This is a genomic window from Chitinimonas arctica, from assembly GCF_007431345.1.
Classification (GTDB): domain Bacteria; phylum Pseudomonadota; class Gammaproteobacteria; order Burkholderiales; family Chitinimonadaceae; genus Chitinimonas; species Chitinimonas arctica.
On sequence record NZ_CP041730.1, the window covers coordinates 4909454 to 4966829 of the forward strand.

A 57376-nucleotide genomic window follows, 5' to 3' on the forward strand; every position below is an offset into this window, starting at 1 on the left:
GGATGAAGATCTGCCCAGTACCACCGCCTTGAAAAAAGTATCCGAGGCGGTTGCGAAAATGCGCGATACCGATCGTAAGCAGGGCGTGACCGCCATGGAGGTGCAGGCATTCAAGGGCATGGCCAGCATCTACCTGGATCAGGCGCTTACTTATGAGAACTTCTTGCAGCGTTAGAAACGGACAAGATATGGCCATCGATCTCGATCAATTGGTTTCCGATATTACCGATGCGGCAAGCGCCGTCATCAATACCGATGTCAGTACCCTGCGCGGCTTTTCGGGTAGACAGGTTCAGGCCATCGCGCAGCAAAGCGTGATGGTGGCCGCCGGCATCGCCAGCGGACAAATCACCGCCGACACCCGCGATTACTTTCTCGACGGCCTGGAAGACATGGCCCTCAATTTTGCCAAGACCCTGCGCGGCTTATTGATGGTCACGGTGGAAAAGGTCTGGAACGCCGTAGTGGGCGTGATTTGGAATGCCATTTCGGTGGCTACGGGGCTGGCCTTGCCGCAACCCGTGCTGGAACAGGGCGCGTAAGCGGCAGGCGCTCAGGAAGGCGGCAGGAACTTCTTGTACACCGCCCAGCTGGCATCGACCTTGCTGGCGTGTTCGATGCGGTAGCCAGGATGGGCACGCTCCAGCTCAACCTGTACGCCGGCAAGGGTGGACTCGTCGCGCGAGTAGAAATAGTACTCGGCGATGCCGTAGGACATCACCCGTAATCCATATACCGCCCAGCCATCCGCATGCTGCTGGGCCAGATCGACCAGACTGCGTTGCACTTGCTCGAACGCAGCCTCTTCCTGGGCCGCGATCAAGGCATTGGCGGGAGGGGTTTCGGCGAACCAGATGGCGAACCAGTTCAGGCACGGCAGGGCCTCTGCCGGCGGATTCCCGGCGAAGCGGTCATCGATCAAGACATGGGTAATGCGATCGGCATGTTGACGTATTGAGGTTAACCAGGCCATGGGTATCGTGATGCGCACAGTATAGGGATGAGCCGCCGTCATGCTAAGCCGGCGGCCGGGGGGCGCGATTGTCTCCCTTCGCGCCGCTTGCGTCCACTGCCCGGCGGTCAAATTACCAATCGCGCCGCTGCATGCGGCATTGCGCCAGCCATTACCCCGTTTGGGGGATGCGGAAGCATCTTTTTCAGCGCACGCTGCCGCTAGGTTTGCTGGTGAGCTGAATTATGGCATTGTATTTTCAGGATATTTCCATTGTTTCGCCATGATTTCCACGAAGAAGTCTCTCCGGCATTGATGTCAGGTTGAGGGGCGAACCTTGCCATTTCCCCTGTAGCCCCAAACGCAGTTTCCATCATATAAATCTGGAGAAAGAACATCATGGAAGTCAGTAAATATTCCGCGATCGACCCGATGGCCTTGATACTTTCCGGCCGCGCCTATCTGATCTGGGTGGAGTTGCATAACCCGAATGAGCCGGCGTTGGCCAGGCTCGCCGAGGTGGTGAAATCGCTCAACCATGAGGAAAAGACCTTTGCGCTGGCCCGTGCCAAGGCAATGGTGGCATACGGCAGGGCGGTGGAGCAAAGCTTGGAAGGGCACGTCGGACGCCCCCACCACGGCTGAGGCGATCTGCCTACTTGATATGTCCTAGTCAGGTAAACGGACCATTCGTAATGAATAGGAATGGTCCGTTTCGTTTTCTTCTCACGCTTGCCTATCTTTGCTATTGCTTTGCTTCTTTTTCCAGCAGCGCCCGTTTACGTTCCACTCCCCAGCGATAGCCCGACAGTCCGCCGTCTATCCGCACCACCCGATGGCAAGGAATGGCGACGGCCAGCGCATTGGCTGCACAGGCCTGGGCCACGGCGCGAACCGAACGCGGCGAGCCGATGCGCTTGGCGATATCGGTATAGCTGGCGGTTTCGCCCGCCGGAATATCGCGCAAGGCTTGCCAGACCCGTTGCTGAAAGCTGGTGCCGCGAATGTCCAGGGGCAAGTCCAAGCCGATGGCGGGGGACTCGATCAGGCCTACCACCCGAGCGATCAACTGTTCGAAATCATGGTCGCCGCCGATGATGTTGGCCCCTGGGAAGCGTGCTTGTAGGTCGCAAGCGAGGACATCGGGGTCGTCCCCCAGCAGGATGGCGCAAATACCCCGCACGCTTTGCGCTACCAGGATGGACCCGAGGGAGCATTCGCCTATGGCGAAGCGGATATCGACATCGATGCCGCCGGCAAGAAATTCGCGGGGCCGCATGCCAAGTACGCGATCGGATTCTTCATAAAAGCGGCTGTTGGCGTTGTAGCCGGCGTCGAAGATGGCGCGGGTAATGGAAGCGCCCGCCGAATTGGCGCGGGTCGAGGATTCGCGATGGTCCAGCTCCTTGCGCACGCGTTCGGCGCGATGGGCGTGGGCATACTGGCGCGGGGTCAGTCCGGTGACACTTTTGAACAGGCGGTGAAAGTGGAAGCGGCTAATGCCTACCGTGTCCGCCAGCTCCGCCAGCTTGGGCGCCGGATCGGCGCTTTCGATCAAGCGGCACGCCTCGGTAATCCTGGCGGCGTGCTCGCTGGCCAGCAAGGGTTGCCGTGGCTTGCAGCGCTTGCAGGGCCGGAATCCCGCCAATTCAGCGGCCTCGCAACTGGCATGGAAACGCACGTTTTCAGGTCTGGCCTGGCGGGCGGCACAGGAAGGGCGGCAATAGACACCGGTGGTCTTGACCGAATAATAAAAATCGCCGTCGGCCGTGGCGTCCCTGGCCTGTACCGAAGCCCAGCGCGGGTCGTTCTCGGTTGCGGCGGCAAGCGCCGCCTTGTTGATCGACTGCTTCATGGCGCACCTTCTGTTCACGTTGTTCTGACGTGAATCTAACCGGGCCGAACCGGTCCAACACTCCGCTCCTTGCGATCGAATTCGATCAATACACCTTAATTTTCAGATTTCTGGCCGATTTTGCCTTCGGTGCCCGCCAGCAATTGCAGCAGATTGCGCTTGTGTCGTTGCAGCAGCAGGGCTGCGATGGCGAGCACCCCGCCGAAAATGGCGGTGCGGCCTGGCAATAGCAGGAAGCAAAGCAGCGGCGATGCCACGGCGGCCAGCATGGCGGCCAGTGAGGAGATGCGTGTACTTGCCGCCACCACCAGCCAGACCGCCAGGGTCGCGACACCCAGGCGCCAATCCAGAGCCAGTAGCACCCCTGCAGCGGTAGCGACGCCCTTGCCGCCGAGAAAGCGGAAATACAGCGGCCACATATGGCCCACCGTCACGGCAATGGCCACGCCTGCCAGCCAGGGATCTGCCAGGCCGAAATGACGTGCCAGCACGACCATCAGCGTGCCCTTGAGCGCGTCGCCCAGCAGGGTCAACAGGGCGGCCGCCTTCTTGCCCGAGCGCAGGACATTGGTGGCGCCGGGGTTGCCGGAGCCGTAGCTGCGTGGGTCGGACATCTTCATCAAGCGGCTTACCACGATAGCAAAGGAGATCGAACCGACCAGGTAAGCGGCGACAAGAAACGCAAGCGGGAGCGCGTTGGGCGACATCAATCGATTTCCTCTACAATGGCAGCCCCGGATTCTAAGCCGGATGCGGCTTTCAGCGGTAGCAAGCAAGCGCTGGAGTAGCGTTCGTCACACCCATGGACATTATTTACCTACACGGCGTCAAGGCCAGAACACTGATAGGCGTTTACGACTGGGAGCGGGTTGCCCCGCAAGTAGTCGAGGTCGATCTCGAACTCGGCATCCCCAGTGCGAGAGCCTGCCAGACCGACGATTTGGCCGATACTATCAACTACGCCGACGTGGTGGATAGGTTGAGGGCGGTATTGGCGGAACAGCACTTCCTGTTGCTGGAACGCTTGGCGGAATATATCGCGCAAGACCTGATGGGGGCGTTCTCCACGCCCTGGATCAGGGTGTCGGTCACCAAGCTGGGCATCTTGCATGAGGTCGGCCGGGTCGGCGTAACGGTAGAGCGCGGGCATCGGGGAGGGTAGGCGAGGTTTGTTCCTGCCCCGCCTGGATTGTGCAAACCTCGGGTAGCGTGGCGTGCGCATTATCAGGCGAAGACCGTATTCCTGGCCCCGTATGGCCCTGGCAGTCTCGTGGAATGTTCGATCACGACGCTGCCTACAAGTCCATGTTCTCCATTCCGCGCGCGGTAGAGGATCTGCTGCGCGAGTTTATCGACGAGGAATGGGTAGAAAAGCTGGATTTCTCCACCCTGGAGCAAATCAACGGCAGCTTTGTCACTGAACGCTGGCGTCGGCAGATGACCGACGTGGTCTGGAAGGTGCGGCTGGCCGACCAGGAGCTCTACATCTGCCTGCTGGTGGAATTTCAATCCACGATCGATCCCACCATGGCGCTGAGGGTGGCCAGCTACGTGTTGCAGCTGTATCTGGACCTGAGCAAGGACCCAAAGCGATTGCCATTGACGCCCAGCGGCAAGCTGCCGCCGGTCCTGCCCATCGTTATGTACAACGGCGCGCCACGTTGGAGCGCGCCGCTGGAACTGGACGAACTGATCGAAGCCGGCCCCCGGCAAGCTCCCAGATTTTCGGCCCTAGCCCGGGTGGCCACACATGCGTTATTTGCTATTGGACCAGGGCGCCTTTCGGGAGCAAGATTTGAAGGGCCTGGAGAATGTGGTGGCGGACATCTTTCGACTGGAAAATGCCGACAACCCGGCAGCGGGGCGCCGTGTAATACGCAGGTTGAAGCGGTATCTGGCGCCGCCGGAGCATGAAAGGCTGCGGCAGGCCGTGAAGGATTGGATAGCCAAGTTATTGTTACCTTCCAAATTCCCGCAACTGAACTGGCCGATGGCTCAGCTGGACGAGATAAGTGATTTGCAAGGAGTCGAAGCGATGATGACGAACAAGATGGACCTCTGGGCTGAAGAGTTTATACAGAAAGGTGTGGCACTGGGTAAGGCAGAAGGTGTGGAAGAAGGACAAGCGAATCTATTGCGCCGTCAGATTCTGCACAAATATGGGTCATTGCCAGAGTGGGTGGAGGAACGGCTGGGTTGCGCCACATCCGAACAGCTGGAAAGTTGGGCGTTGCAGATCTTGTCGGCAACCAGCATGGATGACGTGTTCTCGCAGCATTGACAGCCAAGGAGCTAGCTGCCCCGCTGGGAGCTGCGTAGGGGGCATGTTCCTGGCTCGAAAATAGTAGTGGACTCCGATTTCCGGAAGATATTGCCGAAGGCTAATTAGTATCCTTATCAGTCGGAGAGAGGGGCGCCAACCCTCCGCGCATTTTCCACTGGGAGAGGGAGGGCTAATATGTATCGCCAGAAGCAAAACCGAGAATGTGAGTTTGATTACTGCCACCAGAGCCGCGTGGGTGCTTCTCGCGGCGTGTTATGCACTTGTTTGATGAATTTGCTTGAGCTGATGGCCGAAGGGCGTGCGGCATTATTTGAGGCCTTTAGAATACGGTAGCAAACCACCCCTTGCATAAGATCAACGCGCATAAAAAAAGCCCCTGCATGAAAAATACGCGGGGGCTTTTTGTCGCGTGGCGCGATTCAGGGTTTTTCAAACCAGGCCATCGATTCCACATGGCCGGTATGAGGAAACATATTGACCACGCCGGCAGATTTCATGATGTAGCCCTTGACATTCACCAGCACATTCGCATCCCGTGCCAAGGTGGCAGGATTGCAGCTGACGTAGACAATGCGCTTGGGGCCGTTTTCCGCCGAGATCGATTTGCACACTTCCATGGCACCATCCCGTGGCGGGTCGATCAACATGCGGTCGAAATGGCCCAGGCCGGCCATGATTTTCTCGGTCATTTCGAACAGATTGGCGACCTGGAAGGCAGTGCGGTCCTGCAAGCCATTCTTTTCGGCATTTTCCAATGCCCGTTCAACCAGTTGCTGGCTGCCTTCAATACCGAGCACGGTCGCGCCGCGACGGGCGATCGGCAGGGTGAAATTGCCCAAGCCGCAGAACAGGTCGGCAATACGCTCGCCCGGTTGCGGATCCAGCAGGCGCAGCGCCCGGCCGACCAGCACACGGTTGATATGCGGATTGACCTGGGTGAATTCGGTCGGTTTGTAGGGCATCACGATATCGAACTCGGGCAGGCTGTAGCTCAGCTGCGGTGCATCGAGCGGATAGAAGGGATAGGCGGTGTCCGGGCCCTTGGGCTGAAGCCAGAACTGCACCTGGTACTGATCCGCAAAACGACGCAATAGCGCTTCGTCCGCTTCATTGATGGGATCCATCACCCGCAAGACCATCACATCCACATGTTCGCCCACTGCCAGCTCGATCTGCGGCATGCGTTCCCGGATGGATAGTTCCATGACCAGCTCGCGCAAGGGCACCAGCATGTCGGAGATCTTCTTGGGCAGGATCTCGCACGACTTCATATCGGCGATAAAGCTGGAGCGCTTTTCGTGGAAGCCGACCAATACCGTTCCCTTCTTCGCGACATAGCGGGCCGACATACGGGCGCGATGGCGATAGGCCCAGGTGGGGCCATAGATGGGCGGCATCAGGGTTTCCGGCTTGACGTCGCCGATGCGCGCGAGGTTCTCCTCCATCACCCGTTGTTTGGCCGCGACTTGGCCGGATGCTTCGATGTGCTGCATGGAGCAACCACCGCAAACGCCGAAATGCACGCACTTCGGCGTGGCGCGCAGGAAGCTTTCCTTGAGGATGGCGACGGCCTGCGCGTTTTCGAAGGTCGGTTTCTTGCGGTAGCTGGAATACTCGACCCGCTCGAAAGGGAGGGCACCATCGATAAAGATGGTCTTGCCATCCACATGGGCTACGCCATGCCCGTCGTAATCGAGGGATTCTATGGTGGCGAGCGGATTACGGCGGGGTTCGGTCATGGCGGCGGCTGAAATCGGGAAAAAGCCGACGATTATAAGCGCTTGAGACTACGGGGGAAATCGTCGCGAAGGAAAAAAACGAGGCCGACACGGTTAGATGTCGGCCTAAGAGTCAGGCGACTTGAGCCGCCTTCGAGGGAGAGGTTGTCGTACCGGACTGATCCTTGTTATAGCGGTGGCGAGGCTGAATGCAAGCATGGGGTTTGCCGTCCGTCGGCTGCGGAGAAAATGGGAAAGACAAAACAGAAAATGCTTATATACTGCTGCTTAAGGAAATGCCTAGCAGTAATCAGGCGGCAATGGGTGGTGTGTCGCGCCGTAACCACCGGTTGTCGTGCATATCCGACGTTTGTCTCCCCGGCTTGCTTTGACCATTGAAGTTTGCCGGGAAAGTACCGATATTCAGGGTGAAGGCCGATTGATCAGCGTGTGCGATAGCACAGGAGGGTAGCAAGATGATCACCGTCTTTAACATGGCCTCTGGCCAGCAAGAGTTCGTACCGGGCAAATCGTTCGATGAGCATCCCGAGGCTAAGCCGATGCCTCGCCAGGAACTGCAGCTCAGGCTGCTGACCGTGGACGAGGCGATCGCTGGGGAACGGCGCGTTTATCAACCCTCCTGATTGCTGCCGGCGGCTAGCGCCGCCGCAGCTTTTGAAGCCGGTGCGCGTCCCAGTTGCTGATTGATGAACCGGCCCGCTGCCGCCAGCTTGTCCAGATCCACACCGGTCTCGATGCCGAGGCCGTTCAGCAGGTACACCACATCCTCCGTCGCTACATTGCCGCTGGCGCCTTTCGCATAAGGACAGCCACCCAGGCCGGCGGCTGAGCTGTCTATGCTTGCCACGCCCATTTCCAGCACAGCGTAGAGATTCGCCAGTGCCTGTCCCCAGGTGTCGTGGAAATGCGCGGCCAATCGTTCCACCGGTACCACGTCGGCGACCGCGGCCACCATGCGCTGCGCCTTGACCGGTGTACCGACGCCTATGGTGTCGCCCAGCGATACTTCATAGCAGCCCATTTCATACAGTGCCCTGGCTACCCGCGCCACGTCGGCAAGCGGCACTTCGCCTTGATAGGGGCATCCCAGCACACAGGAGACATAGGCCCGGACCGCCACGCCATCCCGCTGCGCGGCGGCGACCACTGGCGCGAACCGCGCCAGGCTGTCGGCAATGGAGCAGTTGATGTTTTTTTGCGAAAACGCTTCCGATGCCGCACCGAAAATGGCGATCTCATCCACGCCGGCCGCCCTTGCCGCTTCGTAACCCTGCATATTCGGCACCAGGACCGGGTAGCGCACACCGGCGCGCCGGCGCAGGCCGCGCATCACTTCGGCATGGTCGGCCATCTGTGGAACCCACTTCGGCGAAACGAAGGCGGTCGCTTCGATCACGGCCAGGCCGGCATCGGCCAATTGGTCGATAAAGGCCAGCTTGGTCTCGGTGCTGACGGGTTGCTTTTCGTTCTGCAGTCCATCCCGTGGTCCGACCTCGACGATCTTGACCTTGCTCGGCAGTGCCATTGATGTTGACTCCTGAATGGCCGAGGGCCGCGACGGCGGCCCACGGTGATACCTGGTATAAATGCTAGGTAGGCGCTCGCGTGGGCGCCTACGCAACAAATGCAGAGCGTGGCGGAGCCTGGCAAGCCGGGTAGGGCCTGCGCGGCGCCTTTGCTATCGGGCGAAGCCGCAGAAAACGTCGCGCATCATGCTCACCACCTCCAGCGTGCGGGGATCGCCCACCCGGTAATACACCCGGTTGGCGTCCTTGCGGGTACGCAAGACGCCTTTCTCGCGCATGATGGCGAGATGCTGGGAGATGTTGCTTTGCGAGGTGCCGACGGCATCGACAATGTCTTGTACGCTTACTTCGTTCTCACCCAGTACGCACAGGATCTTCAGTCGCAAGGGGTGAGACATCGCTTTCATCGCGCGAGAGGCCTGCTCAATTTGTTCGTCGTCCTGAATCAGATGATAGGCCATGGCATGCTTTGGTTTTTATTCGGTTGGAATATAAGGCGCAGAATGGCGGAATGTTAAACGTCACCCTGTGACCGCGCAACCGCGTACTACACGGTAAAATGGCCTGGATTTCAAACTTGACCCTAGCGACCCCTATGACTGCTGTCACGCCTGTCCTGTTATTGATACTCGATGGCTTCGGCCACCGCCCCGATGGCGAGGACAACGCCATCCTCCACGCCAACAAGCCGAACTGGGACCGATTGACCAGTCTATACCCCTATACGACGATCAACGCATCCGAGGAATTCGTCGGTCTGCCGGCCGGGCAGTTCGGCAATTCCGAGGTGGGCCATCTGAATATCGGCGCCGGCCGCGTGTTGCAACAAGACATCAGCCGGGTGGATTGTGACGTGTCGGCGGGCAGCTTGGGTAAAAATCCGGTACTGGCCACGGCGATCGCCACCGCCCGCGACGGTGCCGGTACCCTGCATGTGTTGGGCTTGCTCTCCGATGGCGGAGTGCATAGCCACGAAAACCATATCCACGCCTTGATCCGCGATGCTTCTGCGGCCGGCGTGACGCGGATCGCGGTCCATGCCTTCCTGGACGGGCGCGATACGCCGCCACGCAGTGCCGAACGCTATCTGGCCAGGCTGCAGGCGGTTTGCGACAGCTGCCCCGGCGCAGCCATCGTTTCGGTGGTCGGGCGCTTCTATGTCATGGACCGGGACAAGCGCTGGGAGCGGGTCGAACCGGCCTATCGGCTCCTGGTCGACGGCGAAGCCGGCTTGTTTGCCGATACGGCGCAGGCGGCGCTGGAAGCCGGTTACGCGCGTGGCGAAAACGATGAATTCATCCAGGCCACCGCGATCCGTGCCGCTGACGGCCAGCCCCTGCGCATGGAGGACGGCGACGTGGCCGTCTTCATGAATTTCCGGGCCGATCGGGCGCGCGAGATCAGCATGGCCATCAACGATGCGGAATTCGACGGCTTTGCCCGTCCACGTCGTCCGCAGCTGGCCAGTTTTGTCACGCTTACCCGCTATGCGGATGCCTACCCCTATCCGGTGGCCTACGAAAAGCCCAAGGTCAAGAATGGCTTTGGCGAGCATATCGCCGGTTTGGGCTTGAAGCAGTTGCGTATCGCCGAGACCGAAAAATACCCCCATGTGACCTATTTCCTGTCTGGCGGGGAGGAGCAGCCGTTTGCCGGCGAGGATCGCATCCTGGTGCCCTCGCCCAAGGTGGCCACCTATGATCTGCAACCGGAGATGAGCGCCGGCGAGGTCACCGACCGCATCGTCGAGGCGATAGCGGGCGGTCAATACGCCGCCATCATCTGCAATTTCGCCAATGGCGATATGGTGGGCCATACCGGCAACTTCGCTGCGGCAGTCCAGGCGGTGGAAGCGCTGGATCTTTGCGTGGGCCGTTGCGTGGCGGCGATGCAAGCCGCCGGTGGCGAGGTATTGATTACCGCCGACCACGGCAACTGCGAAAAAATGTGGGACCAGGCCTCCGGTCAGGCGCATACCCAGCATACGACCGACCTGGTGCCCTTTCTCTACATCGGTCGTCCGGCTACGCTCGAGGCGGGCGGGCAGGGTGCATTGCGCGATATCGCGCCTTCCTTATTGGCCATGATGGGCGTCTCGCAGCCGTCCGAGATGACCGGTCATTCCTTGATCCATTTCAAGTGATCCGCCTACAGTGATCGCCTATTCCGTGTTTCCCCGTCTATTGCGCGCCCTGCTGGGCATTTGCGTGCTGTGTGGCGCGTCGACGGCCGGCGCTACGGTGCCGGCCAAGGCCCGCAACGAGGGCATCGTGCTGACCGGCGCGGCGCAGCCGGAGGCCGACCTGCAGCAGCTCCGCGAAAAAATCGAAGCGCTTAAGCAGGAACTGCAGGCCAACGAGGCCAATCGGCACGAAGCGGCCGATGCGCTCAAGTCGTCGGAGCAGGCGATCAGCGAGGCCAATCGCACGGTGGCGCAGCTGAATCGGCAGCAGCAGCTTTCGCAAGCCGAACTGGCCCGCACCCAGCACGATATCAATCGCACGCGCGAGAGCCTGGAGGCCAGCCGCAAGCGGCTGGCCGAGTTGCTACGGGCAAGGCTGCGCAATGGCAACCACGAAGCCTTGCGCCTGTTGCTGAATCGGCAGGACCCGAATCGTCTATCGCGCGATCTTCGCTACTACCGCTATATCGCCGAAGCGCAGCACAAGCTGGCCGGCGAATTACAGGCGCAGCTGGGTAAACTAAATGAGCTGGCGGATGTCATACGGCGTAAATCCGATGAGCTCGCCTTGATTGCGGCCGAGCGCAAGCAGCAGCGCGATCGTTTGCGGGCGGAGCAGGCGGGCAAGCAGCAAGTCCTGTCCAAGATCGCCAGTGAGATCGGCGCGCAACGCAAGGAGATCGGTAAGCTGCAGCGGGATGAAACCCGTCTGACCAATCTGGTTGAAAAGCTGGCGAAGATGATACGGGAGCGCGAGCAGAAGCAGGCGCGTGAACGGGAGCGGCAGGAAAAAGCGCAGCGGCTGGCCGAAGCACGCGAGGCGGCCAGGCAAGCCAAGTTGAACAAGCAGGGCAGGAAGCTGTCCGAACCATCGCCACGCACGGAGGTGGCAGGCAAGCAGGATGCACCGCCTAGGCAGGAAACGCCGGTGAAACAGAATGACGCGCTGCCCGATAGCAGCGTGGAAGGACGCCGCTTCGCCGAATTGAAGGGCTTGCTGCGGCTGCCGGCCCGAGGCGAGGTGGTTGGCCGGTTCGGTACGGCACGCAGCGAGAGCACGTCGTGGAAGGGAGTATTTATCCGTACCGCCGGCGGTCAGGGCGTCAAGGCCGTTGCCAGTGGTCGGGTGGTATTCGCCGACTGGCTGAGAGGCTTTGGCAATATGCTGATTGTGGATCATGGTAGCGGCTATATGAGCCTGTATGGGGCGGCCGAGACGCTGATCAAGCAGGTGGGCGAGACGGTCAGGGCAGGGGAGGACATCGCGACTAGCGGCAACAGCGGTGGCAATGAACAAACCGGCATATACTTCGAGTTGAGACATCTCGGTAAACCGATGGATCCACTTACGTGGGCCAAGTAAGCGGCAAGCGTCATAAGGACAGCAAAGTGCAAGCGAAAGTACAGAAAATCAGTTGGCTCCTGGTGGGCGGTGGTTTGGGTGTCTTGTTGGCAACCGGTGCGAGCGCCGTGGCCGACAAGGAGAGCCCGTCCCCGCTGCCGATCAACGAATTGCGTGCCTTCACCGAGGTGTATGGTCGTATCAAGCAGGACTATGTCGAGCCGGTAGAGGACAAGAAGCTGATCAACGAGGCCATCAATGGCATGTTGACCGGACTGGACCCGCACTCCGCCTACCTGGACGCGGAATCCTTCAAGGACCTGAAAACCAGCACCACCGGCGAGTTCGGCGGCCTGGGCCTGGAAGTCAATGCCGAAGACGGGCTGGTGCGGGTGATCTCGCCCATCGAGGACACCCCGGCGGCCAAGGCCGGCGTCAAGGCCGGCGACTACATCATGAAGATCGACGATGTGCCGGTGCGCGGCATGTCCTTGAACGATGCGGTCGGCAAGATGCGGGGCAAGCCGAATACCCAGGTCACCCTGACCATGCTGCGCAAGGGCGAGACCAAGCCGCTGGTGTTTACCCTGACCCGCGCCATCATCAAGGTGCAGAGCGTCAAATCCAAGCTGCTGGAAACCGGCTACGGCTATGTTCGCCTGACGCAGTTCCAGGAGCGCTCGACCGAGGATATGGTCCGTGCGCTGGAAAGCTTGTACAAGGAGAACAAGGGCTCGCTCAAGGGTTTGATTCTCGATCTGCGTAATGATCCGGGCGGTGTATTGACCGGTGCGGTGGGCGTGTCTTCGCTGTTCCTGCCGGACAATGCCCTGGTGGTGTACACGGAAGGGCGTGCCAGCGATTCCAAGGTGCGCTTGACCGCTTCGAGCGAGTATTTCGGCCGGGACGGCAAGTCGCTGCCGCCGGAAGTCAAGACCGTGCCGTTGGTCGTACTGGTGAACGCCGGTTCCGCCTCCGCCTCGGAAATCGTCGCGGGCGCGCTGCAGGATCATAAGCGGGCAGTGCTGGTGGGTACCCAGACCTTCGGCAAGGGCTCGGTCCAGACCATCCTGCCGGTAGGCAAGGAAGCCGCGATCAAGCTGACCACGGCGCGATATTTCACACCGAATGGGCGCTCCATCCAGGCCAAGGGTATTTCACCGGATATCGAGGTCGAAGAGGCCACGGTAAATGGCGTGAATGCCGAAGTCTTCCGGGTGCGCGAAGCGGATCTGGAACATCACCTCAGCAATCCGCAAGGCGGCGAAGTCAAGACCGAGTCCAAGCCGGGCGAGCCGGAGGCCAAGCTGGATGCGGCCAAGCTCAAGAAGGACGACAAGCTGATCAAGCCCAAGACCAAGGATGTCGATGAAGCGGAAGCGCTCCGGCCGGGTGAGATTTCGGTCAAGAAGGATTATCAACTGCAGCAGGCGCTGAATGTGCTCAAGGTGCAACAGGTAATCCATCGCACCAACACGACTACCACCACGACAGCTGCCAAGGCGCCATAGGGCGTAAGGGCGGGATGGGCTGGAACGGGAAAGGCCTGCATGCAGGCCTTTTCCGTTCAGGCGCGAACAGCGTTTACCGCGCTGGTAAGCGTTGCCCGCTACGGTAGGTAATCGACCAGCAGACCGCTGGTTCGACGCAATCGCTGCGACAGCAGCCGACCTAGTCGACGCAGGATCTTCAAGGCGATCATCGGCCGCTCGCGGCACAAGGTATCGAAGGCGTCGCGCGACAGGACCGCGATATGGCTGGTCGCCGCTGCGGTGACGCTGGCGGAGCGGGGCTCGCCATCGAGGATGGCCATTTCGCCGAATACCTTGCCCGCGGTCATGCTGTAGAGCGGTTTGCCGGAGGCCTCGTCGTTGCGTTTCGACACCGTCAGCCTGCCGTCCAGTACCATCCCCATGTATGCTGCGGCATCGCCCTCGCTGAAGATGGTGGTGCCGGCCGGCACCTCGTAGGCTTTGAGTAGCCCGGCCAGATGGCGAACTTCGGCGCCATCCAGCTCCTTGACGGCTTCGCTGGCTTCCAGTTCGGCGAACAAGGTCGGAGTGCGCAGCAAGTCGAAACTGTCGAGCTTAAGCGCTTGCAGGCTTTGATCTGGCTGGGCCATGGCGGTTCACCGATACGATGTCACTATAATCATAGCCCGCCTGACCCACCTGCAAGGGCTATCGGCTATCCCCCTTATCCCGAGCCTGCTACGCTGACCAATCAGACTATGCTGATCGATACCCATTGCCATCTGGACGCTCCGGAATTCGATGCCGACCGCGACGAGGTTGTCCGGCGCGCCAGGGAGGCCGGCGTCCATACCGTGGTGGTCCCGGGCGTGACGCTGGCGGCCATGCCGCAAACATTGGCGATGCGCCGCCTTTACGGTTGTCCGGTGGCCTTTGGACTGCATCCCATTTTCGAGCGTACCCACCGCGATGCACACCTGATCGCGCTGGGCGAACTCATAGCAAGCGAAAAGCCGGTGGCGGTGGGAGAGATCGGCTTGGACTTCTTTGTCGAAGGCCTGGATCGCGTGCGGCAGACCGAGATATTCGCGGCGCAACTCAAGCTTGCACGCGACTTTGAGTTACCAGTGTTATTGCATGTGCGAAAATCGCAGGATCAGGTGCTGAAGCAATTACGGCGGTTCGGCATCCGGCGGGGCATTGCCCATGCCTTCAATGGCAGCCCGCAACAGGCTGACGCCTACCTGGCCCAGGGGCTCAAGCTGGGTTTCGGCGGCACCCTGACGTTCGAGAGAGCGCTGAATATCCGCCGGCTTGCGACTAAGCTACCTATAGAGGGAATTGTGTTGGAAACCGATGCGCCTGATATTCCACCCAGCTGGGCCGCAAGCCAGCGCAATGAACCGGCCAACGTGGCCGGCATCGCTGCCTTGCTGGCGGAATTGCGCGGTATGGAGCTGGGCGAACTGGCGCGGTTGACCAGCGAGAACGCACGGAAAACACTAGGCTTGGACGCGGTTGCAGACTGATCCATGATCCAGATCAATCATCGGTTTAATACGGAATCGCCATGACCCCTTTACGACTCATACTTGCGACAGCATTGCTTTTGGCCGCAGGCTCGGCAAGCGCCACGGAGTCAGCCTGGCGTTTTTGCCACGAGGATAATGAGACCTATCCCTGGATACTCAAGGAGCGCGAAGGTTTGTATGTCACCTTGACGCGATTGGCGGCCAAGCGAGCCGATGTACAGATCGAGCTGGTCAAACTGCCTTGGAAGCGATGCATGGCCGAGGTGAAGTCAGGCGTCATGGATGGCGTGTTGGGGGCCGGCTTCCTGCCGGAGCGTTGCGAGATAGGCGCCTATCCGGGTGAGCAGCCATGCAAGCCCGATCCCATGCTGAGGCTGTATATCGATCGCTTCCTCATCTACTACAACAAACAGCGTCCTCTGAGCTGGGATGGCCGCAAATTGTCCGGATACAAACGGCGCATAGCCGTGCAGCCAGGCTTCGTGGTGTCGCGCCTGTTGAAGGAGATGGGCGTGCCGGTGGACGAAAGCGACAAGGAACCCTACCAGATACTGCGCAAGGTTTCCGCCGGCATGGTGGAAGGAGCGATCCTGCAAGGCCCGGTGGCCGATCCGCTGCTGAAGGATGTGGCGGATTTCGGCGCCACGATAGAACGCTTACCGATGGCTTTCCAGGAGTACCCCACCTGGCTGATGATGTCGCACCAGCGCTACAAGGCTGACCCCAAGCGGGCACGCGCGCTTTGGCTGGCCTACAGCCAGGCGCGCGATTCGGCCGAGTACCAGGCCGCCAAGGCCGCCTTGGGTTACAACGAGGCTAATTGAGCGCAGACGGGGCAGGCGGGGTCCTTGGCAAAGCGCAGGCTGCGCCATTCATGACTCCGCAGGTCCAGGGTAAGCAAGCGCCCCAGGGGCGCCCCTCCCATGCCGATCAGCAGCTTGAGCGCCTCCGCGGCTTGCATGGCGCCGATGATGCCCACCAAGGGCGCAAATACGCCGAAGGTGGCGCAAGGCCCGTCCGAGACATCACCCTCTTCGGCGAACAGGCAACGGTAGCAGGGGCTATCGGCCTGGCGCGGGTCGAATACCGCAAATTGCCCGTCGAAACGCACCGCCGCGCCCGATACCAAGGGTGTGGCGGTCGCCACGCAGGCGCGATTGACGGCATGGCGGGTTGGGAAATTGTCCGAACAATCCAGAACCACATCGGCGCTTGCCACAGCGGCATGCAAGGCATCACCCGCCAGGCGTTCCGGTAGCGCCACTACCTCGACCAGTGAATTGGCCCCCGCCAAGGTCTGCCGGGCCGAATCCACCTTCAATTGTCCTACCGTATCCTGCCGGTGCACGATCTGGCGCTGCAGATTGCTCAGCTCCACCTTGTCCGCATCCGCCAACACCAGCCGTCCCACGCCGGCGCTCGCCAGGTAGAGCGCCGCCGGCGAACCGAGCCCCCCCAGGCCTACGATCAGCGCCGTTGCCGACGCCAGTCTGGTTTGCCCCTCGATGCCGATTTCGTCGAGCAGGATATGGCGGCTGTAACGCAACAGCTCGTCGTCGGATAAATCGAGTTCTGGCATGGGCGGCCCGTAGAAAGCAAATTGCCGCCTGATCTTGGCGGCAACTCGGCATGATAGCGCGGGCGGGCGATCAACCGCCAAATTTGCGGAATGCCAGGCTGATCATCGCGGCAGCCTGCTGCAGGTATTGCATGTCGGCTTGCGACCAATTGCGGATCTCGGCGCAGTTTTCGCAACAGACCCAGCCGATCTGGCGAGTGTCGAACTCTATGCCGACGCTGAGCTGGGAGTAGATATTGAGCGGTTCGAAATAGCTCTCGCTGAAGCCGGCGGTCGATGCATGCTGCCGGGCATCGTCGGCGACGATCTTGTGCATATCGCGCAAGGCGGCGAAAAAGTCGGCGAAGTCATCCTCGCTCAGCAATTCTCCATTCGACCAATGACCATCGCTGACATCGTACAAACTCTCGCATACCGCCCGGTCCTGCAAGTCGCCGTCGTAGAACCATACACTGGCGCGACTCGCCGCCATTTCCTGAACAATTGCCCGGGTCAGCATCTGAAAGAACTTTGGCCGGTCCAGCTTGCCTTCGCCCAGTAGGCCAAACAGGTTCTTGAGCAAATTTGTATCGTGCATGGCTATCCCCGACTACGTCCATAAGCTTGGTTTGTTATAGCTGCGCGTGTGGGAAAAGGGGAGTTTGGCGATATTGGGCAATCCACATCGCATCACTGGCTGTCGAGCAAGGTCACGCCGACGCCGATATAGGTACTGCGGTGGTTGTAGTCGATCAGGCTTTCGCCGTAGCCATTGAATAGCTGGACATAGCCTTTGAGGTTGCCGCTGAGGGGAAAGGCCCAATCGAGCTGGGCGGCGCCACGCGAACGGCCGGCGCCCCTGAAGGTATGGCGGCCCATCACGGTGACGAGATGATCGCCGAAACGCCGACTGAGGGTAATGTCGCCGCGTCCAATATGGTCGGCGATATCGGGATTATCGTCGCTGCCGCCTTCCGGCAAGCGCCACCACGGCCGTAATACCAGGGTCCAGTCATCCTTTTCCAGCCCAATGGTGGCGATGCCGCGATTCCAGCTGCGCGACAAGGGTACCGAGCGGCCATTGGATTGATGGTTGAAACCCAGCGACAGCATTTTGCCCTGCCAGCCGAATAGCCGGTATGGCGTGCGGAAAACCAGCATCGCCTCCGGCTCATAATTGGTCTCGCGGAAGGGCCGGGAGTTATCGGCATCGTAGATTTGCCAGCGGGATGTCTGCGTATAGGCCGCCCAAAGGTCGCCGTTTTCGCCGAACAGGTTTTGCGCCAGCTTGGTCTTCAGGCTGAACTGGAATTTGGCTTCGGTATCCTGCAAGCGCTGCGGCGTGGTGGTCCGGTGATCGGCCGCAGGGCTATGGGGCATACGATTGGAACGGACGTTATAGGAAACCGGTAAAAAGTAATTGGCCCGGTGGGAGCGCAATACAAATGCGCCCAATTTACTTTTCGGCTCCAGCTCCCAGCCGGCATCGAGCTGCGTGGGAGAGGCGGGCTTGCCTTCCGCTACAGCGGGCTTTTGCTGCGCCGCCTTCGATTCGGCCTGGAATCCCAGCGCCGCGTCATAGCAGGCCAGGCGCGCCGTATCCGCGGCGATGTCCAGGCATTGGTTCGGCCCAAGCGGACTGGCCAGCACGCTGCTGCCGAGCAGCGCGAAGGTGGATAGATAGATACGCGTCATTGCCGCTCCCTGGATTGCCGGGCAGTTCAGCCCGGGACATAAATAGCAAGCTCGTGAATAGCAAGCCGCGTGCCCGTGCGTAATCGGGTTTCGTGTATTACTGTACAGAAGCACGATGGCTAGCCTGGGGAGGCGATGTGGACAGCGAGCAGGTCAATTTCGAGCTGTTGCAGGATGTGATGACCGAACTGCAGGATCACCTTCCCTTGCTGGAGGACGATCTGCATCAGTTGGTGCGTTTTCCGGAATCGGTCGAACTGGTCGCCAGTGCCTTCCGCCATATGCATTCCATCAAGGGCGACTTCAGCTATTGCCAGGCAACGCCGATCGCTGAATTCGTGCATAGGCTGGAAAACGTCATGCAAAGCCTGCGGGAGCGGCGTTACCTGAGTTCGGCCTTGATCTCGGAAGCGATACTGCAGAGCATGGACAGGGTGCGCGACATGGCCATGGTGTTGCGTTCCACCCGCCGTTTCGACGAAACGCCGCTCACCGGCTTGCTGGCCAGCATCGATGAGCTGGCGGAGGCCGGAAGTCAAGCGGCGGCGGACCAGGCGGCACGCCATATCCTGTTGGCCGCCCATAGCCCGGGCGAGCTGCTGCAAACGGTAAGCCGCTGGGCACCCGCCGGCGCCGAGGCGACGCCGGCCGCGGCGGCGGCGGTCAATAGCGATGCCGCCTTGCGGCTGGGGCAGCAGCTGGCATCGGCCTTGGGCGCCCGCCACCCGCCTTGGCATGATCGCGCCGCCAGGCAATTGGCCATGGTGCTCGAATTGAACCGGCATCATTCCCAGAAGGTGGCGGAAGCGCCGCTGACGCTGGCTGTCTACTGGCATGACGTGGGCCTGCTGGCCTTGCCCGATGCCTTGCTGGCCAACCCGCCCCGCGCCAAGGACCCACAGTGGCCTGACTGGTGCCAGCATCCGGAGCGGGCGGCGCAATGGCTGCTGACGGTGGACCCCGGCTGCGAGGAAGCGGCGCAGATCATCAGGCAGCATCATCAATGGTCCGACCGGCGCGGTTTTCCGGCCCGCCTTGGGTCCGAGCCCTTGCATCCCGGCGCGCAGATGGTGGCATGCGTCGATCTTTTCCAGGACAGCGTGGCGGGCCTCTGCGGGGAAGAATATCGGCGCGCGGCATTGCGCGCGGTTTTCGATATCCATGGCGACCTCGACACCCGCTTCGATGCCTTTCTGATCAATGCCTTCCAGGCGGTTTCGCGCGATTGGTCGCAACACGCGGCGACTTAGTCGGCAAATCTTGCACTTCGCTGCCGGAACCGTACCTTGGCGTAGCTCTCTACATCCGCTAAGCTGCCGCGCTGTCGTATCGATTCAGCGCCGCCTTGGCCATCCGGGCCGGCAGGCCGCGATCCTGGAATAAAAAACCGTCGCCTTGCCGCGACGGGGAGATAAGAAGGCATGACCGATTTTCAGTGGATCACCCTCGGCCTCGGCCTTGCCCTGGTGGCAAGCGTCTGGGCGTTCAATAGCTGGCAGGAGTGGCGTTTCAAGAAGCGCGCCGCAGAGGCCTTCGCCAAGAACCACCCCGATGTCCTGCTCGACACGCCCAAGAATATGGTGCGGCAGGGCGAGGCAGCAGTGCGCTTCGAACCCTCGCTTTCCCCGCTGGCCACCCCGGCCGAACCGGTTGCGGCCCAGCCCAACCTGCTCGAGCTGAGCGAATCGATGGAGCTGGCGGTGGCGGTACTGGACCCCGCGCTCGACTATGTGGCGGAAGTCCATCCCGGCATGCCGGTGGACTTCGCCGTTATTCCTGCCGTGGAAGTAGGCAAGCGGGTACGCATGCTGGGCCTGGGCGAAAGCGACGAGTGGGAAGTTCCCCGCGCCGGCAAACGCTATGACGAGCTGCGCATCGGTTTGCAATTGGTGGATAGGCAAGGGCCGGTCAGCGAAGCGCAATTGCTGTTGTTCTGCGAGCAATGGAAGACCTTTGCCGAAAGCGAAGGCGGTGTTGCCTCCTTCCCGCGCCGCGAGGACAAACTGAGGGTCGCCAAGGAGCTGGATGCCTTCTGCGTGGAGGTCGATATGCAGATCGGCCTCAATGTCGTGACCAGCCGCAACCCATTCGCCATGAATCGCATCCGCGCCATGGCGGAAGGCGCTGGCCTGGTCCTGGAAACGGACGGTTTGTTCCATGCCCGTTCCGAGTCGGGGATGGCCTTGTTCAGCCTGGCCGATCGCCACCACCGCCCGCTCGATGCCCTGGACGATACGCCCTCCGTTACCCTGCTGCTGGATGTGCCCCGGGTGGCCGGCGGCGAGCAGGCCTTCGACCGGATGGCCGACCTGGCCCAGCAGATGGCGCTGACCTTGGGTGGCGACCTGGTGGACGATGACAATCGCTCGCTCAAGCCCGCCGATCTGGCCGCTATCCGCAAGCAGTTGGAAACCATCTATGGTCGCATGGACGATCGTGGTATTCCCGCCGGCGGCGTGGCCGCACTTAGACTTTTTTCCTGAAGACAGCATGAGTATCACTTTCTCCGAACGCGCCGCGCAATTGCGCGCGCTGCTGAACCGCTATGGCGTCGAATACCACGTATACGACGCGCCCAGCGTCCCCGACGCCGAGTACGACCGCCTTTACCGCGAGCTGGAAGCGCTTGAAGCGGCCCATCCCGAATTGAAGGTGTCCGACTCGCCGACCCAGCGGGTGGGTGGGCGGCCGCTGTCGGTATTCGAGCAGGTCGAACACACGGTTTCCATGCTGTCGCTGAACAACGCCTTTGCCGACGAGGACGTGCAGGCTTTCGACAAGCGCATCCGCGAAACCCTCGGCACCGAGCGGGTCGCCTACGATGTCGGGCCCAAGTTCGACGGCCTGGCCATCACCCTGCGTTACGAGCACGGCCTATTCGTGCAGGGCGCTACCCGCGGCGATGGCACCACGGGTGAGAACGTCACCGCCAATCTCAAGACCGTTCGCGCGATTCCGCTGCGCCTGGACTGCGCGCATCCGCCGGCCTTGTTGGAGGTGCGCGGCGAGGTGCTGATGCTTCGCAAGGATTTCGAACGCCTCAATAGCGAGCAGGCCGCTCGCGGCGACAAGCTTTTCGCCAATCCGCGCAATGCCGCGGCCGGTAGCCTGCGGCAGCTCGATTCCAGGATCACCGCCAGCCGGCGGCTGATGTTTTTTGCTTATGGCCTGGCGCAACTGGACGGCGCCGCATGGCCCGATAGCCAGTCGGCCATCATGGCCATGCTGAAGACTTTCGGCTTTCCCGTCTGTGAATACGCGGAACGGGTCGAGGGCGTGGCGGGCTTGCTGGCCTACTACCAGCGGGTCGGTGCGATGCGGGCGGCGATGCCCTTCGATATCGATGGCGTCGTTTACAAACTCGATATGCTGGCCGATCAGGCCAGGCTGGGCTATGTGTCGCGGGCGCCGCGCTGGGCGATTGCCCACAAATACCCGGCGGAAGAGGCGCTGACCGTGGTCGAGGCCATCGATATCCAGGTAGGCCGTACCGGTACGCTGACGCCGGTGGCGCGGCTGCAGCCGGTCTTTGTCGGCGGTGTCACCGTCACCAACGCCACGCTGCACAATCTGGATGAGTTACATCGCAAGGATGTGCGCTTGTTCGATACGGTGGTGGTGCGACGGGCCGGCGACGTGATCCCCGAGGTGGTGGGCGTCTTGCTGGAACGCCGGCCCATGATGGACGCCCCGGCCGACTCGGCCAATGAACGGACCCCGCAACACCCCCCTTTCGCCATGCCGGCCGCCTGTCCCGTGTGCGGCTCGCATGTGAGCCGCGAGGAAGGCGAGGCGGCCTATCGGTGTACCGGCGGCCTGGTTTGCTCGGCCCAGCGCAAGCAGGCGCTGCTGCATTTCGCCGGTCGCCGCGCGATGGATATCGAAGGCTTGGGCGACAAGCTGGTGGAGCAGCTGGTCGATGTCGGCCTGGTGCGCACGCCGGCGGATTTTTACAAGCTGGGCATCGTCAAACTGGCCGAGCTGGAGCGCATGGCCGAGAAGTCGGCCGCCAATTTGCTGGCCGGTATCGCCAAAAGCCGGGACACCACGCTGGCGCGTTTTATCTACGCCTTGGGTATACGCAATGTCGGCGAAGCGACCGCCAAGGATCTGGCGCGTCACTTCGGCAAGCTGGATGGCTTGGTGGCGGCTGCCACCGTGGCCGATGAGGCCGCCGCCCTGGCAGCGCTGCAAGCGGTGCCGGACGTCGGGCCGGTGGTGGCGCAAAGTATTCGCGACTTCCTGCTGGAGGGGCACAATGTCGAGGTGATCGAGCAGATGCGCGCTGCCGGCGTGAGCTGGCCGGAACATGAACCCAGCGAGGCGCTTGCCAGCGGACCGCTGCTGGGCAAAACCCTGGTGGTCACCGGTACGTTGCCCACGCTCAGCCGCGAAGATGCCAAAGCCTTGATCGAAGCCGCCGGCGGTAAGGTGGCCGGCTCCGTGTCGAAGAAAACCAATTACCTGGTGGCCGGCGAAGCCGCGGGTTCCAAGCTGGATAAGGCACAGGAACTGGGCGTGCCGATACTGGATGAAGCCGGATTGCAGGCTTTACTGACCGCGCCCCAGGACAATTGACCCGCTGGTTGCCAATTCGCGACTTTCGAAGAATCGTGTTTCGACCACATAGAGACCGAAAGACATGCAAAAAGTCACCAAAGCTGTATTTCCGGTAGCGGGCCTGGGCACCCGCTTCTTGCCTGCGACCAAGGCCAGTCCAAAGGAAATGCTCAATGTGGTCGACAAGCCGCTGATCCAGTACGCGGTCGAAGAGGCGGTCGCCGCCGGCATCACCGATATGATCTTTGTCACCGGCCGCAACAAGCGGGCGATCGAGGACCATTTCGACAAAGCCTACGAACTGGAAACCGAGCTGCTTGCCAAGGGCAAGCACGAGTTGCTGGAAATCGTCCGCAATATCCTGCCGCGTACCGTCAGCTGTGCCTACGTCCGCCAGCCGGAGGCGCTGGGACTGGGCCATGCGGTGCTATGCGCGCGGCCGCTGATCGGCGACGAGCCCTTCGCGGTGATCCTGGCGGACGACCTGATCGACGCGCGCAAGCCGGTAATGCGGCAGATGGTCGAGCTGTATGAAGACAGCCATAGCTCGGTGATCGGCGTGCAGGACATCCCGCGCGAGGAGACCGGTTCCTATGGCATCGTGGTGGTGGAGAAGAATGGCGAGGGCCGCTTGAAGCTGAGCGGCATCGTCGAAAAGCCGCAACCGGAGGACGCACCCTCCACCCTGGCGGTGGTTGGCCGCTATATTCTCAGCCCCCGCATCTTCCGCCACCTGGTCAATGCCAAGCCGGGCAAGGGAGGCGAGATCCAGCTGACCGATGCCATCGCCGCCTTGCTGGAAGAAGAACGGGTGCTTGCCATGCCGTTCGAAGGGCGCCGCTATGACTGTGGCTCCAAATTGGGATATCTGGAGGCGACACTGGCCTATGGGGCCCGTCATCCGGAGATCGGGCCCGCCTTCAGTGCTTTTTTGCAGCAATTTTGCCGGACGAATGGACTCCAATGAAACTGTTTCAACTCCATGCGGGCGATTCGCTCGACGAAGCCGCCCGCCTGTTCGATGCCTACCGGCAGTTCTACCGGCAACCCAGTGACCTCACCGCCTGCCGTACCTGGCTGGGCATGCGCCTGGGCGCCGGCCAATCCGTGGTTTACCTGGCGGAGGAAGCGGGCAGGGCAGTGGGCTTTATGCAGCTCTATCCCGGCTTCTGCTCGGTCGCCTTGGCTCCCATCTGGACCTTGTACGACCTTTATGTCGCACCCGAGGCCCGGGGCAAAGGCGTAGCCGGCCTGTTGCTGGATGAGGCGCAGCGCTTTGGACAAGCCAGCGGTGCGACCTACCTGCAACTGTCGACCGCGCACGACAACCATGCCGCCCAGCGCATCTACGAGGCGCATGGCTGGCAGTACGACAGCGTGTTCCGCAACTACACGCTGACACTCGAATAAGCCCGCTTGGCGCGGAGCGTCATTTCACGCTTAATATTGGGCTCAGCCCGCCCACCAAGAACAACAGAAGGGATTGCGCATGCTCGCCATCATTGGCGGAACCGGCTTGACCCGGCTCAAGAATCTGAATATCACGCACCGGCAGGTGATCCGTACCCCCTATGGCGAGCCCTCCGGCGCGCTGACCTTTGGTGAAATCAACACCCACCAGGTGGTATTTATCGCTCGCCACGGTTACGGCCATACCATCCCGCCGCACGAAATCAACTACCGCGCCAATATCTGGGCGCTGGCGGAACAAAAGGTCAAGCGGGTAGTCTCGATCTGTACCGTGGGGGGCATTCGCGACGATCTGCCGCCCGGTACCATCGTCGTGCCCAACCAGCTTATCGATTACACCAATGGCCGCAAGCACACTTATTTCGAAGGTGGCGAGAAGCCGGTAACCCATATCGACTTCACCGAGCCCTATTGTCCCAAGCTGCGCGCGCGCCTGCTCAAGGCGGCCAAGGCCAGTCACCAGCATGTGCTCGATGGCGGCGTATATTCGGCCACCCAGGGCCCGCGGCTGGAAACCGCCGCCGAGATCAACCGCCTGGCAGGCGACGGTGGCGATATGGTGGGCATGACCGGGATGCCGGAAGCCGCCCTGGCCCGCGAGGCCGGCCTGAGCTATGCCGCCATCGCCGTGGTGGCCAACTGGGCCGCCGGACGGGGCGATAGTCGCCACCATGTTGATCTGGCCGCGGCCGCCGGGGTGTTCGATACCGCCATCGAACACGTTCACCGAATTCTGGAAGCATTGGTAAAAGTCGATGGCGATTAAAGAAATCGTAAAAATGGGCGATCCGTTGCTGCTGCGCACCGCCGCACCGATACGGGCGGACGAATTCGGCAGCGCCGCGCTGGCGGAGCTGATCCAGGACCTGAAGGACACCATGGTGGCCCAGAACGGCGCCGGCATCGCCGCGCCGCAGATCGGCGTATCCAAGCAGCTGACCATTTTCGGCGGCTTCAAGAGCGCGCGCTATCCCGACGCCGAGGAAGTGCCCTTTACCATCCTGTGCAACCCGGTGCTGACCCCGCTGGGAGAGGAGATGGCCGACGACTGGGAGGGCTGTCTATCGGTGCCCGGCATGCGTGGCCTGGTGCCGCGCCATACCCGCCTGCGCTACCAGGGTCTGGACGAGCATGGCATGCCCATCGACCGTAGCGTGGAGGATTTCCACGCCCGGGTCGTGCAGCATGAGTGCGACCATTTGTTTGGCATGCTCTACCCGATGCGGATGCGTGATTTGCGCAGCTTCGGCTTTATCGACGCCTTGGGCATGGGGGATTTGCCGGAGGAATAGATGGTTTGGCCTGTATCCGGCCCCTGCAAAGGGCGCCCGGATCGGCCCGGACGCTGCTTGTGCCTTGTTTGATCACCGTTTCGGAACTACCTTGGGAATCTCTGAACAAAAGAATCGAGCGGCCATGAGTGACCCGGACTTTTTCAAAGACAAAGCCATTCTGATCACCGGCGGTACCGGTTCCTTCGGCCGCCAGTTCATTGCCACCTTGCTGCATCAGCACCAACCCCGGCGGGTGGTGGTGTTCTCCCGCGACGAACTCAAGCAATTCGAAATGCAGCAGGATCTGAACGCGCCCTGCATGCGTTATTTCCTGGGCGATGTGCGCGACGGCGAACGTTTGCGCCAAGCCATGCGCGGCATCGATTTCGTCGTGCACGCTGCGGCGCTCAAGCAGGTCCCCGCCGCTGAGTACAATCCCACGGAATGCATACGCACCAATGTCTGGGGGGCCGAAAACGTCATCAACGCGGCCATCGAGAGCGGTGTGCAAAAGGTCATCGCCTTGTCCACCGACAAGGCCTCCAGCCCGATCAATCTGTATGGCGCCACCAAGCTGTTGTCCGACAAATTGTTCGTTGCCGCCAATAATATCGCCGGCGGCCATTGCACCCGCTTTGCCGTGGTGCGCTATGGCAATGTGGTCGGTTCGCGCGGCTCGGTACTGCCGTTCTTCCGCAAGCTGATACGGGAAGGCGCCGATTCCTTGCCTATCACCGATCCACGCATGACGCGCTTCTGGATCACCCTGCAAGAGGGCGTGGATTTCGTCCTGCGGAATTTCCAGCGCATGCAGGGCGGCGAACTGTTCGTACCCAAAATCCCCTCGGCCCGCATCGTCGATCTGGCCACCGCCATGGCGCCGCAGCTGCAGCAACGCACCATCGGCATCCGGCCGGGCGAAAAGCTGCATGAGATGATGATCTCGCGCGACGACGCCAACCATACCTTCGAGTTCGACGGCCACTATGTGATCGCGCCATCGATCAACTTTATCGTGCAAAGCGACTACCGCCAGGATGTGCTCGGCGGCGTAGGCAAACCCGTGCCGGAAAACTTCGAGTACGTCTCGGACAGCAATCCCGACTACCTTAGCGTGGAAGAGCTGCGCCAGCTGGATCGCGATACGCCATGATTCCCTACGGCCGCCAGCAGATCAGCGCGGACGATATCGCCGCCGTCGTCGAAACACTGCAATCCGATTGGCTGACCCAAGGGCCGGCCATAACCGCTTTCGAGCAGGCCATGGCGGAGCGCTGCGGCGCCAGGCATGCGGTGGCGGTGTGCAATGCTACCGCCGCCCTGCATATCGCCTGCCTGGCGCTCGACCTGGGCGCCGGCGACAGGCTGTGGACCACGCCGAATACCTTTGTCGCTTCGGCGAACTGTGCGCGCTACTGTGGCGCCGAGGTGGACTTCGTCGATATCGATCCGGCGACCTGGAATATGGATGCCGAGCGCCTGGCAGCCAAACTGCGGCAGGCCGAAGCGGAAGGCCGTCTGCCACGGGTGGTGGTACCGGTCGCCTTCTCGGGCCAAAGCTGCGATATGGCCCGTATCCAGGCCTTGTCCAGGCAATATGGCTTTGCCGTGGTGGAAGACGCTTCGCATGCCGTCGGCGCGGAGTACCTCGATCGGCCGGTAGGGTGCGGCGCCTATGCCGATATGACGGTTTTCAGTTTCCATCCGGTCAAGATCATTACCACGGGTGAGGGTGGCCTGATATTGACCAATCGCGATGATCTGGCCCAGCGCTTGCAGCGTCTGCGCAGCCACGGGATCAGCCGTGATCCGGCGCGCATGGAAGCCAGCGATCCCGCCGCCTGGCAGTATGAGATGCAGGAGCTGGGTTTCAATTACCGCATTACCGATATCCAGGCCGCGCTGGGTTTGTCGCAATTACGGCGTTTGGATACCTTCCTGGCCCGTCGGCGCGAACTGGCCGACCGCTATGACGGCCTGCTGGCCGAATTGCCGCTGCAAGGCCCCAGCCGCCAGGCGGGTGCCCGCTCGGCATGGCACCTCTATGTGGTCCGCCTGCAACTGGACCGGATAAGCAAGACGCATCGGCAGGTTTTCGATGGCCTGCGCGCGGCCGGCATAGGCGTCAACCTGCATTACATCCCGGTCCATCTGCAACCCTACTACCGCCAATCGGGTTTCAAGGCCGGCGATTTTCCGGAGGCCGAGCGCTATTACGGCGAGGCGATCAGCCTGCCCATGTACGCGGGCCTGACGGATGCGCAGCAAGACACGGTGGTCGCTGCCCTGCGGGCCCTGCTGGTTTGAGCCTGGCAGGTTTCCCGTACCCCATAGGCACGATTTGAAAGGCAGCCGGAATTTCCGGAAGCGCGTAGCGCTCGACCCCGACTAGTTGGCACGCATGAACAAGGTCAATGTTTTTGCGTTTTTGCCTAAGGGGTAGCTGCAATGCAATCCGTACCGTTTCGACAAGCGATGCATCAGGATTTTATAAGTTTCGATTCATTCAACGATTTTATGCAGGCGGCGCCTGAAGAGTTGAATCGCATTACCGATTATTTTTATGTCGATGGCAATGAATATCAGGTCGTCTGGCATCTAGGCATTCCGCTGCGCGACGAGCAGTCCGATGAGTACCGATACTTCCAGGCGGTAAACGAGGTGCTCCGCGATCCTGCCCGGCCCTTGGCCGATCCGGGGCCGGCTTTTCTGCAGGGCAAGAACAAGTTGCTGACGGTCAGCCGCTATCTTGCCGACGAGCGCTATAACGATGGGTTCGACCCTTTAAAGTGCGTGTGCTGTCGGGACCTGTTCGGCCATCGCATGCAGGATGGCTCCAGTCTATCGCGTGCCGAGCGCATGACCACGCATATGCAGCGGCACTGCCAGCCGCCGAATGTCATCGGTGGCTACCATATGCTGGACTTCATGCCGGTTCCCGAATCCAACTTGGGGCCCACGAGCTTTACCTCCCCACTTCCCTGTCCGCATGCGCCACTACTCAGCGAACATTTCCGCTGCGGCATGGATGGCAGCATGAAATGGCCGGATGAAAGATGCTGCCGGCTTATGTAAACGGGTGCCGATACGCCTCTATCCCGCGTTTCGACAGGGCCGATAGGCGCACCTTCTTTACGCAATCTTTATATCCGCCCTAACTATTTCAACAGCATCTTTACGGCGATTTCCCTAGCATTTGCCCTGTCTCTTTGCACGCTTGGAGCTGGCTGTGGAAATACTGATGTGCTTGTTGATCGTGGTGTTTGGCGGGGCCGTCTGGGGTCTGATTGCTGCCTGCCGCAAACTGGAAGGGGTCGCGAAATGACCGCTGCCTGGGTGTGGATCTATTGGCTGGCCGGCGGCGTGTCCGCCGGCTTGTTCGCTTACCTTCTGTACGCATTGTTCAATGCGGAGGAGGTGGCATGAATCATTCCGCGGTATTGCAAACAGGCCTGTACCTGCTGGTGTTGTTCGCCCTTGCCTGGCCGCTGGGGCGCTATCTGGCGGAACTGATGGAAGGCCGCCTGGCGGCGCGGTTCCACTGGATGGGCAAGGTGGATCGCGGCTTGATGAAGCTGATTGGCGCGGCTGCCGATGAGGAGATGCCTTGGTGGCGCTATGCGGTGGCGATCGTGCTGTTCAACCTGGTCGGTGTCGTCGCGGTATATCTGTTGCAGCGGCAGCAGTTGAGCTTGCCCCTCAATCCTGCGGGTATGCCGAACGTGGAGGCGACTTCGGCTTTCAATACGGCGATTTCGTTCGTGACCAACACCAACTGGCAGGGTTATGTGGGTGAGGCCACCATGGGCTACCTGACCCAGATGCTGGCGCTGACGGTACAGAATTTCTTGTCCGCCGCGACCGGCATCGCCGTGGTGGTCGCCTTGGTACGCGGTTTTGCCCGCAAGCGCGCCCAGGGTTTGGGGAGTGCCTGGCTGGATTTGAGCCGTGCCACGATTTGGCTGCTCTTGCCGGCCGCATCGCTGTTTGCCGTGGTTCTGGTGGGTCAGGGCGTCATCCAGAACTTCTCCCCCTATCTTGAAGCGCAATTGGTGGCGCCGGTGAGCTACCAGGTGGCCAAGACCGATACGAACGGCAAGCCGCTAACGGACGCCCACGGCGCCGCGGTCATGGAACAGGTGACGGTGCGCACCCAGACACTGGCGATGGGGCCGGTGGCGTCCCAGGAGGCCATCAAGCTATTGGGTACCAACGGCGGCGGCTTCTTCAACGCCAATTCGGCCCATCCATTCGAAAACCCGACCGGTGCGAGCAATTTCATGCAGATGCTGAGCATCTTCCTGATCCCGGCTGCCTTGTGTCTCATGTTCGGCCATATGGTCGGCGATATGCGGCAGGGCGTGGCGGTATTGGCAGCGATGACCTTGATCTTCGTTGCCATGGTCGCGGTCGTGGTGTGGGCAGAATCGCATGCCAATCCAGTGTTGGTGCAATTGGGCATGGATGCCGGGCTGGGCAATATGGAGGGCAAGGAAACACGTTTCGGCATCGTGGCTTCCAGCCTGTTCGCGGTGATAACCACGGCGGCCAGCTGCGGTGCGGTGAATGCCATGCACGATAGCCTGATGCCGCTCTCCGGCGGGGTGACGACCTGGCTGATGCAATTGGGCGAGGTGGTGTTCGGCGGGGTGGGTTCGGGCCTGTACGGCATGCTGCTATTCGCCATGCTGGCCGTGTTCCTGGCTGGATTGATGATAGGCCGCACGCCGGAATACCTGGGCAAGAAGATCGAGTCGTTCGAGATGAAGATGGTGTCCATCGCCATCCTGATTACGCCCTTGCTGGTTCTTGGCGGTACCGCCCTGACGGTGCTGGCCCCCCCGGCGCTGGCCAGCCTTTGGAACCCCGGCGCTCATGGCTTTAGCGAAGCCCTGTATGCCTTCAGCTCGGCGGCGAACAACAACGGTTCGGCCTTTGCCGGCATCTCGGCCAATACGCCCTATTACAACCTGGCGCTGGGCGTGGCCATGTGGTTCGGCCGCTTTGGTGTATTGGTACCGGTACTGGCCATTGCGGGATCGTTGGCGCGCAAGCCCAGGCTGGCCGCATCGGCCGGCACCATGCCGACCCACGGGCCGCAGTTCGTCACCCTGCTGGTCGGCACGGTACTGATCGTCGGCGCGCTGACCTATATCCCTGCCTTGGCCTTGGGGCCGGTGGTGGACCATCTGCAACTGTTTGCCGGCCAAGGAGGCTGAGATGAACGACAGGCTCAAGGTAGCGGCCGAAAGCTCGGCCACGCAAGGAAACAAGCCGATGAAGCAGTCCTGGCGTTTATTGGACCCCGCACTGGTCAAGCCGGCGGTGGTCGAATCATTCAAGAAACTGTCGCCCCTGGCGCAGTTGCGCAATCCGGTGATGTTCGTGGTGTGGGTAGGCAGCGTACTGACCACGGTGCTGGGCATCCATGCCTTGTTCGGCAAGGGAGAAGCAAGCGCCGGCTTTATTCTGGGGATTGCCGCCTGGCTCTGGTTCACCGTGCTGTTCGCCAACTTCGCCGAAGCGCTCGCCGAAGGGCGTGGCAAGGCCCAGGCGGCGGCTTTGCGCGGTAGCCGCCGCAATGTAGTGGCCAGGAAGCTGGCCGCTGCCAGCCGGGAGGCCGAGGTAACGGTGCTCGACTCGGCCAGCCTGCGCCGGGGCGATATCGTGCTGGTGGAGGCGGGCGATACGGTGCCGGCCGATGCCGAAGTGCTGGAAGGCGTGGCATCGGTCGACGAGTCGGCCATTACCGGAGAATCCGCCCCGGTAATCCGCGAGTCCGGCGGCGATTTCTCCGCCATCACGGGCGGGACCCGGGTGCTGAGCGACTGGCTGATCGCCCGCGTGACCGCCAACCCTGGCGAGGCGTTTCTGGATCGCATGATTGCCATGGTGGAAGGCGCCAAACGCAAGAAGACACCCAACGAGATCGCCCTGACCATTCTGCTGGTGGCGCTGACGTTGGTGTTCCTGATGGCAACGGCGACCTTGTTGCCGTTTTCGATATACAGCGTGACGGCGGCGGGCGCGGGCAGCCCGGTGAGCGTGACGGTGCTGGTGGCCTTGCTGGTATGCCTGATCCCCACCACCATCGGTGGGCTGCTGAGTGCCATAGGCGTCGCCGGCATGAGCCGGATGATGCAGGCCAACGTCATCGCAACCTCCGGCCGGGCCGTGGAAGCAGCCGGCGACGTGGACGTGCTGCTGCTGGACAAGACCGGCACCATTACCCTGGGAAATCGGCAGGCCAGCGCGTTTTTAACCGTGCCGGGGATAGCGGAAGGCGAGTTGGCCGATGTCGCGCAGTTGGCATCGCTGGCCGATGAGACGCCCGAGGGACGATCCATCGTGGTGTTGGCCAAGACGCGTTTTGCATTGCGTGGCCGCGACCTGCACGACGCCCATTTCGTCCATTTCACCGCGCAGACCCGCATGAGCGGGGTGGATCTGGGGATGCGCCGGATTCGTAAAGGCGCAGCGGATGCGATCAAGGACCATGTGTCGGCGCAGGGTGGCCAGTGGCCTCAGGCGATGGCCGAACTGGTGGAGCAGGTGGCCCGCCGTGGCGGCACGCCGCTGGCGGTGGCCGATGGCAGCCGGGTGCTGGGCGTGGTGGAGCTGAAGGACATCGTCAAGGGCGGTATCCGGGAGCGTTTCGCCGAGCTGCGCCAGATGGGCATCAAGACCGTGATGATTACCGGCGACAACCGCCTGACGGCTGCTGCCATCGCGGCCGAGGCCGGGGTGGACGATTTCCTGGCGGAGGCGCGTCCCGAGGACAAGCTCAAACTGATACGAGACTACCAGTCGGAAGGCCGGCTGGTTGCCATGACCGGCGATGGCACCAACGATGCCCCGGCGCTGGCCCAGGCCGATGTGGCGGTGGCCATGAACAGCGGCACCCAGGCTGCCAAGGAGGCCGGCAATATGGTCGACCTGGACAGCAATCCCACCAAGCTGATCGAGATTGTCGAAACCGGCAAGCAGATGCTGATGACGCGCGGCGCCCTGACAACGTTCTCGGTGGCCAACGATGTGGCCAAGTACTTCGCCATCATCCCGGCGGCGTTCGCGGTGACCTACCCGCAGTTGGGCGCATTGAATGTGATGGGCCTGAACAGTCCAGGTTCGGCCATTCTCTCGGCGGTGATATTCAATGCCTTGATCATCGTGTTCCTGATCCCGCTGGCTTTGAAAGGCGTGGCCTACCGTGCCATGGCAGCTGGTCCGCTGCTGCGCCGCAACCTGCTGGTCTATGGGCTGGGCGGGCTGCTCGTGCCGTTCGTGGGGATCAAACTGATCGACATGATGCTGGGCGGCTTGGGCCTGGCTTGAGACAACAAGTCGGTGCCGGGCATGCCCGTGGCACCGGCTCACGAGGAGTAAAGCATGATGAAGAACCTGATACGTCCGGCGTTGACGCTGTTCGCAGTACTGAGCGTCATGACAGGGCTACTCTACCCGGCGGCCATCACGGGCATGGCGCAGACGGTGTTTCCCGAACAGGCGAACGGCAGCTTGATACGCCACCAGGGCAAACTGGTGGGTAGCAGCCTGATAGGCCAAAGCTTTAGCAGCCCCGGTTATTTCTGGGGACGTCCGTCCGCCACCGGCCCGGTGCCCGACAATGCGGCCGCTTCGGGCGGTTCGAACCTGGGTCCGCAACATCCGGCGTTGGCCGAAGCGGTGAAAGGGCGGATCGAGGCTGTGCGTTTGGCTCACGCCGATCAAACCGGCCCCGTGCCGGCGGAATTGGCGACCGCCTCGGCATCCGGGCTGGACCCGCATATCTCGCCGGCCGCAGCCTATTACCAGGTAGCAAGAGTGGCCAAGGTGCGCGGCTTGGCGCCGGAAACCGTGCGGCAACTGGTGGATGCCCATGTCGAGCAGCCCAGTTGGCACATGTTTGGCGACCGGACGGTGAATGTGCTGAAGTTGAACCTGGCACTGGATCGGCGAGTCTACGGAAGCTGACCGCCGACCGGTTCGATTATCGACGCAAATACCATGACTGAACAAAGACCTAACCCCGACCGCTTGCTGGAGGCTGTGCAGGCCGAGGCCCTGGCTGCCGCGAGAGGCAAGCTGAAGATATTCTTCGGCGCCTGCGCGGGCGTAGGCAAGACCTACGCCATGCTACTGGCGGCACGCCAAAAGGTGAACGAGGGCGTGGACGTGTTGGTGGGCATCGTCGAAACCCATGGCAGGACCGAGACGGCGGCCTTGCTCGGCGGCTTGTCCATGCTGCCCTCATGCAAGTTGCAGCATCGCGATAAGCTGCTGGCGGAGTTCGATCTGGACACGGCGCTTGCCATCAAGCCGCGGCTGGTCGTGGTGGACGAGCTCGCGCACAGCAATGTGCCTGGCAGCCGCCACGCCAAGCGCTGGCAGGATGTGGCGGAGCTGCTCGGCGCCGGCATCGATGTCTATACGACGCTCAATGTGCAGCATCTGGACAGCCTGAACGACGTGGTGGGGGCGATCACCGCCGTGCGTGTGCGCGAGACGGTGCCGGATCAGGTGTTCGACCGGGCCGATGAAGTGACCTTGGTGGACTTGCCACCCGACGAACTGTTGGCGAGGTTGGCGGCGGGCAAAGTGTATATGGCGGATGCGGCCGAACGTGCCGCGCGCGGTTTTTTTCGCAAGGGCAACCTGATCGCCCTGCGCGAGTTGGCGCTGCGCCGTACCGCTGACCGAGTCGATGCCCAGATGCGGGCTTACCGCGCCGACCGTGCCATTGCCAATGTATGGCAGGCCAAGGAAAGATTGATGGTCTGTGTGGGCATGGGCGCCAGCGGCGAAAAACTGATCCGCGCGGCCGCGCGCCTGGCCGCCAGGCTGCAGGCCGACTGGATCGCCGTTTACGTGGAAACGCCGGCGCTACAGCGGCTACCGGCTCAGCGCCGGGCAGGGGTGCTGGAAACACTGAAGCTGGCCGAGGAGCTGGGCGCCGAAACGGTAACGCTGGCAGGGTCGGACGCTGCCGATATCCTGGCCGGCTATGCGCGCAGCCGCAATGCCGGCAAGCTGGTGATCGGCCACAGGCTGAGGCCAGGGTGGCGGCGCAAACTGCTGCCCGGCCTGGCCGACCGATTGGCGGAGCGGGCGGTGGACCTTGATCTTTACCTGGTGGGTTCGGATGAGGCAATGCCCCTCCCGCAGCGAGGAGCACCTGTTCGCTTGCAGCGGCCGGACTGGCGCAGCTATGCCTGGACGACGGTCTATGTCGCGGTGACCACGGCGCTGGCGACGCCGCTGCTGGCGGTATTCGATCTGGCCAATGTGGTCATGGTGTTTTTGCTGGCGGTGGTATGGGCGGCGCTGCGATACGGGCGCGGGCCTGGCGCCTGGGCGGCGCTGGCGGCGGTACTGAGCTTCGATTTCTTCTTCGTACCGCCGCGCTTTACCTTTGCGGTAGGCGACACCCAATATGTATTTACCTTTGCCATGATGCTGGGCGTTGCCCTGGTCATCGGCCAGTTGGCCGCCAAGCTGCGCTTCGAAGCCGACGTAGCCCGCCGCCGCGAGCAGCGGGCGGATGCGCTGGCGGGGCTCGCACGCGAGCTTTCCGGGGCGCTGACGACGGAGCAGATCGTGGGTTTGGCGCTGAGCCGGTTGACAGGCCTTTTCCAGGCCCATTGTGCCTTGCTGCTGCCGGACTCCCACGAGCGCGTAAGGCCCATGAGCGTTGATCCGTCCGCCGAGACCGCCCCGGGGGCGATGCCGGTGGATTGCGAGATTGCCCAGTGGGTGTATGACCGACAAACCGCGGCCGGGAAGGGTACCCATACCTTGTCCGCCAGCCCGGCGCATTACCTGCCGTTGAAGGCCCCCATGCGCACGCGTGGCGTGCTTGCCCTGCAGGCGGCCGACCCGGCGCTACTCGATGAGCCGGAAGATAGGCGCTTGCTGGAAGCTTGCGCCGCGCAGATTGCCCTGGCGCTCGAGCGGGTACATTTTGTGGAAGTCGCGCAGGACGCGCTGGTGAGCATGGAAGGCGAACGCTTGCGCAACGGTCTGCTGACCGCGGTCTCGCACGATCTGCGTACACCATTGACCGCCCTGGTCGGCCTGGCCGATACCCTGGGACATGCCGGGCTCAGCGACGCCACGCGGAGGGAGTTGGTCCTGGCCGTGGGCGAGAAGGCCAAAGGGATGGCGGAGCTGGTGGAAAAGCTGTTGGATATGGCCCGTTTGCAAGCAGGGGCGGTCGAATTGCGGCGCGGTTGGCATTCGCTGGAAGAGGTGCTGGGCTCGGCCCGGCGCCAGCTGGATACGGTGCTGTCGCGCCACCGGGTGTTGAGCCGCTTGCCGCCCGAATTGCCGCTGTGCGAGTTCGATCCGGTATTGCTGGAGCGTGTGCTGGTGAATCTGTTGGAAAATGCCGCCAAATACACGCCGCCGGGCAGCGAGATTTGCATACTGGCGCAGCACGGCAACGGTCGCTTGCGCGTTTCGGTGGATGATGACGGCCCTGGGCTGCCGGGTGGGCGAGAGGAGCGGCTGTTCGATAAATTCGAGCGCGGCGAAAGCGAATCGGCCTCTCCCGGGGTGGGCTTGGGGCTGGCCATTTGCCGAGCCATTGTCGAAGCGCACGGTGGACGCATCCTCGCCGAAAACCGCGCCGAGGGTGGCGCCCGCTTTACCTTTACCTTACCGCTTGGGACGCCGCCTTCCATGGCGGAGGCCGAGCTGGAACCGAGTTGAGTTGATCATGAGCGCGCAACGTCTACTGATCGTCGAGGACGATCCGCATATCCGCCGATTTGTCCGTACCGCCCTGGAGGCGGAGGGCTTTACGGTTCACGAAGCCGAGACCGTGGCACGGGCCTTGATCGAGGCGGCCAGCCGCCAACCCGAGCTGTTTATCGTGGACCTGGGCTTGCCGGACCGCGACGGCCGCGAGCTGATAGCGGAGTTGCGCACCTGGTCGCAGGCGCCGGTGATCGTGCTGTCGGCGAGGGACCGGGAAGAAGAGAAGGTGGCGGCGCTCGATGCCGGTGCGGACGACTATTTGGTCAAGCCGTTTGGCGTCCCCGAGTTGATGGCGCGGGTGCGGGCGCAATTGCGCCGTAGCAGCGCCAACCTTCAGCCTGACCGCACCGTGGTGTGCTTTGGCGAGATCCGCGTGGACTTGGCCGGCCGCGACGTTCGGCGCTGCGGCGCACCGGTCCATCTCACGCCTATCGAATACAGGCTGCTGGCGGCGCTGATGAAGGACCATGGCCGGGTGATCACGCACGAGCAACTCTTGAAGACGGTATGGGGTCCTGCCGCAAGCGGGCGCGATCATTACCTGCGGGTATACATGGGCAATTTGCGGCAGAAGCTGGAGAAGGATTCCAGCCAGCCGAAGCACTTGGTAACGGAACTCGGCGTGGGGTATCGGCTCGTCGGGGTGGAGTAAAGCTGGACGAATTCAGCTCGGCGGGTTCGCCGCTGATTCCTCGGCCGGTGGGGGTGCCAGGACCGCCAGCAGGCTGGCTTGGACATCCAGCGCCGTTTGCAGCCGAATCTGCTCGCCTTCCAAGGCCTTCGCGTTGGCTTCAATCGCCGCAAGCCGCGCCGTTAAATCCCGATTCAGGGTCAATTGCTGGTTCAGCCGCTCCGCCTCCCTGGCACCCATGGACTCCAGGCCGGATACCTTGCCCTGCAAGGTGGCATTGGCCTGGGCGAGCTTCTCACCGGCGAGTTCGGCTTGTCGCAATGCCTTCCGAACCCCGGCCAGGTCCGCCGAGGTCTTTGCCAATTCCTGATGCACCCGCGTGAGCTCGTCCTGCTTGACGATCGCTGTTTGGCTAAGCGTACGGATTTCCATCTGTAGTTGCTGCACCTGGTGCTCGTGCCTACGCTGCTCCTGTTCTCGCTGATCCTTCACCGATTGCCGGTAATGTTCCAGCGCCTCTCTCGCGTGCTTGTGCTTCTCCTCCAGCGAGAGCCGATGGGCTTCATTGTCCTTGAGCCTGTCACCAAGGTCGGCAAGCTGCTGCGTCAGTCGTTCATTGGCGGTTCGGGCCGTTTGCAAGGCTTGCCGGGCCTCGCCATGACTATGCTGCTCCGCTTGAAGGGCGGCATCGCTACGCTGCAATTCGGCCTGCAAGGCGGCAGCTTCAGCCTGCTTTCGGCTCAATTCCTCATCCTTTTGCCGCAACTGGCTGTCGGACTGGCTGCGCAATTCCACGAGCTGACGGGCGGCGTCTTCCTGCAGGCGGGCGGCTAAGCGCTGGATAAGGTCCTGTATCGCTTCGCCTACCTGGATTTCACTGCCGGCGGCATGGCCATTTTCTTCTTCCAACTCACGTAGATAGCGCTGGATCGTGGTCTTCGAGCCGGTGTTGCCCAAGGCTTGCCGTATGGCGTCGATGGAAGGGTGCTTACCCTGGGCCATCAAGGCATCCCGTGCGCGCTGGACCTCGGATTTGTGGATGCCGGCTCGTGCCATGGTAGGTCTCCCGATAATTTCGTAACATATTACGTAATATGTAAATACACCATGATTCTAGCAAGAATTTCCATTAATTATTCAGAAAATAAAGGCGTGATAATGATGGATTATCACGCCTCATGTGCCGGTACTGCGTCAAATTCGGGTTGGTACGGTACGAAACCCTGTTTCTTGTGTACGCCGCCCCGAACAGAAGGGCGCCCGCGCAAGTAATTAATCCCCATGAGGCCAATCCCTGCGGCCAGGCGCGATGCTTTAAAATTCCTACCCAAATGGCATTACAACAAAGCCGCACCCAGCGGCGGATACCAGGGAGGAACCGCATGCCAGTCAATCGCCACGTCCGATTGCTTACCCCGCTTGAGTCGGAATGCCAGGCGCACCGGGCCGTAACGGCTCCTTTGATCCGCCGCTGCGTCAGCGTCTCCGCCGAACAATAAGTCGTGAACAAGGTAGTCAAGCATGGGTAATGAATACATCGCCGAGAAACGCGTTGAGCACTCGGCTGTCGCCTGCGAACCGGACATGATCGCGCCGGACCCCAGCAAGCCTATGGTCTTGCTGCCGTTCGTGACCTATGCCACCTTCGATACGGCGGTAGACACCGCCAGTCATGGCAACGGCAACCAATACCCGCTCTATATCAGTACCTCGCACGTGCCTCACTGCCTGGGCGGCCCGCCGGGCGGCCTGGGCAAGACATCCAAGACCTGGAACGGCAAGTTCAAGACGACCGAGAACAGCAGCACCGTAAAGGTGGGGCCGGGTTGGCAGATCCATCACCAGCATGGCGGCACCATCAACAACGGCAATGCCAAGGCCAAGGTCTTTACCGCCGTCGACGCCGGCAGCCCCGCGCAAAAATGCCTGGCCATGCTGCGGGTGCAGTTCGAGCGGCTGAAGCAGGGCTCCAAGAATCAGTTGAGCGAACGGCCGGGCGGCTTCGTCAAGGATATCGGCAAGGGCGCGCTGGATACCGTCAAGGGCTACGGCGAAATGGCGTCCGACGCCGGCAGTTCCGCAGCCAGCCTGTTCTCCCTGGAGGGACTCAAGGCAGCCGGCCGGGCCATCAAGCAGACGGCCGGTTCGGTGATGGATGCCATCTCCGGGACGGTACGTGAAGTTGCCGAGGTCGGCAGCGCCATCGTCAACGACGAGCTGTCCATCGACGACATCGTCGATGGCATGGAAGACCTGGCCGGCGAGCTGGGCGAAGAAGCGCTATGCGCGCTGGCCGCCCAGATGCAGGAGATTGCCGACAAGCCCGAAGCCATGGGCGAGGCATTGGGCGGCCTGATGACCGAGGTAGCCATACAGGTGGCCGCCGCCCTGGTATCGGGCGGCGCCGCCAATGCCGCCGCAGCGGGGGCGAAAGCCGCCAAGGCAGCCAAGGCGGGTGGCAAGGCCATGGACCTGGGAGCCGGCCTGGCCAAGAAACTCAAGGGCATGGGCCTGAAGGAAGGCGATTCCTTCAAGGACGTGATCCAGAAACTGAAGGACCGCCGCCGGAAAGGCCAGGACAAGACCCCCGACAAGGCGCCGGCCGCCCCCAAGCCCGAGGCCGCCGCCCCCAATCCGCCTGCCAACAGGGACTCCCACAACAAGGGCAGTGCCGATGGCGAAGGGGAGGTCTGCCCGCTGTGCCCCACCACCGCCCACCCGGTCAATCCGGTGCTGGGTTGCAAGGTGCTGGCGGGCGAGGGCGAGCTGGACTTTAGCCTGCCCGGTCCCTTGCCCTTGGTATGGCAACGCAACTACGCCAGCAACAGCCGCGAAACCGGCTGGTTTGGCCAGGGCTGGGCCGTGATGTTCGGCATGCTGCTGGAAGAAAGCGACAACGGCGAAGTCATGGAGCTGGTCGATACGACCGGCCGCCGTATCCGCTTCCCTCGTGTCGCGCCAGGGCGCAGCTTCTTCTCCCGCTACGAACAGATCACCCTGGCATGCAGTGCCGCCGGCGAGTACAGCCTGGTATCGGGCGACGGCGCGCGCCTTTTCTTCGGTCAACCGCATCCGCAACGGCCCGATCAGTGGCTATGCAGCGGCCTGGCCGATGCCAACGACAACCGCATCCGGCTGGAATACCAGCCCATCGCGGCCCGTCCCCAGGACGCCAAACCCGCCCTGCAAGCCCAACCCTGCTACCTGATGGACAGCACCGGCGAGGCACTGCAACTGGATTACAGCCCGGTAGGCCGCTTGCTGCGCGTCAGCCTGCTGTGCGGGCTTAGCCCTAACCAGGGGGCCAGCGGCAGCGCCATTGCCGCCGAAATCCTCAACCGCAAGATCGCCGATAGCGTGCTGGCGCGGCTGGAGATTGCCCGGCGCGACCAGACCGCCTTGCAGGCGCAAGTGCTGGTGGAATACCGCTACAACGCGGAAGGCGACTTGGTCAGTGTGCTGCGCGATGGCGGCGAAGCCCGCCGCTACCAATGGCGCGACCACATCATGGTCGGCCACACCGTGCCCGGCGCACTGCAGGCACATTACGAATACGACCGCTACGACGCGGGCGGCAAGGTCATACGCCACTGGAGCAATGTAGGCCAGCAGTGGAACTTTGAGTACAGCAGCGGCCACACCAAGGTAGTCGAAGCCAAGGGTACCGCCGTCGAGCGCGCCACCCTCTACCACTTTGACGAAAAACGCCGCTGGACCGGCCTGACCGACGCACTGGGCGGCCGCACCATTTTCGAACTCAACCAATACGGCCACCGCGTGGCCACCATCGACCCGGATGGCACTGCTACCCGCTATAGCCTGGACGGCAAAGGCCGCCCCCTGGCAGTGACCGACGCGCTGGGCCATAGCACCCAGGTGCTCTGGCATAGCGAACTGGAACTGCCCACCCAGCTGATCGACGCACTGGGCCAGGCCACCAGCCTGGAATACGACGCACGCGGCAACCTGATCGGCCAGATCGATCCGGCCGGCAACGCTACCCGCTTCGAGCTGGACGCACGCGGCCTGCCTGTACGCATCATCGATGCCAAGGGCGGCAACAAGCGGCTGGAGTGGGATGCCCGCGCCCAGTTGATCGCCTATACCGACTGCTCGCAGCAGACCACCCGCTTCTGCTATAACGAGCGCGGCTGGCTAAGCAGCCAGACCGACGCCCTGGGCGCCACCACCAGCTACCATTACGATCCTGCCGGCCGGGTGCAATCCATCGACTATCCCGATGGCGGCAGCGAGCGCTTCGAATACGACCCGGCCGGCCGCCTGGTCGCCCATATCGACGCCCTGGGCAACCGTACCCGCTATGAGCTGGATGCCGACAACCAGCCGACCGCCCGCATCGACGCGCTGGGCGGTCGGCTCGAATACCGCTATGACCCCCACCGCCGCCTGATTGGCCTGATCAACCAGAACGGCACACCCTGGCAATTCCAGTACGACGCGCTGGATAGATTGGTGGCCGAAACCAACTTCGAAGGCAAGTTCAGCGCCTACGCTTATAGCGCCGCCGGCCAATTGATGGCCCAGCGCGAACTGCCGGCCAGCCATCCGGACAGCATCCTCACCCGTTTTGAACGCGATGCCCTGGGCCAGTTGCTGGCCCGCCATACCCAGGCCAGCGGCCAGGCATTGCAACGAACCCGTTACCAGTACGACCCCGCCGGCCAGCTGTCCCGCACCAGCAATGCCGATGCCGCCATCGAGTTCGGCTACGACCCGCTCGGCAACCTGCTGCAAGAAATCCATACCACCCACTGGCGCGACGAGCAGGGCAAGCGGCAACCACGGGTGCAGCAACTGAGCCACCAGTACGACCCCCTGGGCAACCGGATCGCCTCGACCCTGCCCGATGGCCGCACCCTCAACTGGCTGATGTACGGCAGCGGCCACCTGCACCAGATCAACCTCGACGGCGAACTGATCGCCGATATCGAGCGCGACGCAATGCACCGCGAAGTGGCCCGCAGCCAAGGTAGCCTGCACAGCCAGTTCCAGCTCGACGCCATGGGTCGGCTGGTGGACCACCGCGTCAGCGCCCGCAGCCTGGGCCAGCAGCCCCAGGTAGGCGTAGGCGTCCAGCACGGCAGCCGCATCGCCCGCCACTGGCGCTATGACCGCGCCGGCCAGGTGCTGGAGATCAACGACGCCCGTAAAGGCCGTACCGAATACCACTACGATGCACTTTCCCGCATCCGCTCGACCATCGGCCCCAAGCTGGCCGAACAGTTCGAGTTCGACCCCGCCCACAATCTGTTGCCGGCCAACGGCCACAGCCCGCTCAAGGACAACCGGGTCACCGTCTTCGAAGACAAACGCTACCGCTACGACAGCCACGGCCGCCTGGTGGAAAAGCGCAGCGGCAGCAGCCAGAACAGCACCGTATTGCAGCTGGAATGGAATGCCGAACACCAACTGGTAAAAGCCACTACCACCCGCAGCAAGGGTGCAGGCCAAGCCAACCGGGTAAGCGAAACCTACTACGGCTACGACGCCCTCGGCCGCCGCATGAGCCGGCAAAGCCGCGAATGGATCGCCCCGGCCGGCCAGACCGATACCCCCGCCCACACCACCCCTGGCAACAGTGCCTGGTTCCTGTGGGACGGCAATCGGTTGCTGCAGGAAATCCTGGTCAGCCCCAACGCCGCCGACCCGGCCCAGCGCAGCCAGACCCATACCACGGTCTACGAGCCGGACAGCTTTATCCCGCTGGCCCGGTTAAGCTGGACCACCTCCGCCAAGGACACCGCCCTTGCGCCACCCCAGCCTGCTGACTGGATGGCGCAACGGATGGCCTTCTTCGACCAAGCCCAGGCCACTTACAGTGCCCAGCACGGCTTGGTGCCGGATGATGACGACTTCCTCCTGCAGGTAGCCCAGGCTAACGCCGGCCAGCCCGCCGAGCCAAACAATCCGGTGGCCATTACCTGGTACCAGTGCGACCATCTGGGCACCCCACAGGAACTGACCTCGGCCAACGGCGACATTGTCTGGCAGGCTAGCTATAAGACTTGGGGCAATACGGCCACGGTGGAATGGGTAGCCGCTGACGGCGCCGTGCAGGCTCAGCAGTCGCACGCAGCGGCGGTCGAGCATGCCCAGGTGCAGCCTTTGCGCTTCCAAGGGCAGTACTTCGACGCGGAGACGGGACTGCATTACAATCGGTTCAGGTACTACGATCCAGATGTGGGGCGGTTTGTATCGAATGATCCGATTGGGTTGGCGGGTGGGGATAATGTTTACCAGTATGCACCGAACCCGATATCTTGGATTGATCCATTGGGGCTGGCAAAGTGCCCATGCGATTGCCTGAAAAAAGGTAACCAACAAGGAACTGGCCCATACCGGGGAGGGTCGTATGGTGGTACTACTGCTCCCGGCATCGAATCACATCATGCACCCGCTAATAGCGTTAGCCCACTTGCCAAGAGTCAAGGGCCTGCTATACAAATGGCTCCTGCAGATCACGCAAAGACCATGAGTCACGGGCATCAGGGTAATGCAGGGAAGGCCTATCGTTCAGGCATTCAGGCGATGCTCGATGCTGGAGACTGGCGTGGCGCAATGGCGACTGAGCTTAAAGACATTCGGCGTGTTGCTGCTCAAACGGGCAATCCTAGAAAGTATAATGAGGCAATGCAGGAAATGTTGGCTTACGCAAAGTGCAAGGGTCTTCTAGATAAGAAATAAGGGGCTTTAATGAAAAAATCAGACTTTGATCAGTGGCGCAGCGATCTTATGAAACTTGATCGTTATGAGGATGCCGAGGATGGCAAGGCTTTTGTTGCATTAGCTGGGCAGGCGCGCGGGAATTTCGATGAGGATGTGATTGGCGTGCTGCTGGATACCTTTTGCAATGAGGACGATTACGGAATTCAGGAGGCTGTTCTTGGTATTCTGGATGATGCGGAGCCAGAAATGTATTCTAAAATTCTCGCGAGGAAATTCACATCATTGCTGCTTAATGCAAGCGAGCAAGAGTGGCCATTGTTAATAATTGGCAGGACCATGAATTCAGGCGATGCTAGAAGAATAAGCGCCGTTGTACGTGCGGCGGCTGATGATAAGCTTCATCTCTCAGGCGGGGCAATGGACAATTTTATTCGTAGCTCATTCTTTACAAGTGAATATCCAGAGATAGCACCATATTTGTAAACCTCAGGAGCAAAGTAGGGTAGCGGTGGGTCTTCGAATACAGCAGCGGCCACACCAAAGTGATCGAGGCGAAGGGCACCGCCCTGTGTGCGCCACTCTTTATCACTTTGACGAGAAACGTCGCTGGACCGGCCAGACCGACGCCCTGGGCACCACGACCAGCTAACACTACGACCTTGCCGGCCGTGGCGGTGTGGGCACACGTCAACTAATCCAGACGATATGCACTTAGGACATATAGTATTACGGTAATGTCTATAAGAATTTCCAAGACCCCAGTGATGAAATTCTTCTGGATTGGTGGTTGTAACTGAACGGCAGCAATGATTGGGAGGTTGCCCGTTGGCCAGCCCGTTCGCCCTACCGCCCAACGGAGACAGCTGCGTTGCTGCGTTGGACGTGGGCAATGATCCTGATGCAGTCCATGCGGTCACGAATCGTATGCGGTTTGCTGAAACTCACTGTCGGTTGCATCGACATAATCAGCGAAAGCGGCCACTTGCGCGGGGTCGCTATCGGTAAAGGATGGCAGTTGTCGAATAGTCAGCGACAACAATCGGAGCGCGATGCTCAGCAACATGTTGTACGTGGCAGGGTCTGGCGGAAGGCGATAGCTCCACGAGTCACTAGATCGATGATGTCGGGCGGTGAGCGAGGACAGATTGGGGTGGGTCATCCCACAAAGCAGCGCGTAAAACAGCTTCAATTCACCCTGTTTCGTGTTTCCGATCTTCAGGCTCCGCTGCTGCTCCTTCTGCCGATCTCTGGTTTGAATCTCAGCGAGAATCGCGTCCAGTTCCTGCCTCATTGGTTCATCAGGCGGCTCGCCGGCTACTGCGTTCTGGTACAGCGTAAGGATCTTGTCATCTGAGGACACATTTTCCTTCTCCAACTGAAGGCAATAATCTGGCGTGTTCAGCACATTGATGAGGTCGGTCAGGTGCTCCAGCATAGAGCGGATCTGACAGGCGCAATGCATGCCGTCCCCATGGTCGAGCAAGCACAAAGTGACGTGAAATTGCTCGAATATGGACAAAGTATAGAGGCGGGCAAAGTAGCCTTCCTTCGTCGTAGGGCTAGCTGCGGCGCATAGCCACGTTTCGCCCGATGCAATGGCTTTCGAAGCCAACTGCCGAAGTAATGATTGATTCGCAGACACAGGCAACCCTCCTGTACTGACCCCAGCGTCGGGCGGGTCTTTAGACCTCTGGCTTATGGCAAACCACTTCAATATTGTGCCCGTCCGGATCTATGACGAAAGCGCCATAGTAATTCGCGTGGTAATGCGGGCGCAGGCCAGGCGCACCATTGTCTTTACCGCCCGCCGCCAGTGCCGCGCGATGGAAAGATTCGACTTGCTGGCGATTCTCGGCCACGAACGCCAAATGAAGATGCGCCGGCTTTTCATGGGTTTGAAACAAGCACAATGAAGCCTTGCCGTCCGAGCTAAGCTCGATTCCGTGCGGCCCTTCCTGGACAATAGCCAGGCCGAGCGGTTCGAGTGCCTTTAGAAAGAATACTTTGCTCGCTGCATAGTCGCTGACACCGAAAACGACGTGGTCAAACATGGGTTCTCCTGAGGTGTGTTGGAAGGCACGAGGCTTAACCGTGATTCAAACGAGTCTTGGGTCTTGGCTTTTCAGGTGGCTAGCTTGCGCCAGCAATCGCCGACCACTCAGGCGAAGTGCTCCGCGTCAGCGGGCGGGACGACCCAGCTATGCATTCGCTCCTCGTAGACGGAGACCCTTGGCGCCGGGAAGTTCGGATCGGCGAACCCCCCGACGGGGATGGCTAGGTATTCCTCCAGCCCCTCAAGCTCGTAGTAAACCGTCGAGCCGCACTGGGGGCAGAAGTGGAACCTGACGCGGGATCCTTCGTCACCGACGCGCACGTACTCGGTTGATGTGCCCGAAAGCGTTACGTTCTGGCGAGGGAACCTGGCTTGCTGGCCGAAGACGCTGCCTGTCCTGCGCTGGCAGGCCAGGCAGGGGCAGATGGAGATGCGTACCGGTTCGCCGACGACCTGGGCCGTGAGCTGACCGCAACTGCAGGATGCGAGGCGCTGAGACATGGGGTTGAGGGCTCGTAGAAGTCAATGGCAGGATAATAGCAGGGTGGCGTGCTTGTTCATCAACCCGCGGCTCATGGTCGGCTCTCCTTTTCTTTCATGCATGTGTCCCGCAAGTAAAAATACCCCTATACGTTTGTATAATATCAACCCGGTGCATTGGGAGTTAAAATTAAAAAATATAAATCCACTGGATTCCAGCCATGCTTGCCCGCCGTATACCTCTCACAATTATCGTAAACGGACATGCCACGTGGAACGATACTTATACCTACAGCCATGGCCAGCAGACTTCGTGGTCCTGGTATGCTAGAAATGATGCATGGCCGCATTTGACGGTTTCTACAAATGTTTGGGAGGCCGATGCAAATGGGAATTGGGTGGGCTTCCATCTTAGCGTTCCGAGCACGATTCGCCGGGGGATGAATATGCGTTTCACCTATAGCATCTCGGCCGCCAATGTAGTTGCATTCAGCAATTTTTCGACGACGGGCCTCCCGGCTCAAGTCGCTCAAGAAATCCGTAATTATACGGCGGACAATGCCCAAATGGCCGCTCTGTTATCGTTGGCGCAAATACTTGTGGCTTATGCAATAGCCAATCCAATGGCATAGGTTTTCTTACTGGATTATTCCGGGCACGTGGACAATCGGCCACGACCTGGCCAAGCCGTTCGAGGTAGTATTGGCCTGGCCGCATAGACCCACACTACCCAAGCCCCTTGAGCACCCTGGACCGCTACCTAGAAGCCGCGACCCGCGCCAACACCCGGCGCAGTTATGCCGGCGCCGTCCGCCATTTCGAAGTCGAATGGGGCGGTTTTCTGCCGGCCACCGCCGACGCCGTTGCGCGCTACCTGGCCGACCATGCGGAAAAGCTGGCCATCAATACCCTCAAACAGCGTCTGGCCGCCTTGGCGCTCTGGCATCGCGAGCAGGGCTTTCCCGATCCCACCAAGGCGCCGGTGGTGCGCAAGGTGCTCAAGGGGATACAGGCGCTGCATCCGGCGCGGGAGAAGCAGGCGGTTCCGCTGCAGATCGACCAGTTGGCACAGGTGGGTGCGTGGTTGGACCAGTCCATCGCAACTAGCCGGCAACAAAATAACCGGGCGGCGGAGCTGCGCCATTGCCGCGACAAAGCTTTGTTGCTGATCGGCTTTTGGCGTGGTTTTCGCGGCGATGAATTGATGCGCTTGCAGGTGGAGTTCATCGAGCTGGTACCGGGGCAGGGCATGTCATGTTTTTTGCCCAGAAGCAAGAGCGACCGTGCGCTGCGGGGCCGGACGGTGCGGGTGCCGGCCTTGGCGCGGCTCTGCCCGGTCGAAGCCTACCGGGACTGGATCGCCGTGGCGGGCTTGACCGCGGGTCCGGTGCTGCGAGGGGTGGACCGCTGGGGGCGTATCCGTTCCGGCGGTTTGCATGCCAGCAGCCTGATCCCCATCTTGCGCCGCCTGTTCGCCGCCGCCGGCCTGGCCGCGCCGGAAGGGTTCAGTAGCCACTCGCTGCGCCGTGGCTTTGCCGGCTGGGCCAATGCCAACGGCTGGGATGTGAAGACCTTGATGGAGTACGTCGGCTGGCGCGATGTAAAGTCGGCCATGCGCTATATCGATGCGGCCGATCCGTTTGCGGGCATGCTGGCCGAAGCGGGAGCGGGTACGCCGCTGCGTTTGCCCGGAGATTGAACCGGCGCCCGGCGCGCCACGTAAGGAACTACCCTTCCACGCCGCCAGGGGCTAGGCTTTAGCTATCGATCTCCTGTGCGAGCGTCATGACCACTATCGCCATCATCCCTGCCCGAGGCGGCAGCAAGCGGATTCCGCGCAAGAACGTCAAGCCCTTCCACGGTAAGCCCATGATCGCCTATTCGATCGCCGCCGCGCGGGCCTGCGGCTTATTCGACCGGGTGGTGGTCAGCAGCGACGACGCCGAGATCATGGATCTGGCACGCGAATTGGGCGCGGAAGTACCGTTCGTTCGGCCTGCCGATTTGGCGGATGACCACGCCACCACCATTGCCGTGATCCAGCACGCCATCCAGGCCCTGCAGGCGGACGGGGCCACGCCGGCGCATGTCTGTTGCATCTACGCAACCGCACCCTTTGTGCAGGCGGACTATCTACGACAGGGCTACCGTGCTTTGTTGGATCGCCCGGACAAGGCCTACGCCTTCTCCGTTACCTCCTTTCCTTTCCCGGTACAGCGTGCGATTCGGCTGGATGGCGACGGCTGCGTCGATGCGCTTTATCCGCAGTACCGCAACACCCGTTCGCAAGATCTGGAGGAGGCCTTCCATGATGCTGGCCAATTCTATTGGGGAAGGGCGGATGCCTGGCTAGCCGGCGAGGTGATCTTTTCGCCCGCCTCGTTGCCGGTGGTCTTGCCCCGCTATCTGGTCCAGGACATCGATACGCCCGAGGATTGGCGTCGGGCCGAGTATTTGTATGGCGCGCTGTTGGCCGGCGGCGAGATCGCGGCATGAAGGTGCTGATCCGCGCCGATGCCTCGGTCGCCATCGGTTCCGGCCATGTCGCGCGTTGCCTGACCTTGGCCAAGGTATTGCGGCTTGCCGGCGCGCAGCCCGTCTTTGCCTGCCGCGCCTTGCCCGGTCATGCCTTGGCGGTCATTGCGGGGCAGGGCTTCGAAACGGTTGCCTTGCCGGCGGGCTACAAGGACGAAATGACCGGCGATATCGAAGCAGCCTTGCCTTGGCGAGCCGATCTGGATGCGCTGCAAGCCGCGCTGCCGGGCCAGCGCTTCGACTGGCTGCTGGTCGATCATTACGGGCTGGGAGCGGCCTGGCAAACAGGCGCGCGCAGCTTGGCCGACCGGATTGCGGTGGTCGACGACCTGGCCAACCGTCCGCACGATGCCGATCTATTGCTCAATCAGAACCTGAATGCGGAGGCCTCGGCCTATGCCGGGCAGTTGCCGTCCACTTGCAGGCTGCTGCTTGGACCGCGCCATGCCTTGCTGCGGCCGGAGTTCAACGTGGGGCCGGTGGAGATCGCACCACGGGCGAAGCGGCTGCTGGTAAGTTTTGGCGGGGCGGATGCGCAGGGCGAAACCTTCAAGGTCATGACGGCATTGGCGGACCTGGACGAGCTGGAGGTCGATTTCGTCGCCGGTGCCGCCAATCCTGCCTGGCCGGCGCTGACGCAGGCGCTGGTGGGCCGTGAGCATTGGCGCCTGCACCGGCACGTGGACGACTTTGCCGGGCTGATGGCGCGGGCCGATCTGTTTATCGGCGCCGGCGGCGGGACCAGTTGGGAGCGGGCCGCCCTGGGCTTGCCCAGCATCTGTATTGCCATTGCCGCCAACCAGGTGGGCAATGCCGAACGGCTGGCCTTGGCCGGCGCGCATCTCTACCTGGGCCAGGCAGACGCGGTGACCGCCGAGATGCTGCGCGCCGCGGTCTCGCTGCTGGCCGGCAATGTCGGCCTGCGCCACAGCCTGGCCGCGCGTTCGCGTGCCTTGGTCGATGGCAAGGGTGCTGCGCGGGTGGCGGCTGCACTGCTGACGGGAGCACTGCGTTTACGGCCGGCCACCTCGGCCGATGCGCAACTGTTGTTCGACGGCCGCAATGCCGCCGAGGTGCGGCGCTGGTCCTTGAACGATGCCGCCATCGACTGGGACGGACATCTGGCGTGGCTACAACGCAGCCTGGCCAATGCCGAGCGCGCCTTGCTGGTGGCTGAGGCTCCGGATGGCCCGGTGGGTGTGCTACGTTATGATCGTATTGAGCCGCAGCGGGCCGAGGTGTCCATCTATCTGCTGGCCGGGCGGGAAGGGCGCGGCTGGGGACAGGCGCTGCTGGCGGCCGGCGACCGTTGGATCGCCGAGTACTGGCCAGGCTTGCAGGCCATCGCTGCCGTAGTCAAACCGGCGAATGTCGCTTCCCTGAAATTGTTCCAAGCGTTGGGCTACCGGCAGCAAGACTGCCATTTTGAACGAACGCCGCCGTTTTGAACGGTCGTGCAGGAGATCGCCCATGAGTGCCTTCAAGATCGGCCATCGCGCCATCGGACTGGATGCGCCGCCCTTTGTCATCGCGGAGATGAGCGGCAACCACAACCAATCATTGGAGCGGGCCTTGGCCATCGTCGAGGCGGCGGCCAAGGCGGGCGCCCACGCGCTCAAATTGCAGACCTATACGCCCGACACCATGACGCTGAACCTGGACGAGGGCGAGTTCCATATCGGCGATCCGAACAGTCTCTGGGCCGGCAGCTCGCTGTATAAGCTGTACGGCGAGGCCTATACCCCGTGGGAATGGCACCAGCCCCTGTTCGAACGGGCAAACGCGCTGGGCATGCTGGCGTTCTCCACGCCCTTCGACGAGTCGGCGGTGGATTTCCTGGAAAGCCTGCAGGTGCCGGCCTACAAGATCGCCAGCTTCGAGAACACCGATATTCCCTTGATACGCAAGGTGGCCGCGACCGGTAAACCCATGATCATTTCCACCGGCATGGCCAATGTCGCCGAGCTGGACGAAAGCGTGCGGGCGGCCCGCGAGGCGGGTTGCGCGCAGCTGATCCTGCTCAAGTGCACCAGTACCTATCCCGCTACGCCGGCCAATACCCATCTACGTACCATTCCACACCTGCGCGACCTGTTTGGCTGCGAGGTCGGCCTGAGCGACCACACCATGGGGGTGGGCGCATCGGTTGCCGCGGTGGCATTGGGCGCGACCGTGCTGGAGAAGCATTTCACCCTGCGGCGCGCCGATGGTGGCGTCGATGCCAGTTTTTCGCTGGAGCCGGACGAAATGGCCGCCCTGGTGGTGGAAACCGAGCGGGCCTGGCAGGCCTTGGGCCAGGTGCAATACGGCGCCACCAGCGCCGAACAGAAGTCACTGGTATTTCGCCGCTCGCTCTATGTGGTGGCGGACGTGGCGGCTGGCGAGACGCTTAGCCATGCCAATGTCCGCGCCATCCGCCCCGGCTTGGGTCTGCCGCCCAAGCACCTCGAACTGGTCATCGGGCGCCGCGCCGGCCAAGCCATCAAGCGCGGCACGCCCCTGGCCTGGTCCCTGCTGGCATGATGCGGGCCGGCCTGATCGGCTGCGGCCGCATCGGTTGCGAATTCGACAGCGATGCCGAACGGATCGGCATCTATACCCACGCCGCAGCCTGGCGCGCTGCCGAAGGCGTGGAGTTGTACGCCATCGCCGATCCCGATCCGGCCAAATTGGCCAACTGCGGCGAACGCTATGCCATCCCGCTCGAACGGCGCTATACCGATCCCGCCGCCATGCTGGCCACGGAGATGCTGCAACTGGTCAGCATCGCAGCGCCGGACCGGTTCCACGCAGGTCTGGCCGAACAAGCCTTGTCCACACCCGGTATGCGCGGTGTGTTGCTGGAAAAACCGCTGGCCTTGAGCGTGGAGGAGGGCGCCCGCCTGGTGGAACAGGCCGCCGCTCGCCGGATCGCCCTGGCGGTGAACTATTCCCGCCGCTACTGCCCCGCCCACGAACGGGTCAGGGCCGCGCTGAGCAGTGGGAGCCTGGGACGCATCCAGCAGGTCGGCGGCTTCTATGGCAAGGGAATACGCCATAACGGCAGCCATTGGCTGGATCTGCTGCGCCATCTGCTGGGCCCGCTCGCCGCGCTGCAGGCCTGGTCCGGCGCAGCGGCCGATTTCGAGGGCGATCCCAGCCCGGATTTACGTATCCGGACGGCCCAGGGCGTTCAAGCCAGCCTGCTGGCCTGCGATCATCAAGCCTTCAGCCTGTTCGAAATGGATATCGTGGCCGAACGCGGCCGCATACGCATCCTGGAAAGCGGCCATCGCATCGAATGGTATGAAGTGGCCGACAGCCCCTATTACAGCGGCTACCGCTTGCCCGTGCTGCGCGAACAGGATGGCAGCGGCATGCGCGATCTGCTGCTGGCGGCGGTAGCGGACTTGCGCGATGCCGTGCACACCGGCCGCCAGCCGCGCTGCAATGGCCAGGATGGCCTGGCTGCCTTGCAGGCAGCCGAGGCGGCGGTCCGTTCCCTGGCGAGTGGCCGACAGGAGCCGCTCCCGTGACGCTGCTCAGACCGCCCCTTCTCGCGGTGGTAGCCGGCGATCCGGGCGGCGGCAATGCCATGGTGCCGGTCATCGAAGCCCTGCAGGCCGCCGGTTGGCCGCATCGCCTATACGCCTATGCCGAATCGGCCCGGCTCTGGCGCGAGCGGGGCTGGCCGGTGGCGGATGCCGCGCAGGTCGCCTTGGGCGATAGCCGCGCCGTGTTGTGCGCCAGTTCGGTCAATGCCGGGATGCACGAGCTGGACTGGATATTGGCGGCCCAAGGCGCCGGCCTGCCTTGCCTGGCCTTGCTGGATTTCTGGAGCAACTACCGGGCGCGTTTTCTGCGTGCCGGCCAGCTCTGCTTGCCCGATCTGATCGCCGTGCCGGATGGTTTGGCGCATGACGAGATGGTGGCGGCCGGTTTCCCGGCGGAAAGCCTGCTGATTTGCGGGCAACCCGCGCTGGACAAGGTGGCACGGCACGGCGGCATGCTGACGCCCGCCCGGCGCAGTGCCTTGCGCACCGCCTGCGGCGTGGCCGATGGCCAGGCCTTGCTGCTATTCGTCTCGCAGCCGCTGCGTCTGCTGGCTACCCAGCTGAAAGAACCGCCTGCGATAGATGAGGCTGCCGCCCTGCGCGATGTCGAGGCGGCTTTGGCTAGCCTGGGGCGGCCGCTGGCACTGCGCGTCAAGCCGCATCCGCGCGAGGATCCCGCCGATTTTGCCGGAATCGGCGCGATCTGGCCCGATACCCGCCTGGCGCCGGAGGCGCTGGCTCATGATTTGCTTGTTGCATCCGATATGGTGGTAGGCATCCATTCGATGCTATTGCTGGAAGCGTGCTATCTGGGCTGCCGGGTACTCAGTTACCAACCCGGCCGACCGGCTAGCGATCCTTTACCCTCGAATCGTTCGGGCCTTAGCCGGCGCTGTGACGATCCAGCCGAGCTGGCAGCCATGCTGGCCGGAATGCTGGACGCCCCGCCGCCGGCGCCACCCGCGCTGGATGGAAAATCCGCCCAGCGCGTGCTGGCCGGATTGGCGGCCCTGCTGGCTTGAACGAGATGGTCTGGAGTGGTCTTGCCCGATGCGGAAATTGGCTCTTCTTGGCGGCAACCCGGTACGCAGCACCCCTTTGCCCACCTATAACACGCTGGGCGCGGAGGAGCGCGCCGCCGTCAACGCCGTGCTCGATAGCGCCGTGCTGTCGCAATTTCTTGGCGCCTGGACGCCGGACTTTTACGGCGGCCAGCGGGTGCAGGCGCTGGAAAGGGCCTGGGAGGCGCATTTCGGCATCGCCCATGCGGTATCGATGAACTCCGCCACCTCCTGCCTCTATGCCGCTGTCGGCGCGCTGGGGGTGGGGCCGGGCGACGAGGTGATCGTCTCGCCTTACACCATGTCGGCCTCGGCCGTGGCGGCGGTGGTCTATGGCGCCGTTCCGGTCTTCGCCGATATCGATCCGGCCACTTTCTGCCTGACGGCCGACACCATCGCGGCGCGTATCACGCCCCGCACCCGGGCCATTATCGTGGTCGACCTGTTCGGCCAGCCGGCCGACTTCGACGCCATCATGGCGCTGGCCCGCCGCCACGATATCAAGGTGATCGAAGACAATGCCCAAGGTCCAGGGGCACGTTATCGCGGCCGCCCCGCCGGCACCCTGGCCGATATCGGGGTGTTCAGCCTCAACTACCACAAGACCATCCACTGCGGCGAAGGCGGCATCGCCGTGTGTGCCGATGCCCGCCTGGCGGAGCGCATGCGCTTGATCCGCAACCATGCCGAGGCGGTGGTCAAGCCCAAGGGCGAGACCGAGCTGGTCAACCTGGTGGGATTCAACTACCGCATGACCGAGATCGAGGCGGCAATCGCGGCCGAGCAATTGAAAAAATTGCCGCTCCTGCTTGCCGCCCGGCAGGCCAATGCCGCCCGCCTGAGCGCCGGCCTGGCCGGACTGCCGGCCATCACCTTGCCGTTTGTGCAGGCGGAAGTGGAACACGGTTGGTATGTCTACGCCATCAAGTACGACGCCGCCAGCGGCGGCGTGCCACGTTCCGTCGTGGCCCGCGCCCTGCGGGCCGAGGGTATCCCGGTGGGCGAGGGCTATGTCGAGCCGCTTTATCTGCAGCCCATGTACCAGCAGCGTATCGCCTTTGGCAGCGGCGGCTTCCCGTTCAGCTATCCCGGCTACCAAGGCAAGCTCGACTATGCGCGCGGCCTATGTCCCACCACCGAGCGGATGCATTTCGACTCGCTGCTGTACGCGGATTATGTGCATGCGGGCTTGTCGGAGGCCGATGTGGACAGCATCGCCGAGGCCTGGACGAAGGTACTGGGCCAGTTGGCGCAGCTAAGCGGATTGCCGGCATGAGCCGCCCCAGCGCCTTTCTCCGTGGTGCGCAAATTACCCTGCGCGCCTTATGCGAGGCCGATGCCGACGGCCCCTACGCGGCTTGGCTGAACGAGGCCGATATTTGCGCCGGCAACAGCCATCACGTCTTTCCCTATGGTCCGGAGGCGGCCCGCGACTATATCCGGGCCGCCAGGCAGCGCCAGGATAGCTTGCAGTTGGCCATCGTAAGGACGGCGGATGAGGTGCATGTCGGCAATATCGCCCTCAACCAGATCCATCCCCGCCATCGCTCGGCCGAGTTCGCGATCCTGCTGGGTGACCGCTCCGCGTGGGGCAAGGGCATCGCTAGCGAAGCAGGCAGGCTATTGTTGGCGCATGGCTTTTCCGCATTGGGCCTGCACCGGGTCTATTGCGGCACCTTTGCCGACAATGCCGGCATGATCGCGCTGGCGGGCCGGCTGGGTATGAAGGAGGAGGGCAGGCGCAGCGAAGCCGCCTGGAAGGATGGCCGATTTGTCGATGTGGTGGAGTTCGGGGTGTTGCGCAGCGAATACCGGCCCATGCCGGTTTGATGGTGGTTTTTAAGCGCACGGGTGTCTTCCCGGTAGCGCTGACCGAGAACAAGGACAGGAACGCAGATGAGTGACAATAAACAAGCGCTGATCGACTTCAAGACCGATGCCTGGAAGGACGCCGGCATGGTGGCCTGGTATTCCCAGCGCATGTTCGAGAACAGCGGTACCAACCAGCTCAAGCACCAGCTGGAAATGCGTTATATCGAACGCTATGCCACCGGCCCGCGGGTGTTGGACGTCGGTATCGGTACCGGCCGCGGCTCCATTCCTCTGGCCAAGCGCGGCATGGACGTGACCGGCATAGACAGTTCGCAGGCCATGCTGGATGAAACCCGCCGCTTGGCCGGCGAGACGCCGATGACCCTGACACCCGGCGACGTGGCCAAGCTGCCCTTGCCGGCGGCCGACTTCGACTTTCTACTGTCGCTCAATGTGGTGGTGCACTTCCCGCATTGGCGCGAGATCCTGCTGGAATGGGACCGCGTGCTCAAGCCTGGTGGCCGCATCCTGTTCGATATCCATTCGCTCGATCACCTGGAGGCGGTCTACGGGCCGGCGAGGCCACCGACAAGATGGTGGCGGCCGGCGAAGCCGCCTTCGGCAGCTATATGTCGCTGGCGCGTGCCAAGGACATCGTCGAATGGGCGGACAACCATGGCTACCGCGTGGTGGCCATCACCCCGGTGGGCGGCTTTGTCGCCAGTACCCGCAATCATTTTCTGGCCACGCTGGAAAGCCGGCATTGGTGGAACCGGCTGCTGGGCTGGATGACCACCGACCAAAAGCTATTCAATTTCGCCTTGTGGCTGGAGGAGGCGGTGGTCTGGCGACTGACCACCGCCGCTACCGGCCGCTTTATGGTGGTACTCGACAAGGTGGACGATCCGGCCGCCAACCAGGTGTGGCTGGCGGACCACGACAGGCGCAATGCAGCGTGGCGCAATGGCGAGCTCGACGCCGCCCTGGGCAAGCTGCCCGACGATTTCGGCGCCGCGCTGGATGCCGGCCTCGGCCACCCGCGCAGTGCCTATCTGTTCTATCAGATGCTGGAGACGGTTCGCCGCCTCAATCCGGCCCTGGGGGCCGACCGCTTGGTACCGGAACGGGCCAGGCAGCTGTTCGACGACTGGCGCCTGCAGGATGATCTGGATAGCTACGCCCTCAGGCTGGCCGCCGACTGGCGCCGCGGCGGCGACTTCGGCGCCAAGTTCGAGAGCAAGGGGGTGCCCTTGGGACCCGGCATGGAATACAACCTGTTGCGCGATGTGCTAACCGAGTACCTGAGAATTTTCCAGCAGGGAGAACAACAATGAAGCAGGGCGCAATCGTTTCCTTACTGTGGCCGCGTTATCACTCGGTGCTGACCGCCTTCTGCCAGCGCGAACCCGGCCTGCTGGTTTTGACCCAGCAGATCTACTGGGATGCGGCCACCGCCGCCACCCTGGAGCAGCTCGGCAGTCGCTTGGTCACCCTCGAAAGCTTGCTGGACGAAGCGGCGGACCTGCGTGTCCATACCGACGTGAACACGGTGCTGAACAAGTTGAATGGCTATTTCGCCACGCTGGGCTGGGAGGATATCAATAAGGAACTCGCCACCGAGGAAGCCGTATTCGCCGAACTGGTCAAACTGCGGGCCGATGCCGAGGTACCGGCCCAGGTCCGCCTGCTGGAAGCGCTGGAGATCGCCCAGGAGAGCCTGGATATCCGCCTCCTGGTGGTCAGCGAGGATGTCACCGCCCAATCCAAGACGGCGGTGATCTGGAGCAAGCGGCGCGAGGTGCCCAGCCTGCAACTGATGCATGGCGTGGCGCTGAGCAAGCCGTATACCGTGCATAGCCGCTTGTTCACCGACCGCCTGGCGGTGTATGGCCAGCGCGGCCTGGAAAGCTATGTCGACATCGGGGTGGATCCGCAGCAATGCTATATCGTCGGGAATCCGGCTTGGGACGGCTATGCCGGCCGCAGCGCGGATCGGGCGGCCTGCCGCGCCAGCCTGGCCGCCCGGCATGGGCTCAATCCGGCCAAGCCCTGGATCGTGTTCGCCACCACCTGGGCCGCCTACCTGACCGCGCTGTCCGATCCCCTGGCCTTCAGCCAGACCTTGAATGTTTTCCTGGACGCCGCCGGCGCCTTGCGCGAGGCCGGCATCGAGGCCGAAATCATCATCAAATCGCGGCCGGGTTCCGGCTCGGCCGAGGATGTGGCGCCCCTGGCCTTGGCGGCGGGGTTCGCCGCCGACGATTATTGCTTTGCCATGACCCATACCGAAGACTGGGTAGTGGCCGCCGATGTCATGGTGGGCGCGGATTCGAATATCCAGGTGGAAGCCATGCAGGTCGGTACCCCGGTAGTGAACCTGCTCAA

General features: G+C 62.1%; 55 protein-coding genes (2 of these 55 cut by a window edge). 41 read left to right on the plus strand and 14 right to left on the minus strand.

Features of this window, described 5'->3' with window-relative positions; translation table 11 throughout:
- Together FNU76_RS22300 and FNU76_RS22305 are read left to right on the plus strand one after the other, a co-directional pair.
- Positions 1-175: the end of a hypothetical protein gene (locus FNU76_RS22300; RefSeq protein WP_144280243.1), read on the plus strand. It extends 335 nt beyond the left edge of the window; 175 of the gene's 510 nt are visible here — the last part of the coding sequence; its start codon lies beyond the left edge, outside the window; its stop codon occupies positions 173-175.
- Positions 176-188: 13 nt separating this feature from the next.
- Complete coding sequence (locus tag FNU76_RS22305) at positions 189-542, plus strand: hypothetical protein (protein WP_144280244.1); 354 nt, start codon at positions 189-191, stop codon at positions 540-542.
- A gap of 11 nt (positions 543-553) precedes the next feature.
- Here the strand turns inward: FNU76_RS22305 and FNU76_RS22310 are convergent, their stop codons facing one another.
- Positions 554-973, minus strand: a complete 420-nt coding sequence (locus FNU76_RS22310; RefSeq protein ID WP_179958246.1) for a DUF695 domain-containing protein — start codon at positions 971-973, stop codon at positions 554-556.
- 378 nt (positions 974-1351) lie between these two features.
- On the opposite strand from FNU76_RS22310, the gene FNU76_RS22315 reads away from it, so the two are divergent.
- Positions 1352-1597, plus strand: coding sequence for a hypothetical protein (locus FNU76_RS22315; RefSeq protein WP_144280246.1), 246 nt, complete (start codon positions 1352-1354; stop codon positions 1595-1597).
- 100 nt (positions 1598-1697) lie between these two features.
- Here FNU76_RS22315 and ada read toward each other — a convergent pair whose 3' ends face one another.
- Positions 1698-2807: a bifunctional DNA-binding transcriptional regulator/O6-methylguanine-DNA methyltransferase Ada gene (ada, locus tag FNU76_RS22320; RefSeq protein WP_144280247.1), complete on the minus strand. Its 1110-nt coding sequence runs from the start codon at positions 2805-2807 to the stop codon at positions 1698-1700.
- Between the two features lie 95 nt (positions 2808-2902).
- Positions 2903-3514: a glycerol-3-phosphate 1-O-acyltransferase PlsY gene (plsY, locus tag FNU76_RS22325; RefSeq protein ID WP_144280248.1), complete on the minus strand. Its 612-nt coding sequence runs from the start codon at positions 3512-3514 to the stop codon at positions 2903-2905.
- A 95-nt stretch (positions 3515-3609) separates the two neighbouring features.
- Here plsY and folB point away from each other — a divergent pair, with 95 nt between their 5' ends.
- The 3 genes from folB to FNU76_RS22340 all read left to right on the plus strand — a co-directional run bounded on the left by folB (position 3610) and on the right by FNU76_RS22340 (position 5088).
- Entirely contained in the window at positions 3610-3969 is a 360-nt protein-coding gene (gene folB / locus FNU76_RS22330; protein ID WP_144280249.1) for a dihydroneopterin aldolase, read from the plus strand.
- A 113-nt stretch (positions 3970-4082) separates the two neighbouring features.
- Positions 4083-4721, plus strand: a complete 639-nt coding sequence (locus FNU76_RS22335; RefSeq protein ID WP_144280250.1) for an Rpn family recombination-promoting nuclease/putative transposase — start codon at positions 4083-4085, stop codon at positions 4719-4721.
- Between the two features lie 16 nt (positions 4722-4737).
- Positions 4738-5088 (plus strand): DUF4351 domain-containing protein, encoded by a 351-nt coding sequence (locus FNU76_RS22340; protein WP_144280251.1) that lies wholly within the window; start codon positions 4738-4740, stop codon positions 5086-5088.
- A 422-nt stretch (positions 5089-5510) separates the two neighbouring features.
- On the opposite strand, the gene rlmD is transcribed toward FNU76_RS22340, so the two are convergent.
- Positions 5511-6830, minus strand: coding sequence for a 23S rRNA (uracil(1939)-C(5))-methyltransferase RlmD (gene rlmD, locus FNU76_RS22345; RefSeq protein WP_144280252.1), 1320 nt, complete (start codon positions 6828-6830; stop codon positions 5511-5513).
- Positions 6831-7285: 455 nt separating this feature from the next.
- Between rlmD and FNU76_RS24220 the strand changes: the two genes are divergently transcribed.
- Positions 7286-7453 (plus strand): hypothetical protein, encoded by a 168-nt coding sequence (locus FNU76_RS24220; protein ID WP_179958247.1) that lies wholly within the window; start codon positions 7286-7288, stop codon positions 7451-7453.
- Here the strand turns inward: FNU76_RS24220 and FNU76_RS22350 are convergent.
- Together FNU76_RS22350 and FNU76_RS22355 are read right to left on the minus strand one after the other, a co-directional pair.
- Positions 7441-8355 carry a hydroxymethylglutaryl-CoA lyase gene (locus FNU76_RS22350; RefSeq protein ID WP_144280253.1) on the minus strand — a complete coding sequence of 305 codons (915 nt, stop codon included), beginning with the start codon at positions 8353-8355 and terminating at the stop codon, positions 7441-7443. The two genes, FNU76_RS24220 and FNU76_RS22350, sit on opposite strands and share 13 nt — an antisense overlap.
- 153 nt (positions 8356-8508) lie before the next feature.
- Complete coding sequence (locus tag FNU76_RS22355) at positions 8509-8817, minus strand: ArsR/SmtB family transcription factor (RefSeq protein WP_144280254.1); 309 nt, start codon at positions 8815-8817, stop codon at positions 8509-8511.
- A 134-nt stretch (positions 8818-8951) separates the two neighbouring features.
- Here FNU76_RS22355 and gpmI point away from each other — a divergent pair, with 134 nt between their 5' ends.
- The 3 genes from gpmI to FNU76_RS22370 are packed head-to-tail and all read left to right on the plus strand — an operon-like array spanning position 8952 to position 13391.
- Positions 8952-10499, plus strand: coding sequence for a 2,3-bisphosphoglycerate-independent phosphoglycerate mutase (gene gpmI / locus FNU76_RS22360; protein WP_144280255.1), 1548 nt, complete (start codon positions 8952-8954; stop codon positions 10497-10499).
- Between the two features lie 10 nt (positions 10500-10509).
- Positions 10510-11901, plus strand: coding sequence for a murein hydrolase activator EnvC family protein (locus tag FNU76_RS22365; RefSeq protein WP_144280256.1), 1392 nt, complete (start codon positions 10510-10512; stop codon positions 11899-11901).
- Between the two features lie 26 nt (positions 11902-11927).
- Entirely contained in the window at positions 11928-13391 is a 1464-nt protein-coding gene (locus tag FNU76_RS22370) for a S41 family peptidase (protein ID WP_144280257.1), read from the plus strand.
- A gap of 98 nt (positions 13392-13489) precedes the next feature.
- Here FNU76_RS22370 and FNU76_RS22375 read toward each other — a convergent pair whose 3' ends face one another.
- Positions 13490-14002, minus strand: coding sequence for a Crp/Fnr family transcriptional regulator (locus FNU76_RS22375; RefSeq protein ID WP_144280258.1), 513 nt, complete (start codon positions 14000-14002; stop codon positions 13490-13492).
- 108 nt (positions 14003-14110) lie between these two features.
- Here FNU76_RS22375 and FNU76_RS22380 point away from each other — a divergent pair, with 108 nt between their 5' ends.
- Together FNU76_RS22380 and FNU76_RS22385 are read left to right on the plus strand one after the other, a co-directional pair.
- Complete coding sequence (locus FNU76_RS22380) at positions 14111-14881, plus strand: TatD family hydrolase (protein ID WP_144280259.1); 771 nt, start codon at positions 14111-14113, stop codon at positions 14879-14881.
- A gap of 41 nt (positions 14882-14922) precedes the next feature.
- Complete coding sequence (locus FNU76_RS22385) at positions 14923-15708, plus strand: substrate-binding periplasmic protein (RefSeq protein ID WP_144280260.1); 786 nt, start codon at positions 14923-14925, stop codon at positions 15706-15708.
- Here the strand turns inward: FNU76_RS22385 and FNU76_RS22390 are convergent.
- The 3 genes from FNU76_RS22390 to FNU76_RS22400 form a co-directional block, all read right to left on the minus strand.
- Positions 15690-16463, minus strand: a complete 774-nt coding sequence (locus FNU76_RS22390; protein ID WP_144280261.1) for a HesA/MoeB/ThiF family protein — start codon at positions 16461-16463, stop codon at positions 15690-15692. The genes FNU76_RS22385 and FNU76_RS22390 overlap by 19 nt on opposite strands.
- Positions 16464-16533: 70 nt before the next feature.
- Entirely contained in the window at positions 16534-17040 is a 507-nt protein-coding gene (locus tag FNU76_RS22395; protein WP_144280262.1) for a GAF domain-containing protein, read from the minus strand.
- A 92-nt stretch (positions 17041-17132) separates the two neighbouring features.
- Positions 17133-18137, minus strand: a complete 1005-nt coding sequence (locus FNU76_RS22400; protein ID WP_144280263.1) for a phospholipase A — start codon at positions 18135-18137, stop codon at positions 17133-17135.
- Between the two features lie 137 nt (positions 18138-18274).
- Here FNU76_RS22400 and FNU76_RS22405 point away from each other — a divergent pair, with 137 nt between their 5' ends.
- From FNU76_RS22405 to FNU76_RS22480, 16 genes are all read left to right on the plus strand, one after another.
- Positions 18275-19387 carry an HD domain-containing phosphohydrolase gene (locus tag FNU76_RS22405; protein ID WP_144280264.1) on the plus strand — a complete coding sequence of 371 codons (1113 nt, stop codon included), beginning with the start codon at positions 18275-18277 and terminating at the stop codon, positions 19385-19387.
- 171 nt (positions 19388-19558) lie between these two features.
- Positions 19559-20620, plus strand: coding sequence for a cell division protein ZipA C-terminal FtsZ-binding domain-containing protein (locus FNU76_RS22410; RefSeq protein WP_144280265.1), 1062 nt, complete (start codon positions 19559-19561; stop codon positions 20618-20620).
- A gap of 7 nt (positions 20621-20627) precedes the next feature.
- Positions 20628-22715: an NAD-dependent DNA ligase LigA gene (gene ligA / locus FNU76_RS22415; RefSeq protein ID WP_144280266.1), complete on the plus strand. Its 2088-nt coding sequence runs from the start codon at positions 20628-20630 to the stop codon at positions 22713-22715.
- A 64-nt stretch (positions 22716-22779) separates the two neighbouring features.
- Entirely contained in the window at positions 22780-23664 is an 885-nt protein-coding gene (galU, locus tag FNU76_RS22420) for a UTP--glucose-1-phosphate uridylyltransferase GalU (RefSeq protein ID WP_144280267.1), read from the plus strand.
- On the plus strand, positions 23661-24107 hold the full coding sequence (locus FNU76_RS22425; protein WP_144280268.1) for a GNAT family N-acetyltransferase: 447 nt from the start codon (positions 23661-23663) through the stop codon (positions 24105-24107). Before galU ends, FNU76_RS22425 begins: the two co-directional genes overlap by 4 nt.
- 79 nt (positions 24108-24186) lie before the next feature.
- A complete protein-coding gene (locus FNU76_RS22430; protein ID WP_144280269.1) occupies positions 24187-24933 on the plus strand; it encodes an S-methyl-5'-thioinosine phosphorylase in 747 nt (248 codons plus the stop codon).
- A 13-nt stretch (positions 24934-24946) separates the two neighbouring features.
- The gene (locus tag FNU76_RS22435; protein WP_308418578.1) at positions 24947-25459 is read left to right on the plus strand and encodes a peptide deformylase; all 513 of its coding nucleotides are present in this window, start codon (positions 24947-24949) and stop codon (positions 25457-25459) included.
- A gap of 124 nt (positions 25460-25583) precedes the next feature.
- On the plus strand, positions 25584-26594 hold the full coding sequence (gene pseB, locus FNU76_RS22440; RefSeq protein WP_144280271.1) for a UDP-N-acetylglucosamine 4,6-dehydratase (inverting): 1011 nt from the start codon (positions 25584-25586) through the stop codon (positions 26592-26594).
- Complete coding sequence (gene pseC, locus FNU76_RS22445; protein ID WP_144280272.1) at positions 26591-27748, plus strand: UDP-4-amino-4,6-dideoxy-N-acetyl-beta-L-altrosamine transaminase; 1158 nt, start codon at positions 26591-26593, stop codon at positions 27746-27748. The genes pseB and pseC overlap by 4 nt, the downstream gene beginning before the upstream one ends.
- A 141-nt stretch (positions 27749-27889) precedes the next feature.
- Positions 27890-28516, plus strand: a complete 627-nt coding sequence (locus FNU76_RS22450) for a hypothetical protein (protein ID WP_144280273.1) — start codon at positions 27890-27892, stop codon at positions 28514-28516.
- 246 nt (positions 28517-28762) lie between these two features.
- On the plus strand, positions 28763-28867 hold the full coding sequence (gene kdpF / locus FNU76_RS22455; protein WP_144280274.1) for a K(+)-transporting ATPase subunit F: 105 nt from the start codon (positions 28763-28765) through the stop codon (positions 28865-28867).
- Positions 28864-30660: a potassium-transporting ATPase subunit KdpA gene (kdpA, locus tag FNU76_RS22460; protein WP_144280275.1), complete on the plus strand. Its 1797-nt coding sequence runs from the start codon at positions 28864-28866 to the stop codon at positions 30658-30660. The genes kdpF and kdpA overlap by 4 nt, the downstream gene beginning before the upstream one ends.
- Before the next feature lies 1 nt (position 30661).
- Positions 30662-32776: a potassium-transporting ATPase subunit KdpB gene (kdpB, locus tag FNU76_RS22465; protein ID WP_444542073.1), complete on the plus strand. Its 2115-nt coding sequence runs from the start codon at positions 30662-30664 to the stop codon at positions 32774-32776.
- A gap of 54 nt (positions 32777-32830) precedes the next feature.
- Positions 32831-33415, plus strand: coding sequence for a potassium-transporting ATPase subunit KdpC (gene kdpC, locus FNU76_RS22470; protein WP_308418579.1), 585 nt, complete (start codon positions 32831-32833; stop codon positions 33413-33415).
- Between the two features lie 33 nt (positions 33416-33448).
- Entirely contained in the window at positions 33449-36151 is a 2703-nt protein-coding gene (locus tag FNU76_RS22475) for a DUF4118 domain-containing protein (RefSeq protein ID WP_144280276.1), read from the plus strand.
- Positions 36152-36158: 7 nt separating this feature from the next.
- Positions 36159-36851, plus strand: a complete 693-nt coding sequence (locus FNU76_RS22480) for a response regulator (protein WP_144280277.1) — start codon at positions 36159-36161, stop codon at positions 36849-36851.
- Between the two features lie 12 nt (positions 36852-36863).
- Here the strand turns inward: FNU76_RS22480 and FNU76_RS22485 are convergent, their stop codons facing one another.
- On the minus strand, positions 36864-37886 hold the full coding sequence (locus FNU76_RS22485) for a DNA-binding protein (protein WP_144280278.1): 1023 nt from the start codon (positions 37884-37886) through the stop codon (positions 36864-36866).
- A 465-nt stretch (positions 37887-38351) separates the two neighbouring features.
- On the opposite strand from FNU76_RS22485, the gene FNU76_RS22490 reads away from it, so the two are divergent.
- Together FNU76_RS22490 and FNU76_RS22495 are read left to right on the plus strand one after the other, a co-directional pair.
- Entirely contained in the window at positions 38352-43535 is a 5184-nt protein-coding gene (locus tag FNU76_RS22490; protein WP_144280279.1) for an RHS repeat-associated core domain-containing protein, read from the plus strand.
- Between the two features lie 9 nt (positions 43536-43544).
- Entirely contained in the window at positions 43545-44000 is a 456-nt protein-coding gene (locus FNU76_RS22495) for a hypothetical protein (RefSeq protein WP_144280280.1), read from the plus strand.
- Between the two features lie 430 nt (positions 44001-44430).
- Here the strand turns inward: FNU76_RS22495 and FNU76_RS22500 are convergent, their stop codons facing one another.
- From FNU76_RS22500 to FNU76_RS22510, 3 genes are all read right to left on the minus strand, one after another.
- Positions 44431-45159, minus strand: a complete 729-nt coding sequence (locus FNU76_RS22500) for a DUF5677 domain-containing protein (RefSeq protein WP_144280281.1) — start codon at positions 45157-45159, stop codon at positions 44431-44433.
- A gap of 40 nt (positions 45160-45199) precedes the next feature.
- Positions 45200-45568, minus strand: coding sequence for a VOC family protein (locus FNU76_RS22505; protein WP_144280282.1), 369 nt, complete (start codon positions 45566-45568; stop codon positions 45200-45202).
- Positions 45569-45675: 107 nt separating this feature from the next.
- Positions 45676-46071: a GFA family protein gene (locus FNU76_RS22510; RefSeq protein WP_144280283.1), complete on the minus strand. Its 396-nt coding sequence runs from the start codon at positions 46069-46071 to the stop codon at positions 45676-45678.
- 200 nt (positions 46072-46271) lie between these two features.
- On the opposite strand from FNU76_RS22510, the gene FNU76_RS22515 reads away from it, so the two are divergent.
- The 11 genes from FNU76_RS22515 to FNU76_RS22565 form a co-directional block, all read left to right on the plus strand.
- A complete protein-coding gene (locus FNU76_RS22515) occupies positions 46272-46682 on the plus strand; it encodes a hypothetical protein (RefSeq protein ID WP_144280284.1) in 411 nt (136 codons plus the stop codon).
- Between the two features lie 107 nt (positions 46683-46789).
- Positions 46790-47749, plus strand: coding sequence for a site-specific integrase (locus FNU76_RS22520; protein ID WP_144280285.1), 960 nt, complete (start codon positions 46790-46792; stop codon positions 47747-47749).
- A gap of 86 nt (positions 47750-47835) precedes the next feature.
- The gene (gene pseF, locus FNU76_RS22525; protein WP_144280286.1) at positions 47836-48546 is read left to right on the plus strand and encodes a pseudaminic acid cytidylyltransferase; all 711 of its coding nucleotides are present in this window, start codon (positions 47836-47838) and stop codon (positions 48544-48546) included.
- On the plus strand, positions 48543-50033 hold the full coding sequence (gene pseG / locus FNU76_RS22530; protein ID WP_144280287.1) for a UDP-2,4-diacetamido-2,4,6-trideoxy-beta-L-altropyranose hydrolase: 1491 nt from the start codon (positions 48543-48545) through the stop codon (positions 50031-50033). The genes pseF and pseG overlap by 4 nt, the downstream gene beginning before the upstream one ends.
- A 22-nt stretch (positions 50034-50055) precedes the next feature.
- Entirely contained in the window at positions 50056-51108 is a 1053-nt protein-coding gene (pseI, locus tag FNU76_RS22535) for a pseudaminic acid synthase (protein ID WP_144280288.1), read from the plus strand.
- Entirely contained in the window at positions 51105-52100 is a 996-nt protein-coding gene (locus FNU76_RS22540; protein WP_144280289.1) for a Gfo/Idh/MocA family protein, read from the plus strand. The genes pseI and FNU76_RS22540 overlap by 4 nt, the downstream gene beginning before the upstream one ends.
- Positions 52097-53140 (plus strand): glycosyltransferase family protein, encoded by a 1044-nt coding sequence (locus FNU76_RS22545; protein WP_144280290.1) that lies wholly within the window; start codon positions 52097-52099, stop codon positions 53138-53140. The genes FNU76_RS22540 and FNU76_RS22545 overlap by 4 nt, the downstream gene beginning before the upstream one ends.
- Positions 53141-53177: 37 nt before the next feature.
- Positions 53178-54455, plus strand: a complete 1278-nt coding sequence (locus FNU76_RS22550; protein ID WP_223879146.1) for a DegT/DnrJ/EryC1/StrS family aminotransferase — start codon at positions 53178-53180, stop codon at positions 54453-54455.
- Positions 54452-55009, plus strand: coding sequence for a GNAT family N-acetyltransferase (locus FNU76_RS22555; RefSeq protein ID WP_179958249.1), 558 nt, complete (start codon positions 54452-54454; stop codon positions 55007-55009). The genes FNU76_RS22550 and FNU76_RS22555 overlap by 4 nt, the downstream gene beginning before the upstream one ends.
- A gap of 66 nt (positions 55010-55075) precedes the next feature.
- Positions 55076-55783 (plus strand): class I SAM-dependent methyltransferase, encoded by a 708-nt coding sequence (locus FNU76_RS22560; RefSeq protein WP_144280293.1) that lies wholly within the window; start codon positions 55076-55078, stop codon positions 55781-55783.
- A gap of 538 nt (positions 55784-56321) precedes the next feature.
- On the plus strand, positions 56322-57376 hold the 5' portion of the coding sequence (locus FNU76_RS22565; RefSeq protein ID WP_144280294.1) for a glycosyltransferase. 3691 nt of this gene lie beyond the right edge of the window; the window shows 1055 of its 4746 coding nt (coding positions 1-1055); the start codon lies at positions 56322-56324; its stop codon lies beyond the right edge, outside the window.

Excerpts from the sequence above, each read along its gene's own strand:
- FNU76_RS22310 (WP_179958246.1), bottom strand. The coding sequence starts at position 973 with ATGGCCTGGTTAACCTCAATACGTCAACATGCCGATCGCATTACCCAT.
- plsY (WP_144280248.1), bottom strand. The coding sequence starts at position 3,514 with ATGTCGCCCAACGCGCTCCCGCTTGCGTTTCTTGTCGCCGCTTACCTG.
- FNU76_RS22425 (WP_144280268.1), top strand. The coding sequence starts at position 23,661 with ATGAAACTGTTTCAACTCCATGCGGGCGATTCGCTCGACGAAGCCGCC.
- FNU76_RS22400 (WP_144280263.1), bottom strand. The coding sequence starts at position 18,137 with ATGACGCGTATCTATCTATCCACCTTCGCGCTGCTCGGCAGCAGCGTG.
- kdpF (WP_144280274.1), top strand. The coding sequence starts at position 28,763 with ATGACCGCTGCCTGGGTGTGGATCTATTGGCTGGCCGGCGGCGTGTCC.
- FNU76_RS22485 (WP_144280278.1), bottom strand. The coding sequence starts at position 37,886 with ATGGCACGAGCCGGCATCCACAAATCCGAGGTCCAGCGCGCACGGGAT.
- kdpB (WP_444542073.1), top strand. The coding sequence starts at position 30,662 with ATGAACGACAGGCTCAAGGTAGCGGCCGAAAGCTCGGCCACGCAAGGA.
- rlmD (WP_144280252.1), bottom strand. The coding sequence starts at position 6,830 with ATGACCGAACCCCGCCGTAATCCGCTCGCCACCATAGAATCCCTCGAT.
- FNU76_RS22560 (WP_144280293.1), top strand. The coding sequence starts at position 55,076 with ATGAGTGACAATAAACAAGCGCTGATCGACTTCAAGACCGATGCCTGG.
- kdpC (WP_308418579.1), top strand. The coding sequence starts at position 32,831 with ATGATGAAGAACCTGATACGTCCGGCGTTGACGCTGTTCGCAGTACTG.
- FNU76_RS24220 (WP_179958247.1), top strand. The coding sequence starts at position 7,286 with ATGATCACCGTCTTTAACATGGCCTCTGGCCAGCAAGAGTTCGTACCG.
- FNU76_RS22350 (WP_144280253.1), bottom strand. The coding sequence starts at position 8,355 with ATGGCACTGCCGAGCAAGGTCAAGATCGTCGAGGTCGGACCACGGGAT.
- FNU76_RS22395 (WP_144280262.1), bottom strand. The coding sequence starts at position 17,040 with ATGCACGATACAAATTTGCTCAAGAACCTGTTTGGCCTACTGGGCGAA.
- FNU76_RS22495 (WP_144280280.1), top strand. The coding sequence starts at position 43,545 with ATGAAAAAATCAGACTTTGATCAGTGGCGCAGCGATCTTATGAAACTT.
- FNU76_RS22355 (WP_144280254.1), bottom strand. The coding sequence starts at position 8,817 with ATGGCCTATCATCTGATTCAGGACGACGAACAAATTGAGCAGGCCTCT.
- FNU76_RS22410 (WP_144280265.1), top strand. The coding sequence starts at position 19,559 with ATGACCGATTTTCAGTGGATCACCCTCGGCCTCGGCCTTGCCCTGGTG.
- FNU76_RS22385 (WP_144280260.1), top strand. The coding sequence starts at position 14,923 with ATGACCCCTTTACGACTCATACTTGCGACAGCATTGCTTTTGGCCGCA.
- pseC (WP_144280272.1), top strand. The coding sequence starts at position 26,591 with ATGATTCCCTACGGCCGCCAGCAGATCAGCGCGGACGATATCGCCGCC.
- folB (WP_144280249.1), top strand. The coding sequence starts at position 3,610 with ATGGACATTATTTACCTACACGGCGTCAAGGCCAGAACACTGATAGGC.
- FNU76_RS22380 (WP_144280259.1), top strand. The coding sequence starts at position 14,111 with ATGCTGATCGATACCCATTGCCATCTGGACGCTCCGGAATTCGATGCC.
- FNU76_RS22540 (WP_144280289.1), top strand. The coding sequence starts at position 51,105 with ATGATGCGGGCCGGCCTGATCGGCTGCGGCCGCATCGGTTGCGAATTC.
- FNU76_RS22510 (WP_144280283.1), bottom strand. The coding sequence starts at position 46,071 with ATGTCTCAGCGCCTCGCATCCTGCAGTTGCGGTCAGCTCACGGCCCAG.
- kdpA (WP_144280275.1), top strand. The coding sequence starts at position 28,864 with ATGAATCATTCCGCGGTATTGCAAACAGGCCTGTACCTGCTGGTGTTG.
- FNU76_RS22335 (WP_144280250.1), top strand. The coding sequence starts at position 4,083 with ATGTTCGATCACGACGCTGCCTACAAGTCCATGTTCTCCATTCCGCGC.
- FNU76_RS22430 (WP_144280269.1), top strand. The coding sequence starts at position 24,187 with ATGCTCGCCATCATTGGCGGAACCGGCTTGACCCGGCTCAAGAATCTG.
- ligA (WP_144280266.1), top strand. The coding sequence starts at position 20,628 with ATGAGTATCACTTTCTCCGAACGCGCCGCGCAATTGCGCGCGCTGCTG.
- FNU76_RS22475 (WP_144280276.1), top strand. The coding sequence starts at position 33,449 with ATGACTGAACAAAGACCTAACCCCGACCGCTTGCTGGAGGCTGTGCAG.
- galU (WP_144280267.1), top strand. The coding sequence starts at position 22,780 with ATGCAAAAAGTCACCAAAGCTGTATTTCCGGTAGCGGGCCTGGGCACC.
- FNU76_RS22505 (WP_144280282.1), bottom strand. The coding sequence starts at position 45,568 with ATGTTTGACCACGTCGTTTTCGGTGTCAGCGACTATGCAGCGAGCAAA.
- gpmI (WP_144280255.1), top strand. The coding sequence starts at position 8,952 with ATGACTGCTGTCACGCCTGTCCTGTTATTGATACTCGATGGCTTCGGC.
- FNU76_RS22435 (WP_308418578.1), top strand. The coding sequence starts at position 24,947 with ATGGGCGATCCGTTGCTGCTGCGCACCGCCGCACCGATACGGGCGGAC.
- FNU76_RS22480 (WP_144280277.1), top strand. The coding sequence starts at position 36,159 with ATGAGCGCGCAACGTCTACTGATCGTCGAGGACGATCCGCATATCCGC.
- pseF (WP_144280286.1), top strand. The coding sequence starts at position 47,836 with ATGACCACTATCGCCATCATCCCTGCCCGAGGCGGCAGCAAGCGGATT.
- FNU76_RS22305 (WP_144280244.1), top strand. The coding sequence starts at position 189 with ATGGCCATCGATCTCGATCAATTGGTTTCCGATATTACCGATGCGGCA.
- pseB (WP_144280271.1), top strand. The coding sequence starts at position 25,584 with ATGAGTGACCCGGACTTTTTCAAAGACAAAGCCATTCTGATCACCGGC.
- FNU76_RS22375 (WP_144280258.1), bottom strand. The coding sequence starts at position 14,002 with ATGGCCCAGCCAGATCAAAGCCTGCAAGCGCTTAAGCTCGACAGTTTC.
- FNU76_RS22555 (WP_179958249.1), top strand. The coding sequence starts at position 54,452 with ATGAGCCGCCCCAGCGCCTTTCTCCGTGGTGCGCAAATTACCCTGCGC.
- FNU76_RS22490 (WP_144280279.1), top strand. The coding sequence starts at position 38,352 with ATGGGTAATGAATACATCGCCGAGAAACGCGTTGAGCACTCGGCTGTC.
- FNU76_RS22515 (WP_144280284.1), top strand. The coding sequence starts at position 46,272 with ATGCTTGCCCGCCGTATACCTCTCACAATTATCGTAAACGGACATGCC.
- pseG (WP_144280287.1), top strand. The coding sequence starts at position 48,543 with ATGAAGGTGCTGATCCGCGCCGATGCCTCGGTCGCCATCGGTTCCGGC.
- ada (WP_144280247.1), bottom strand. The coding sequence starts at position 2,807 with ATGAAGCAGTCGATCAACAAGGCGGCGCTTGCCGCCGCAACCGAGAAC.
- FNU76_RS22315 (WP_144280246.1), top strand. The coding sequence starts at position 1,352 with ATGGAAGTCAGTAAATATTCCGCGATCGACCCGATGGCCTTGATACTT.
- FNU76_RS22450 (WP_144280273.1), top strand. The coding sequence starts at position 27,890 with ATGCAATCCGTACCGTTTCGACAAGCGATGCATCAGGATTTTATAAGT.
- FNU76_RS22390 (WP_144280261.1), bottom strand. The coding sequence starts at position 16,463 with ATGCCAGAACTCGATTTATCCGACGACGAGCTGTTGCGTTACAGCCGC.
- pseI (WP_144280288.1), top strand. The coding sequence starts at position 50,056 with ATGAGTGCCTTCAAGATCGGCCATCGCGCCATCGGACTGGATGCGCCG.